Genomic DNA, 55986 nt, shown 5'->3' with positions numbered 1-55986 from the left:
CCGCGCCGGGGCTGTGGCGGTACTTGATGCCGGAGCGGATCTCGTCGAGGACTGCCATGCCGCGTTCGTCGCCGCGCAGGGCGAGCCCGGCTGCGGCTTCGATCCTGACGTCGAGGTGCGGGTCCGCCAGCTGTGCCGCCATCACGGCGCGCAGCTCGGGGGTGTCGACGGGGGCCGAGGTGAACTCGTAGAGCGCGGTCGCCCGGGTCTCGGGTGCGGGGTCCGTGGCCAGGCGTAGGAGGGTCGCGACGACTTCCTGGTGCTCGGCGGTGCCGACGGCCGTGTTGGCGTAGAGATGCACGGCGACGGTTCGGCGGACTTCGGGATCGGGGTGGTCGGCGTGGGCCAGGATGGCCCGGCCCTCCCCGGGCCGGCAGTAGGAGACGAAGGCGGCGATGACGGTGGCGAGGGCGTAGGGGTCTTGCTCGGTGTCCAGCAGCGGGCGCAGGAACTCGGCCGCTTCGCGGGTGAACGGGGGCTCGTCGTCCTTGTCGATGTCGAGGCCGAACCCGAGGAAGTTCATCGTGTCGAGCGCGAAGCGCCTGCGGCTGAGGGGATTGGAGGTGTCCTCTGCGATCTTGCGTGCCCAGTCGAACGTCTCCTGGTCGGCCCGGTATCCCAGGCGGAAGAGTGATTCGAACCAGTCGTCGTGGTGGGGGTCGGCGTGGAACATGGCGCGGGCCATCAGTTGGTCCGGCGAGCGGTGGATGCCGAGTACGGCCTCCAGGTTGGTGATGATCGCCCGGTGCGCGGGAAGGGGTTCGGTCCTGGCGTCGGCCGTGTCGGCCTTGGAACCGATGGCGTCCTGGGCCGTGCGAAGTGCGCGGCGATGCGGGCTGTCGGCGCTCAGCGGGTCTCGGCTGCGGGACAGCAGGGCCTTTAGGACCTCGTACATGCCGTGTTCGGCGGCCCACGTCACCGGGTCGATGCCGCCGTCCCAGGGGCGGGACGCGTCGACGTCGTAGAGGACCAGCCAGTCGACGACCTCGTGGCGGCCGGCCTTCGCAGCGGCGGCCAGCAAGGTGACGGCGTCGTCACTGGCGAGATCTGCTGCGGATGCGCCGTCCAGGAGGTCGAACACCGCGATGTCGTCGCCGCGTTCGACAGCGGTCAGCAGCAGGGAGAGGCGCATCGGGTGATTGTGCCCGTGAGGGAGGCGTCAGGGCGAACGCATTCCGGACGAGGGTCCGCCATGATCCGCCTGTCGGACGCAGAGTAGACGTCGGTGATGCGCTGGGTACTTGATCTTGAGGGCCGTCGGGTTGGATGGCGCCGTGGCGAGACGACCCAAGACAGAGAAGAAGCGACCTCTCTTCGGCATACCGAGGGAGATCATCCTGCTGAGGAGAGAGGGCGTGTGGCCTTACACGTTCCGCGCCGACGATTCAGGTGGTGGGTGCGGCAAGGTCGCGATGCCTTCAGGTACAGCCGTTGAGGAGGTTCAGGCAGCGGTTTTCATGCCGTTGGCGGACATCACCCGCACCCTCCACCATGCCGAGATCGAAGTCGCGTGGTCCTCCCTGACACCCGATTCGTGGGTTGGGAGTATCCGGCGTGCGCCACGACGGAGCATGTCGGTGAAGGCGGCTGACCACGTGTCGGCGAGGGTTGGCGGCTGCCACGCGGGGCCCCACGGTGAGGGCTGTGCGGGCGGCAGGTAGGCTCGGCAGGATGAGGAAAACGGCCCGGACCGAGTGGTGGCAGCAGTTGCCGGCGGGGATCCGCGACGAGATCGACGGGTACGTCCTTCAGGACGCCCTGCTCGCGGCGGTCAAGGTCGTCGTCGATGTCGGCCTTGTTGGTGACGACATCGGGGTCAGCACCGCTCAGCTCATCGTCGGTGACCGTTACGCCCATTACGGGGACAGGGTTGCCCGTGCCCCGGACAGCCCCCTCGATCTGGAGTCCTTGGCCTACCGCGCCGCCGGCCTGCCTACGCAAAGACGCCGAAGTCGACGATCCAGAACCGCGCCAAGGGCAGCCGTCCTCAGCGGCTTTGGCGGCCCTGATCAGGCCGCCGGAACCCGACGAGCCGCCGGACAACCAGCTCCTCGCCCGTGTCCGTCATTGGCACACCGACATCCACCACCTGCGTGAACGCGGCTGGACGATCAGTGCGATCGCAAGGTGCCTGGGCCGGGACCGCAAGACCGTCCGCCACTACCTGACCACCGACCTCGACCAGATCCTCGCCTCCGCGCGGGAGCGCCGCCCCAACGGCCACGTGAATCGCTTCAAGCCCTACCTGCAACAACGCTTCCGCGAAGGCGCGACCAACGCCGCAGCACTCTTCCGTGAGATCCGCGAACGCGGCTACCGCGGCAGCCGTGTCGTGGTCACCGAGTACATCGCGACCCTACGTGCCGGCACCGCCGCACCCGAACCACGCCGGCCGATACCCCCCCTCGGCGCATCACCACCTGGATCATGCGCCGGCCCGAGTCCCTCACCGACAGCCAGCGCGAGCAGCTCAACCAAATTCTTGATGCCTGCCCGGACCTGGCCACCGCCCGCGACCTGGCCCATGAGTTCAGCGCCATCGCCCGCGAACGCCGAGGCCATGATCTCACCCAGTGGATGGCACGAGCTCTGGACCAGGGGCCGCCACCCGTCCAGGGCTTCGCCGCGTTCCTGCAAAACGACTGGGATGCCGTGATCAACGGCCTCACCCTGCACTGGAGCTCAGGCGCTGTCGAAGGACAGGTCACACGGATCAAACTGGTCAAACGCCGGTCATACGGACGCGCCTCATTCGCCCTGTTGCGGACCTTCGTCCTCGCACAGCCACCGTGATGTCCCACCTCAGCTGAACCGCGCGTCTCAGAAATCCGCATCAACGCCGTAGGTACGCACGGCGAGCACACGATCAATGGGATTCACCAGCTCCTGGTGAGCGATGGCCAGGAGCTGAGGTGGTACTTCGCCTGCGAGCAGCCCGGTTACGTATGCGAGGGCATGCGTCGGGGAGAGTCCGGCCACCTTCCGGCGAAGGGCACGGACAGCGGCCATGCGCCCGCCCGCTGCCTCAGCTGTCGTCCGTAGCTCGTCGTGGAGATCATCCACCGGAGTGCGGACCGGCAGTCCTCGGATACGACCACGGTAGTCGTCCTCCCACGCCCCCTCGACCTCGGAGAGGACCCCAATCGCGTGCAGCCCGCCGTCGATGCGGTCGACCAGATACGGACCGTGTCCAACCAGCATCGCGGCTGCGTTGCGCGTTCGCGCATACTCCTCGGATTGGACGTAGACCTTCCAGACAAGCTCGTGCTCGTCTACGTGCACGACCACGCTGCGAGGGAACTGCTCGACGCCAGCGGCAACCATCGCCTGATGGCCACGCTCCAGCTCTTCCTCAACGATGCGTACTGCCTCATCCTGTTCGATCACGATCGCAGCATCACTTAGCACGTCACCTCGCCACCAGCGGATTTTCCCCCACCAGGCTCTCTCACGTGCAGGGGCCGAGAACGAGTCTGTGCTGACCGTCACGAAATATCCGCCACAGCCTTGAAATTGGCTGTGGCGGATATTTCGTGACGGTCAGTTCCAAACATCCCGTGTAGCCCCCGATGTCTGTTCCTCACCATGGTGTTTGTGGGGGATGAACGGCAGTTCTGGGACTTGGTGTGGCCTGACGTCGACGGTGTGGTCGTGGACGGGGTTGAGGTGATCGGGGACACCGTCACGCTCGATGTGCATGCGGGGCACCGGGCGGCGACGTGCCCGTCGTGCGGCATGGCGGCCGTGCGGGTCCACAGCACGTACGGACGACGGCTGGCGGACCGCCCAATCGGTGGCCGGCGGGTGATTCTCCGGCTGCGGGTGCGCCGGTTCCTCTGTGACAACGCTTCCTGCGAACGCCGGACATTCGCGGAACAGATGGATCACCTGACGACGCCGTACCGGCGACGGACCGTGGCAGTTGCCAGGATGGTGCAGGCGATCGGGCTGGCCGTCGGCGGTCGGGCCGGCGCCCGGCTCGCCGCCTACCTGCCGGTCCGGGCGAGCCGAGACGTGATCGTGCGGGAAGTGCGGCGGCTCCCGGATCCGCCGTCCGGCCAGGTCACGGTCTTGGGCATCGACGAGTTCGCGTTCCGCCGGGGCGCCACCTACGGCACCGTGCTGATCGACGTCGAAACACGACGGCCGGTCGACCTGTTGCCCGACCGCAGCGCCGACACGGTGGCCGCCTGGCTCGCCGCTCACCCCGGCATCAAGGTGATCTGCCGGGACCGGTGCAGCACGTTCAGCCAGGCCGCCGCTCGCGCGGCGCCCGACGCGATTGAAGTTGCGGACAGGTGGCACTTGCTCCATTCACTTGCCCGCGCAGTCGAACGGACCGCTCACCAGCATCGCGCCTGCCTGCGCAAAGACGCCGAGTCCAACGATCCGGACCAGCCCCCGGAGGCATCGGACCTCGCGACGCTGGCAGCGTTGATTGGGCCACCGGAGCCCGCAGACCCGCCGGACAGCCAGCTCCTCGCCCGGGTCCGCCAGTGGCACACAGACATCCACCAGCTCCGAGACTGCGGCTGGACCATCAGCGCCATCGCGCGCCGCCTCGGGCGGGACCGTAAGACGGTGCGACACTACCTGACCACCGACCTCGACCAGATCCTCGCCTCCGCACGCGAACGCCGGCCCAACGGCCACATCAACAGCTTCAAGCCCTACCTACAGCACCGCTTCCGCAGCGGCTCGACCAACGCCGCGGGCCTCTTCCGTGAGATTCGCGAACGCGGCTACCGCGGCAGTCGCGTCGTTGTCACCAAGTACATCGCGACACTCCGCGCCGGCACGGCCATCCCCGAACCACCGCAGCCGATCCCCAGCCCCCGCCGCATCACGACCTGGATCATGCGCCGTCCCGACAAACTGACCGACAACCAGCGTGAACAACTCGACCGAATCCTGGATGCCTGCCCCGAACCTGGCCACCGCCCGCGACCTCGCCCACGAGTTCAGTGCCATCGCCCGCGAACGCCGAGGTCACGACCTCACCAGCTGGATGGCACGCGCTCTCGACCAAGGTCCCCAGCCGATCCAGGGCTTCGCGGCCTTCCTCCAGAACGACTGGGACGCCGTCGTCAACGGCCTGACGCTCCACTGGAGCTCCGGTGCCGTCGAGGGGCAGGTCACACGCATCAAACTGATCAAGCGTCGGTCATACGGCCGCGCTTCTTTCGGCCTCTTACGAACCCTCGTCCTCGCCCAACCACCCTGATCTTCAAAGCGTCAGACGCGTCGCCCGCGCTTGGTCTTCGTGCGCACCCGCTCGCGAAGCTCGGCCTGGTAGAAGGCGGCTTTGTCACCGCCCAGCTCGAAGTGCGCGCAGATGTCGGCCACCGTTTCGGCGTCTTCCGCAGTACCTGTGAGCCCGATCTGGACAAGCCTCCAGAACCCCTCCTGCACGTGTCGCCTGCATGCCTCGCCCAGACCCTCGCTTCCCGCAGTCGGCCGGTGGTCGCCGGAACCTGCAGCCACGAACCACAACGTCTGCAGCAGCACGTCTCGGGCCAGTGTGGAGAGGTCGCCCGCCAGCGCGGCCATGATCACGCCGACAGCTGGCGGAGTGGACTCGAAGATGATCGTGCTTTCCTCGACATGACCATCGAGGGTGTATCCGATCATGTCCTGGGGTGTCTCAGCAGTGATGATCGCCTCGATCAGAAGCGGCACATGCTCCGCAGAGTCACCGCAGCCGCACTCCAACGACGACCAATCGACGCGTTGCAGTTCTGCATGTACCAGTTCACCGACCACCACCGCGGACCCCCTCAAGGCATACCGGGCTCTCGGGCCCCGGCGCTAGCGATCAAGCATGAGCCAACCATCGGTCCCCCGCCATCGTGTGCGTCACGAAATGTCCGCCACAGCCCGGCGTCGGTCAGGCCCGGGTTGTGGTGGCCCTGGGGCTTCCAGTGCCGTCACCATCTACTGACACGGACTCTGGGTTCACACTGTTGTCGTGCGGAGAGTAGATGTCAGTGGGATGTGCAGGGTGGCACAGCGATCGGAGTCAGATGCGCCCCGGTGGCGGACATGTAGACGGCCTTCGCCTGATCCACTCCGTGACGGAGCACAGGATCAGGCGAAGGCCGTCTACACGTCCACTGAACTGCGAAGACGTTGACCAGGCTCGAGCGCGTTCAAGGCCTGCGCTCGAACGAAGGCTCAGCCGTTCCAGGTCTCGGTGTACGAGTCCGCCACCGTGACCTTCGCCCAGTAGTTGGAGACGTGGCAGCTCCGGAACTGATGCGTGACGTACACCTGGTATTCCCGCTTCTTGATGCCGATCTTGTAGTTGGTCCGCTTGCGGGCGGGCGCCACGACCATCGTGGTCTTGCCCTTGGAGATGGAGGCGCTGGCCTCGACGCTCACCCCGAGCTTGGAGCTGATCTCCGCCGCGGCCAGATCGATCTTGCCCCCGATCTCACCCTCGACTTTGCCCGTCAGGCTGGCGCTCACCGTCGCGGCGATGCTTTCGCGGACGGAGGCATCACTGCGGCGGTTGTCGATGACCCCCGACGCGACCACCTTGTGCCACGTGGACGAGATCTCCGTGTACTTGCGCTTGTAGACGTCGTCACAGACCTCGCCTGCGGACGCGGGCGTTGCCGACAGCCCGATCAGCCCGCCGGCGAGTACGGCCGACGCGGTGGTGGCCGTGACGAAATTGCGCACAGAAGTGCCCATATTGTTCCCCCTTTTGAGGCTCCGGCCTGGTCAGTGGCGGAGCGTTCCCAGAAACTAGCCAAGGTCCGTTCGGCCCTACAACGTTCTTGATCAGAATCTGAGCTTGCTGTCGTGCGCAGAGTAGATGTCAGTGGCGCGCAGAGTTGTGTCTGGGATGGTTCTCAGCCCATGGAAGGGGCTGCGGTGTGCATGCCGGGTGCCTGACCATGCGGTCCGTCAGGTTGGATGGCACCGTGGCGAGACGACCCAAGACGAAGAAGAAGCGGCCCCCCTTCGGCATACCGAAGGAGATCATCCTGCTGACTGGGCAAGACGTGTGGCCCTACACGTTCATTGCCGACGACGCGGGTGGCGGATGCGGCAAGGTCCCGATGCCCGCCGACGCGGCCCTTGAGGACGTACAGACGGCGATCTTCATCCCTGACGCCGGATTCGTGGGTAGGCCACATCCGGCGTGCCACCGCGGAGGATCCTGCTCCGCTTGGCGCGGTACCTGAAGTCGGCTGACCACGGGTCGGGTCGCTACAGCAACGCACTTGAGCCGTCGCCGTGATCAGACGTTCGCCGCCGGGACCTGCTAGAACCGGGTCCTGGTGGCACTTGGTGCACGAAGTTCTGGGGGCGGTATGGCGGGACCGGCAGTTGGACTGTGGCTCTTCGAACAGCGCGGGTTCGCGGACATCCTGGCCGACGTGGTCCCGTGGTTGGAGACCTTCTGCGACCCGGTGGAGACCAAGGCCAGCGGCGACGTGGACTTCTGGGTGCGCGACGGGTCGGCCTTGGGCCTGTGGGCCTTCGATCCAGCCGGCGTCGGCGTGTTTTTCCTGTCAGAGGACGAGGAGATGCCTGCCGAGGACGAGGACTACTCATGCTTTTCGCGGCCACCGGCGCAGGGGCTGGTAGTCGGCGCCGGCTGCTCGGGTTCGGTGAACCATATGCTGCTCGGTCACCTGACGCTCGCTCTGGCCTGCCGCCTCGATGCCCTAGTCGACTTCGACGGCCTCTTGAGCAGCCGTCCCAGCACAGGAGAGGACACGGGCACCGAGGCCGTCCTGGCCCGGGCGAGAGCACTGGCGTCAGCCCTCCCGGGAAATCTCGCGGAGGTCTTCTATGACACTGGGGGCGGTGGACGGTGGCTTCGACACGTCGGGGACGTGGAATTTCTGCAGGCATGGCTGCAACATCCTGATTTCCACTTGATCAAGTAGCGCCGCAGCGTCGATCCTCCGGGAAGGTCGCCTCGCTGGAAGCGTCGCGAGTTGTCATGGGCGGCGGAATCGTGCAGGCCAGCCCCGCCCGTCGGGTGCCTGAGCTGGGCGCTAGCCTCGGCGAATGGTTCCTCCGCAGCATCTGAAGGTCATGACCCGTCACCGCGACGGGTGGATCTATGCCTACGTAATCGACTCCGGTGCTTTCGGGACGCTGGAGCCCGCCGCGGTGTTCCAGCCGCAGGCTGGCGACGAGGTCGTGGCGTCGGTGGTACGGCCCGATCTGGAGCGAGTCGTGTACACGACGCTCAACCGGGTCGTCTGCCTCACGCGCGCGGGTGACCTGGTGTGGGCGTCGGACTTCGAGCCGCACTCCGACGTGCCACATGGCCACCGGCCTGGTTGTGCGCTGTCCCTGGACGGCCGGACCGTGTGGGTCTACCGGCCGGACGCGATGGCGGGACGCGGGGGCGGAGACCAGTGGGTCGTGTACGACGTCGACAGCGGGGCGGTCCTCGCCCGCCGGGAGCTGGAGACGGTCGGGCACGGCGCCAGCCACCACGTTCACCCCGTGGACGGCAGCATCTACCTCGACATCGGTGAGGGCCAGGACGGCTCCGTCATTCTCCGAGGTACGGCCGGGGCCGACGGTGAGGTGAAGTTCGTGACGTACCCGTGGTCGGACCGCTGCCTAATCGACCTGGCTCCAGGCGGGGAGCAGTTCATGACCGTCGACCACGGGCAGGCGGACGTCGCCTTCCACCGCCACCCCAGCGGAGAGGTGCTCTTCACCCTCCCCGTCGAGGCCTTCGGGTACGACCCGGAGACCTTCATGGAATGGAGCGGCGGCTATCTGACCCCAGACACGGCCGTCGTCACGCTCGGCAGTGAGACCGAGGACGGGGAGGAATGGTTCCGCCACCACTTGATCGACGTGAGTACGGGCACGGTCAGCGGCGAGATGACCGTCGAGGCGGCCCACCCTTACGACCTGGAGCCCCTGGGCGACGGCTCCTGGCTCACCGACGGCCCCGTCCGCTGTTCCCGGGCTACTGACACGGACTCAATGCATGACGACACGCATGTGTGTCGGTGAATCGATCCTGCTCGCCAGGGGTGCCTGAGCTGGGGGCTCCACGGGAGAGCCGAGCCTGCGTGGTGCCGTCGGCGGCGCTATCTGTAGAGGACCTCTTGGTCGGTTCCACCATCGCGGCGATCCCGGATAATGACCTGCCCAGGGCCAGCTGGCGCGGAGCAGTAAGGGCCGTGTAGGTCCAGGAGTTCAAGGTCCGTGGGCAGGGCGGAGGGATGCCCGACGTACTCCGGATCGAGAGCGAAGGTCACTCTCGTGCCGCTTCCTTTGCCCGCCCGGGGTTCCGGGACGCCTTTCGGGACGGGTTCCCGTCGCCGGGCGTCGTCTCGGGCGGACGTCCCGGAAACGACCGATTCCGGGACGGCGGTCACCGTGCCCGCTTTAGTCGGCGGGGCGGGCCGGCTGTATCCGATTCGGCGCGGGTTCATCAGTTCGAGGGGAGCCGGTGCCGCGGGGCTGCCGGGGCGGCGACATCCCACCTGTCAGAACCAGGCCGGAGCTCCTGCCGTAAGTTCCCGGCCATGGACACGAGCACACAGCCCGACGCGATAGAGCTGATCCGGCTGGCCGACGCGGGTCAGAGCATCAGCGTTCGTCTGCTCTCGCGCGCGGCAACTATGGAAAGTCTGGGAGTCAGGTATTACGACGCGGTGGCCGTCATCGCGAGCGACTTCGTGAACGGAAGCGTCTACCTCGGGTTCGACTCCGGCGACCTCGCGGACTGGGGTCAGCTCCTGAACGCCGTTGAGGAAGCCGAGCAGGACGATGGAGCGGACGAGCCGCTCACAGCTGACTGGCCCCGAGCCGGCAACTCGGCCTACCTCCGCTTCATCGCTGAAGACCCTTACTTGGTCGAAGTGCACGACGGGTCTGGCAGCCGGATTGTCGTCTCCGTGCCACTCGACATGGGCGAAGGGTGGATAGCCGAGTCCAGGAGTCGCCTCGCGGCAGCCCGAGCCGCTCTCGGAGAGTAGCCGCACGAAGCACCCCGGGGAACGCGCGGCGCTCAACGGTCGCCCACGATAGACCTCGCCATCAGCGGCCAACTGCTTGACAACGACGATTGGGAATCTGTCCGACAATGAATTCCCATATGGATGAATGACAGTTAGCACTCCAGGTATCTTCGTATCACGATCATGGATGGCAGCGCGGTCGGCACCAGGCAGGGGGTGGGCAGGTGGGTTACGCGACGCCCATCTACGCCCTTGAGCAGGTCGAGTACCGGCTCAGCGAGGACTGCGGGTGTGACCGGGAAGAGGACGCGCAGGTCGAGGACCGGCTGGCCGGGGAGAGCAGCCTGCGGTGGATCGGCGGCGGGCTCGGTGAGTTGGGGCTGGTCGCCGGGGAGCGGGTGGATCCGGTTGCCGCGCGGGCGTTGATGGACGGGCGGGACTGGCGTACGGGTGAGCAGCTCGTGGCCCGCAAGAAGGTGCTCGATCCGCGCGGGAAGGTCACTGCCCGGGTTCTCGTCGACGCCGTGTCCCGGGCCGCGGCGGAGAGCGGGCGGTCGGTCTCCGAGTACCTGGGCCGGCCGGCGCTGGCTGCGCGGTTCGCCCGGGCCGAGCGCGGCGTCCTGCGCGATGGGGAAGCGCATCTGCTGCCGTTGGCCGATGCCGAGCGGCTGGCCGCTGCCGCCGGGCTCCCGGTGGAGGAGCTGCACGGCGCCGACACCGTGGCCGAGGCGCGGAAGTGGATGCGGCACCACGTCGACGTCGGCCTGCGCGGCGTGGACATCACCCTGGATCTACCGAAGAGCGTCTCCGCCGTCTACGGGCTGGCCGGCCCGGAGCTCGCCGCGCGGATCGAGGAGGACTGGCTGGCCTCGGTCGGCGAGGCGGTGCACGCGCTGGAGGCGTGGGCGGCGTACGGGATGTCCGGCCATCACGGGGGCGGGCAGCGGGCCGAGCGGGTGGCGACGTCGGGGCTGATCGGCTGGACGACGCTGCACCGTTCCGCGCGTCCCGTGGACGGTTCGCCGGGCGACCCGCACCTGCACGTCCACGTGAACATCGCGCACTTGGCGAAGTGCGTTGACGGCAAGTGGCGCACGATCGCGGGTGGCGGTGAGGACCTGCACCGTTACGCCCACCTGGTCAACGAGATCGCCGAGGGTCGGCTCCGGGCGCGGTTCACGGAGGAGTACGGGGCTGCCTTCGAGCGCTCGGAGCGTACGGGGGCGTGGGAGCTCGCCGGGGTGGACGAAGGGCTTCGTGACGCGTTCTCCCGGCGCCACCGGCAGGTCCTCGACCTCGCGGGCCACGGCGCCTCGCGCGAGCAGCAGAAGGCGGCGGCCCGCAAGAGCGCGGAGGCCAAGGAGGACACCGGGCCGGACGCGCCGAGGGAGGCCTGGCGTACTCGGGCGGCCGCGGTCCTCGGCGGTGAGGCGGCGGTCGATGCGATGGTCGCGGCCGCGCTGCCCGGGCGGGACGGCCCGGCGCCCCCGCTGTCGGCCGGCGGCGGTCCGCGGATGCCGGGGCCGGAGGAGATCGCCGCGCAGGTCTGGGACGCCGAGCACGGCCTGACCGCAGGCCGGAAGACCGTCGCCCACACGCATGTCATGGCCGCCGTCGCGAAGACGCTGCCGTACCTCGAGTCGGTGCGGCAGCTGACCGAGCTCACGGACGAAGTCCTGGCGGTGGGCGGGCACGCGGTGCGCCTGGCCGACTCCAACCGCGGCCACCACACGCACCGGCAGCGCTACACGCACACCACGGTGGTGGCCGCCGAGCAGGCGGTGATCGAGTGCGCCACGGCCGGCCTGCACCGGCACCGGGCGGCCTGCCTGACCGCCGGCGCCGCCGAGATGACGATCTCGGCGGTCGAGGTCGCCAACTCCGGCGACCGCGACCGCGACGGCGACGGCCGGCCCTTCGTCTTCAGCGCCGAGCAGCGCGCCGTGGTGATGCGGCTGCTGACCGCCGGCCACGCGGTCGACGCGGTCATCGGCGTGGCCGGCGCGGGTAAGACCACCCTCATGCAGGCCGCCCGCACCGGCTGGGAGGCTGCCGGGCTGCGCGCCGCCGGCGCGTCGACCGCGGCCGTCGCGGCCGCCAACCTCGCTGCCGAGGCAGGTATCGAGTCCCGGACCATCGCCGCGTGGACCCGCGGGATCAGCAACGGCCGCGGCCTGCAGGGGATCGGCGTACTCGTCATCGATGAGGCGGCGATGGTCGACGACCGCGCACTGGCCGTACTGCTGCGGCACGCGGCCGCCACCGGCACCAAGGTCGTCGCCGTCGGAGACCCGCAGCAACTGCGCGCCGTCGGAATCGGCGGCGGCTTCGCCCGCGTCCACCGCATCGTCGACGGCCTCGAGCTCACCGAGAACCGCCGCCAGCGCGACCTCGCGGAGCGGGCCGCGCTCCGGGACTGGCGTACGGGCGCCCGTACCGGCGCACTGGCCGCCTTCGCCGCACACGGCCGCGTCCACGCCGACGACACCGCCACCGACGCCCTGACCTCGATGCTCGGCGCCTGGAACGACGCCCGTACCCGCTGGGCCGGCGACCCCCACGGCCAGGTCGCCGGCCTGCTGCTGCTCGCCGCCCGCCGCGCGGACGTCGCCGCCCTCAACGCCGGTGCCCGCGCCGTACTGGTCGCCTCCGGCGAACTCGACGAGGGCCGCACGTACGCGGTCGCGGGCGGGGAGCGGATCCGGTTCGCGGCCGGGGACCTGGTCCACATCCGCCGCAACGACTACCGCAGCCGCAGGGAGCAGTCCGGGGTCGATGTCCTCAACGGCTTCCGCGGCGTGGTCCTGGCGCTGGACGACCGCCAGGGCGTACTCGTCCAATGGCGCCGTCCCCGGCCGACGGGCGGGTTCGCGCTGTACGAGGCCTGGATGTCGGCCCGCGACATCGCCGAGGGCCGCCTCACGCACGCGTACGCCATGACGATCGCCTCGGCACAGGGACTGACCGCGGACGTCGCCATCGCCTACGGGCTGCACGCCGACTCCCACACCCTCTACCCGGCCATGTCCCGCGCCCGACTGGAGAGTCACCTCCACCTGCCGCTGGACGAGCTGGAAGACCACCCCACCCGGGCCGAACTGGGCCCGGCCCGCTCGGATGCCGAACGTTTGGACCGTGCGGTCGCGGCGTACGGGCGCCTCCTGCAGGACGACGGCGACGACTTCATGGTCACCGACGAGCTCGCCCGGATCCCCGCGGCCCGCGCCCTTGTGCGCGCGGAGCCCACCTACACCCCTTGGCAGCAGCGCCCGCACGGGCCCTTGCTCACCCCGCACCTGCCCGCCCGGGCTGCGGAGGAGACCGCTGCCGCGCAGCGCGCCGAGGACGCCGCCTCCGCGTACGAACGCCGGGCCGCCGAGCAGCAGCGCAGGCTGGACTCCCCCGTCACGCCGGGAGGCGCGCTTGCCGCGGACGCGTACGCGGTGCTCTCCCGCGCGGCCGCCCTGGCCGATCGGGCATGGGAGGAAGCGCAGCGCCACGGGGCGGCGGGTCGCCACGCCGAGTCGATCCGCCGCATCCGCGACCAGATCGCGGAGTCCGGCCACAAGAGCCGCCTCGCACTGCGGCTGGCCGGGACGAGCCGCAGGGAAGCGCTCGCCCTCGCCGCCCGGTACGAGCAGCAGTACGCGGCCGCGACCTCGGAGTCCCAGCGTGCCTCCCAGGCCTCGGTCGAGGCACTGCGCGAGGCCTGGCAGACCCTCACCACCCACCCGCACGCCTCGCTGCTCGCGCCGGGAAGGACGCCCACACCGCCCCGGGACGCCGAGACGATGTCCGCGCTGGTGGAGGCGATGCGGCAGCACGTCCCCGTACTGGCCACCCGCCTCGACGCCCGCGTAGCCGAAGACGTCCAGCAGCTGCACGCCGCCGCGGCGGCACAACGCGCAGCGGCCGTACGGCACCACACGACGGCGACGGAGCTACGGCAGGAGACGGCCCTCCGCGAGGAGCTGCGCTCGACGGCCCCCGTCCGCCACGCGCACGAGACCGACGAACGCGCTGCCGCCCTGCGCGCCCGGCAGGACCAGACACTGGCGCCCCAGGCGGCGCGTACCGCCACGCCCACCCAGCAGGGCCATACGCCGACGGCTCCGACGCCCCGCCGCTGATCCCTAGGGCCGACGCCTACGAGCTGGGTTCATCCCCCCGCGTGCGGGGAGCAGACCGGCTGGGGCGGCGACAACGTCCTGGACGCGGGGCCATCCCGCGGGTGCGGGGAGCAGTCACCGCCGGACGTGGTCAGCAGCGAAGCGCCGGGGTCATCCCCGCGCGTGCGGGGAGCAGCGCTCGACCAGGTAGAGGGCGGCGAACATCGGGGGGTCATCCCCGCGCGTGCGGGGAGCAGGGCTCTTGGTCTCAGGATCTGGGTAGTAGCGGGGGGTCATCCCCGCGCGTGCGGGGAGCAGCGACGGTGGGCGACCCGGTCGCCGGCCTTGAGGGGGTCATCCCCGCGCGTGCGGGGAGCAGATGACACGTCAGGTCCGCCGTGATAATGGTCGGGGTCATCCCCGCGCGTGCGGGGAGCAGATGACACGTCAGGTCCGCCGTGATAATGGTCGGGGTCATCCCCGCGCGTGCGGGGAGCAGAGCCTCGGCCGCGCGTACGAGCTGGCGGATCTGGGGTCATCCCCGCGCGTGCGGGGAGCAGACTTGCTGAACTGCAACGTTACGCGTGAAGTGAGCGGTTACCGAGTACTTTCAAGGGATCGGGCATTGCGGAGATATCGCGCCCGGCATCTCCTGCTCGACCTCGCACACGCCGCCGCCCAAGGCCCCTGGACGCTGCCCCCGCGCGCCCGCGCCAAAGCCCTCCAGCAGGAAGCCCGCGCCCTCGCGCTCACCGGCGCCCCGGCCAAGTCCGTCGCGCGGACCCTCGGACAGGCCCAGGACGCCCTCGCCGCCGCGGCCCCCGCCGAGCCGGCGACGTGCACGGGCCCGCTGTGTGCCGGATACAGCGAGGACCGGTTGATGGCGCAAAGCGCCATCTGCCACCGCGAAGCCGGCCAGCCCCGCCAAGCCGTCACCCTGCTACGCCAGCACCTGACCCGCGGCGACTTCGCCACACGCGATCGGGCCTTCTTCAGCGCCCATCTCGCTGGTGCCCTGGCCGCCGCCGGGCAGCCCGATGATGCCGCCGCCACGAGACTGTCCGCGCTCCAGCTCGCCGCAGGCCCCGGCTTCGGCCAGGCCCTCGGTGAACTGCGCCGCACCGTTTGCGAACTGCGCCCGTACGCGCGACGGCCCGCCGTCCGAGAGCTCCGCCGGGCCCTGACCGCCCTGCCGGTCTAACGTGCCAGGAAGCCGCAGACCCTCTCGATCACAGCGGCCTGCCACACCTGGGTCTGCGCCTGCGCGTACTGCGGATCATCGTGTACGGCGAATCCGTGCTGTGCGCCGTCCAGCTCCATGAGCTCGGCCGGGCCCCCGAACACCGGGAGGTAGCGGCGGGAGGACTCCACCGGCACGAACGTGTCCTTCGTCCCGTGCACCAGCAGGGCCGGCGCCTGCACCTGGCGCAGGTAGACGTCCGGATCGAGGTAGAAAACCTCGTTGTGCAGGGCCCGGCCCAGCTCCCATGGGGACTTCTCCGTGAAGCCGCGCTCGTCCAGGTCCCGGGCCGCGGAGGCCGTGATGTAGTCGCTGTCGAAGTACTGGCGGCTGGTGACGTACCGCTCCCGGTAGTCCAGACGCGGATTGAGAAGCACCAGGCGGTCGACGTCCTGCGGGCGGTACGCCGCATGCAGGGCTGCGGCCCCACCGGAGAACGATGCCGCGATCACGTGAACCGGCCTGTCCACACCCGCTTCGGCCTTCAGGTGATCGCCCGCTGCCCGGATGTCGTTGGCGACTCCCGCGATCGTCACCTCCTGCGTCCGGCCGCCGCTCGCGCCGTGCGCGCGCAGGTCGAACCTCATGCACCTCACGCCTTCACGGGCGAGCCCGGCGGCGAGCCGGGTGAAAAACCCGCCCTCATGCCGGGTCACCCCGGCGCCGTGCACGAGGACAGCCACACCAGCCGTCGTCTGCTCCGGCACCGTCACCGTCCCCACCAACGCCGTGCCGTCCAGCGACCGGAACCCGACTTCCAACTCAGAGGCCATGAACAGATCGTAGAGACCGCACCCGCACGAGACGAGTCAGCTAGCGCAGATCGGCTGTCTTCGTTCACGTCATCGAGTAGCGTTTCGACAGCACCGGCGGCGCATACGGCGCGGGCGTGCCGTCGACGCTGCCGAGCAACCAGAACGCCCGCCATCCCGACGTCCTGGCAGCCCAACGACGCGAACGCGCACGGATCCGCAGCGAACGAGGCATCCGCTGGGGCGGCAGACCACTACCGGCCATGGTCTGACCACCCAACCCGGCGAACCTATACGGTCACAGCACTGTGCACCGCTCCAGCCCTAGGGTGTCGAGTCGCTCGCGGAGATCGGATATCGCCGACTTTTCAGCATCCACGTGAGGCTGTTCAAGCGTGTCCGTTCGAATTGCTTCCGCACTCGCGCCGTAGGCGTTGCTAAGCGCCGTTCCGGAATCATAGAGTTGCCCAATTTCATCCTTGCGTTCATCTGGTTGCTCGAGTCCTCTCCAAGTGCCGACAAGGTGGCTCACTCTGATCTCGAGTTGCCGCATCGCCGCTGCGGTCTCATCGCGCTCAGGTGAGGGCACTGGAGCATCGGGGTTCAGGGAATTCAGAGCACTATTTGCTTTGTATTTAACGTCAAGCAGAACGGGAAGCTCCTGCTCGCATGCCCCATTTGCTTTCGATCCCCAAGCGTCGAAGGATATTCCCTTACTCGAGCATTGCGTCAGGATGAATGCTAGTATGCCAATGACTGCGGAGAGAGTTCCAAGCCACCAGCCAACGTGACTCCGTAGTTTGCTGCCCCGGGAAGTCGGTTCACTGCTCATCGTGACCTCCTCTGAGAGGCGCCCTGGCTAAGTGTCTCGCCGCGTCTGGTGGCTCGCATCCCGGACACTGAGCCATTTTCAACGATTCCAACAGAGGAAGTTGAAGAGCAGGGTTTAGGAGTCGTCCCATTTCGGAGTGGAGACGAGCCTACCTTCTTCGGTGCGGGACCAGCGGCACGCCCACCAATACGTCATCGGCCCCGTCGGTAATGTCGTCCGGCGCGGGCTGCCCGACGACTTGGGCGAGCCGCCGTTCGAGCGCGTTCAGGTTGCTTGTCTGATCGATCGTTGCAATTCCGTTGACGGAGACGCGCAGTGGCTCAGAAAGCAGGGCAGAGATCCGTTCGTGCAGGATCTCCCGCACCACGGCCCGCGCGGAGCGCAGGCGCTTGTACCGCTGTGCGAGATCCGTCGGGTCCACATCGGGCCCGAGCTGCCTAGTCAGCCAGCGCAGCACCTCGCTGTCCATGAGCGTCCTTCCATGTGCGGAGCCGGGGAGGAGGGAACGGACGGTGTCCTCGTCCGCCTGGACCAGACGCCCGATCACCGGAACTGTGCCGCCGCCGGCCGAGGCCAGCAGCATCATCGCCCGCCGGAACCGCACCGAGCTGGTACTGCCCCGCCGAAAGATCTGCTGGAGCCTCTGCCCCTCCTACTCCGTCAGCCTGCGGACCCTGACCGGTGGTGCCATCCCGCCTCCGCTGCTGGTCGGATGTGACGACTTCGACTGGCATGGGGCCCCGCAGTCACCGACCGCGGGGCCCTCACCTTCAGGGCGCCACGCAGCAGGTTCAATGCCCGCCGCCAGGGTGGCCCTCGGCGCGCTGGGCCCCACATACTTCAGGGGGATCGCCATTCCGAATGGCCGGACACGGGACGCGGTGCCGCCTACCCGCCACCGGGATCCTGTCGGGGCCTGCCAGGCGGTCGCGTCTCACCGGGCCGGAGCGACCGGCGAGCGCCGTACGTTGCCCAGCTCTACGTGAAGGCCACGGCGGCGGCGAAGCCCTGACGCCCAGGGGCGGGGGCGGCCTTGCCCTGGTTATACGCCGCCCTCGATGAGGGTCCAGCCGGGGGAGATGTCGTCCAGCGGCCCGACGCTCTTGTAGTCGCCGTCGACCAGCTTCGAGGCCGAGGCGGTGCCGTCGGACTTGTAGAAGAGCAGGCTGTCCGAGGTTCGGCCCACCTTCTCCCAGAGTTCGGAGGTGCCGACCCCGCGGAAATGGAAGACCCAGCCGTCGGTCGCCGTGCCCGCCCGCAAGTCGAGTTTCCCGCCCGCCTTCGCCCAGGACAGCACCGAGTCCCTGGTGGCGGTCAGCTGGCCCAGGTGGTCCTCCCCCACCAAGCTGCCCCTGCGCCCGTAGACGCCGCCTTCCAGGGTTCCGTACTCGCTCTTGTCCCACGAGAAGGTGGCCGCCCCTGGCCGGGCCGCGGCGGTCAGCGTGTCGCACGAGCCGGCCATGGTCACCCAGCCCTTCTTGAAGTCGTCGTACGTGCGCACCTGTTGGTACTTGCCGTTCCGCAGGGTGCCGGTGATGCCGTGGCCGGTCTGGCCGTTGTAGAAGAGCACCGAGTCGCCGGAGGCCTCGACCTGGGTCCAACCCGTCGGGAAGTTGCCAAAGGTGCGGGTGCGCGCGTACTCGCCGTCGGTGAAGGTGCCGACCTCCCCAGCCCCGGTGATCTTGTTGTACAGCAGCAGCGAATCGTGGCTCGCCGCCGCGTGCGTGTAGCCGCGCGGCAGGTGGAACTCCCCGTTGGACTCCCAGTGGCCGGCGGAGAGGGTTCCGGTGACGGCTGAGCCGCTACCGGTCCGGTAGAACAGGATCGAGGTGTTCCCGCTGGTGCCGAAGCAGGACGCGGAAGCGGACGCGGGGGTGACGGGACTCGCCAGCAGAACCGCCACTGCAGAAGTCGCCAGCGTGACCACCAGGAATTTCCTCATCATTGCCCCATTTCGTCGCGCGTGGGCGCGCGCGTCGGGCGTCGTGGGGTCGCCCGTGCGTAGGGGGTTCCCCGCGTGGATGCGGTCGCAGCGGCCGACGTCACGGGTCGACCGAGGCTGCGACGGGCGGCACGACCTGAGCTCCAACAGGCGCCCACCGGCGATTCCCGCCCATGTGCAACGCCCTCGTCCATTCTGCGCCGCATCGGGACCCGTCGCATCCAAGCCCTACTAGTTAGTGCCAGGCCTTTCTGAGGGCTTCGAGTCCGAGGCGGGCAAAGTGCTCGCCCCAGTTGCCGCGATAGCCGCTCTCCCCGTACCTCCGCGCGACTTGGCCACGTAGCGCGCACAGCCGTACGTCAGTGGAACCAGACGACGAGACGTACGTTCTCCGCGCCGTGGACTTCGCTGAGGATGCGCATGACGCTCCAGACCCGGCCCCAGTCGGTGTCGGTCCCTGCGGCAGAGGCGCGGGTTCGTGTGCCTGAGGCGTTGGTTTCCTGCCAGTTCGTGGCCTCCAGCTCGGTCCAGGTCAGCCAGGTGGTCCCGTGCACATCGTGGGGGCCGCCGTAGCCGGCGAACTCGGCTCGCAGCCCATCCGAGGCGTCGTCCGGGAAGCCGCGGTCTTCCGCCAGGGGCCGGAAACCGTAGGAGTTTCGGATTCCGAAGAGGCAGGCCAGGCCGTCGTAGGCGTTGCCCCTGTTGAGGAGGAAGAGATCGATGCCCACCTCCCATACGGAGTCCTCGTCGTCGGGGCCCCATAGTCGGGCCCCCGGCCGGCATTCGATCATTCCGCTGACGTCGGTAGACATGGAGGGATCCTGCCTGCGCAGGCCAGGAGCCGGCATCTCCTTTTCGCGCGCGTGCCTACGTGGCCCGCGAGGGCTCTGGCTCGGCCGGATCCGTAGACGTCGTAGCGCCGTAGTTGGCCGGCCTGGCTAAGCAGGTGCTCAACAGGCTGCCCGGACGGAGGGCGTGGTCGTCGGAAGTCAGCCGCCGCCCAGACCCCATCCGTTGAGTCCGCCGTAGACATGGCCTCCCGGAACCGAGGGGCATCCATGCCGACGGGTTCGCCCCGGATAGATGGCGACAAGCGGGTCCCGGCCCCGCCACCAGGTGTCGGTCAACCCCTGGACTTCAGCCACCGGATCGAATCCCTCAAGGTCCAGGTCCTGGACGGCGTCACCCTTGATCCTCACTGCACTACTCGGTGGAGCCGATCCACGGCGTCCCGTACGGTCGGTCCATGATGATCAAAGTGGGCGAAGCGCGCAGTGTCGGCGTCCTTTCCCCAGGGGCAAGGTTGCGCTTCGGGACGGAACTGCACGAGCTCGGCGGCGGACCGCGGCGCCGCTTGTTGATGGTTGACGACGAGCCTGCCTTCGAGCTCAGCTTCTACTGCGGAACGTGCCCGCTGCTGTTCCGCCGCCTGGAGACCGCGCGGGAGAAGCTGTCCCTGGAGAGCATGCAGGAACGGCTCACCGGGGCGCTGGACGATCCGGACGACGACGGCGTGATCGAGGCATTCGGCGCGCTGCTACCGCAGGGCGAGTACCTTCCGCTGCTCCTGGACGTGGAACCCCGGCTGGTCATCCCCGGCAAGGAAGGCGACTACTTCAGCGGAGAACAGGTCACCACATGGGGGATCGATCAGTTCTGGGGCCTCCCGGAGTACCCGCACACCCCGTACTACCGGACCTTCGAGACCGCCGTCGACGCGGACGCCCACCTCTACGAGTTCGTCGTACCCATGGTTCCCCCGACGTGGAACGAGCGGGAGCGCGTCGAGGAGTACGTCGCGCTCATGGAGCAGGGAACGGTCCCCACGGCGGTGGCGATCTCGACCCTGGACGTGTGCCAGCCCGCCATCGACCAGGGAGACGACTATTTCGTGCACTGGGGCCTGACCCACTTCCTCCTCGACGGCCACCACAAACTGGAAGCCGCCGCGGCAGCCGGCCACCCGGTGCGGCTCCTCTCGCTCCTGACCCTGGGCGAAAGCCTGGCCGGATCGGACGACGCCGCCCGACTGCCGGCCCTGCGCACCCGCGCCCGCTCGGCCCGCGTGACCGGATAGTTGGCCCGCCTGGACGACTACGGCGCTCATCGTGCCGTCGGCGCGCTCCCGTGCACACCAGAGGCCGAAGTCGGACGTTCGTAGTCGGCTGGTCTGCGGTGAGCTCCGTCCTTTCCAGCCAGTGGGTGTACCAGCGGGCGAACGTGATCGGCTTCTCCGCGTGGTCGAGGAGCGGGGCTTGCCGACCGGCCCACGAGCACCCGCCCGGTACGAACCGGGCCCGGTACAGGCTCGATCCGCAGACCGCCGCGGCCAGGGCGGGCGTCCGGCACGCGCAGATGACACGGGCGATCCTGCGTGGCTACAGGCTGGCCGGGCCGGACCAGGCGTACGCGGTCCGCATGCTCGGCAGCGCCTTCCACGGCTACGCAGCACTGGAAGCGGCCGACGACTTCGACCACACCGACGTCACCGCCCAGCAGTCCTGGGACTGGACCCTGGAAAGCCTCGGCGCCGCGCCGCGGAGCCGCTCCACCCCCTTGACAGGGCTCCGCAACCCGGCACCACGCCCACACGCCGACCCGGCATCCCTCCTCTTCCCATGAACGGGCGACCGCCCGGGGCGTCAGCTTCCCTTTATGAATCGAACAGATTTACGATTCAAAGGTGACTGACGCGAACTCCTTCCCCGACGATCTCCTCCACCTGCAGGAGCGCCTCCACCGCGCCCACGTCGAGCACCGCACCTACCTGGCCGGACTGCCCTGGAGCGTGGAGCCCATGGCGGGCTGGGTGCGGGGGGAACGCTTCTCGCACCGCGGCGACGTTGCCGACAGCCCTGGCTGGAGCAACGAGCAAAAGGAGATGGTCGACCGGATGTGGGCCGAGCTCCGCACCCTGTCGATCCAGGTCGTCGACCACCCGCATTGGAAGACGGTCCCCGCCGAGGCCATGGTGGAGTCCCGCATGGCTCTGAAGCGGCAGACCCGCCCGGTCGAGGCGGCGTAACGGCCATGCCGGACCCCCTCCTGCCCCTGCCGCCGGCTCTGGACCAGCTCCTGGTGATACGCCGCTGGCTGGAGCTCACCCTCGCGCGTGTCGATGAGAAGATCAGCGTCGTCCGGGCCGCCGACGAGGAACGGGCCCGGCGCCGGCCGCCGCCGGAGCCGCCCCGCTGGTGGATCGAATACGGCATCGGCACCTCCCGCAGACCCGACCGCGTTCACACGGGCGCCTGCAGGATCACGAGCCGCGGCCGGGCGGCCACCAGGGAATCGGTCCTGGAAGTGCTGCGGACCGTGCCGTCGGTCATCGCATGCCCGTTGTGCCGGCCCGATAGCGAACTGGGGCTGCTCGATACCTGACCCAGGTGCGGTCAGGGGTTCGACCGGGCCGGGGCCGGGGCGCTTCGGTGTCGCTCTGGCAGGCGGATTTAGGGGTTCGCCGGTGGTGCGGGCGCCCCGAGGATGAGGTTCATCCCGCGTACGCGGGAGCAGCTGCTGCGTCTGGGAACCGACGAGCACGTGCTGGGTCCATCCCCACCAGTGCGAGGAGCAGAGTTGCACGCCCTGGCGGGTCAGCCGGGTGACGGGTTCTCCCCCACGGGTGGGGGAGAAGGACGACGAGCAGCTCCACGCCGAGATCGCCGGGGGTTCATCCCCGCGGGTGCGGGGAGCAGGCGGAGAGGCGCCGCTTGACCTCCGCAAGCTCAGGTTCATCCCCGCGTGCGCGGGGAGCAGGAGGAGGCAGAGCAGGACCCGTTGAGGTATCCGGGTTCATCCCCGCGTGCGCGGGGAGCAGTGAGCGCGGTGAGGAGGCGGGGCCGGAGGGCCGGGTTCATCCCCGCGTGCGCGGGGAGCAGGTGACCTTGTGCTTGAACGTCCGGCCCCACATGGGTTCATCCCCGCGTGCGCGGGGAGCAGGCTCACGCCTCCTTGCCCGCGATCAAGCGGGCGGGTTCATCCCCGCGTGCGCGGGGAGCAGTTCGCGGCACGCGGGTTCTGGCGGACGCAGTCGGGTTCATCCCCGCGTGCGCGGGGAGCAGCGAGGCTGCGGCCGCCTGGTCCTTGCCTGCGCGGGTTCATCCCCGCGTGCGCGGGGAGCAGGGAGGCCACGGCACTCCCCACTCGGCAAGCTGCGGTTCATCCCCGCGTGCGCGGGGAGCAGACTTGCTGAGCTGCAACGTTACGCGCGAAGTGAGCGATTTCTGAGTACTTTCGCGGGATCGGGCATTGCGGATATATCGCGAACTGGGATCTCCCGTAGCGGGTACACCAGAAGTGCCAGTAGCTGCCCTGTGGGGCTTCATTGGGTACAGGCGGTGTTCCTGGTCGAAGCGGCAGCAGCGGCCCAGTGCTCGGCGGCGTCATGCAGCATGCTCAGGCTGGAGTCCGGGCAGAAGGCGGTTTCCCGCGCCCGTTGAACGGCCTCGGCCCGCGAGCGGGCGGCGGTTCCGGTGGAGAAGGCTGGGATCCAGTCGTCGTCGATCCAGATCCGGCGGGTGCCGGGCAGGCCAATCTCGCTGAGTAGTCCTGCCGGCGGGGGAACGCCCACGGGCGGCATGACGCGGATCTCGAGGTCGCCGCTGTCGGCAAGGCTCGCCCAGTACCGCAGCTGCGCGGCCATGACAGCCGGCCCTCCGTACGGGCGGCTCAGCACGAGTTCCTCCAGGAACAGCGTGATGGGGCAGCGCGGGCGCGGCCTGGGCGGCGGCACGAGTCCTCCGTCGGGCTGCGCTCGGTATGCGGCGAAAGCCGGACTGTAGAGGACCGGCGGGATCGTGAAACACGTGAGCACGGTCAACGACACCGCCGTGGCCTCCACGGCTTCGACGCGTCCGCGCAGCCAGCCGCCCGCATCGCGGTACTCATGGTCCTGCGCGTGCCGCAGTAGGCACTGGGCTTCTTCGAAGTCCTCACGCGTGCTCAGGCCGTAGACCCGGAGCAGGGCGTACATGCACTGCTCGGTGGGCGTACAGATCCCCATCTCGTACCGCGACAGCATCGCCGCGCTCTTGTGGATCCGCAGGGATGCCTGGTGGAGGCTGAGCCCTACGCGTTTGCGCAGTGCGCGCAGGTAGGCGCCGAGCACCAGCGCCCCGGCCGGTGGCCCCTCGTCCCTTTCCGGTGGGAAGAGTGGCGTGGGCGGCGTGGGTGCGGTCACGCGAGTTTTTCGGCCAGGCACAGTGCCTGGTCAGCGGACAGGGTGAGCGTGATGTCGGCCTCGGCATGGACGCAGTCGGGGGTGGCCTCCACCATGACGCCGGCTCCGACGATCCCGATGAGCAGTTGCTTCATCCGGTCGGCGAGCGCGTTTTGCCCTTCGGCGTGGACGAGGTCCAGGCCGTCGGCGATGTTGTCGGCGCCCAGCGCTGCGGCGAGAGTGATCGCTGAGCGCAGGTTGTCGGGGTCGCTGAGCTTTACGGTGACCGAGCCCCGGCGCAGAGGGACGACCTCGGCGGACAGACCCAACGGGTCCAGGGCCGCCCGTAGGCGGGTGGCGGAGTCCTGGACGTGCAGGACCGGCGCGATGAGCTGATCGGCGAGCCGCTGTCCGGCAGTGGAGTCGGCCAGGACGATCTCCAGCTGGCAGGTGCGGCCGTTGGCGTTGTCGCCGACGGCCGCGTCGATCCCGGCGGCCGTCAGCCAGGCCTGGATCGCGGTCCGGTCCAGGGCGCAGGGCAAGCCGCGGCTACCGAACAGCAGGACGACCGGCAGCCCTGTGCCGGCGGCGGGCTGGACCATCGCGGAGATGTCCGCTGCTGCCACGGCTTCGGCGAGCACCCGGGTCAAAGACCGCGATGGGGATTCGGGTGTGGTCACCGGTGGAGGCCCTTCATGCTGGAGGTGGTGAGGGGGCGGCGCAGGGCCAGGGCGGTAACCCGGCCTCCCGGGTCGAGGTTCCAGCGGGTGCTGTCTCGCCAGCCCGCGCGGATCTCCTCGATCACGGCCTCCGGATACCCTGCGAGGCCGTGGTCGGGCGGCTGCTTCTCCGTCACCTGCACCACCAGGTACAGGCAGCCGGTGTCAGGGCGCAGCCAGTGGCGTACGCCCTCCAGGAACCGCTCGGGTTCCAGGTAGGGCATGGTCAGGCGGCAGGCCACGACGTCGACGCTGCCCGGCTCGAGGCCCGGCGGCACGTCATCGGTGAGGAAGTCGTGGACGGCGAAGCCCAGCCGCTTGCTCGAATGCGTATTCCTCGCCGCTTCGATGGCGACGCGGGACCAGTCGTAGCCGGTGACGGTCATGCCCGTACGGGCCATCGCTGCGGCCAGCGTCCCCCGCCCGCACCCCACGTCGACCGCGATCTGCCCCCGCTCGGGGGCGACGTGCCGCCGGAACGCATCCAGCTCGAACCGGGTCTGCGCTAGGGATTCCTGCGGCTGGCTATAGAAGCGATCCCAATAACGAAGCTTGCGCATCGCATCTCCCGTGTTCCGCGGGATCCGGCCTTTGCCGCCACCGTCGGGCTCTCGCAGAGTCCGTACGCCCACCATCGGGTGGCAGTGGGCTTCAGGGGTGGTCACGTCGAATGCCCTTTCTGAGTGGTTCGGTCAAGGTGTTCACCGTGCCGTCGCCGGTGCTGGCGCGTCGCTGAGCTTGCTATTAGGACGACGTCGGCGAGCGCTTGGGCGGCGTGCTCGTCGGGGAGCTGGTCGGCGGCGCGGCGGACAACGCTCGCCACGGCCCGGGCGGCACCGGTCAGCTGGAGCGCGATCTGCTGGATGTCCGCCGGGCGCAGGCCAGGCTCGCCGGTCCAGCCCAGGACGGCCTTGACCAGACACTCGTGGGGTGTGCGGTCCAGGGGGAGTTCATCTTCGAGCTGTCCCTCGGGATCGTGCAGGAGGTGTGTGGTGTTCATCAGGGCCTCGCTGGCCTGGGCGTGGTCGCGGGCGCCGGACGTCGACCGCAAAGCGAACGTACGGCGGGGCGGGATGCGGTAGGACTGACCGTGAGTACGGGTTTCGGTGCGCAGGGCGACCGGGAAGCAGGCCGGTATGGGCAGGCCGCGACGAACAACAGCTGGTGCCGTCAGCGGCTTCGTGCTGCGCATGGCCAGGGAGTCGATCCCGTCGACGCAGGCCGCCCTCGCTGAGGCCCTGGGCGTCGACCTCGACACGGTGCAGGGCTGGGAATCGGGACGCCGGCCGCTGGCGAACGTCCGGGCCGGGGCGCTCCTGGAGCTACGCAGGCGGCTTCCGGCGCTCGGTGCAGACGCCGGGGTGGTGCAGTGGTTGGACGCGGCGATGGACGCCGACCGGATCATCGCGGCCGGGCTTGCCGGCGAGGTTGTAGGGCCGCACCCGCTGGCCGGGTGGGTGCACACACGGGACACCGCGCACATGCTGGCTTGGGCGCTGAACGGCACGGTCCCGCCGGCACTGGCCGGGCGGTTACCCCGTCCCCGGCGCGGACCGGTCGCCGCCACGCCCCAGCTGACGGCCGTCGACCGGGTGGTGTTCTTCGACCATCTGCGAGCAGCTACCGAGCAGGCGTCGGCGCAGGGCGAGGCCGGGACGCTGCTGCACCGCCAGGCGCTGTATCTCGCTTCGTACGACCACGGGCCGGACGCGGCCGCATGGACCGCGCACACCCTCCACCGGCGGCGTGACGTGCTGGCTCGACGGGGTTGGTCTCCCCACTGGGCAGAGGCCCGCTCGACGGCCACGGCGCTCGCCCGGCTGGGAGATCCGCAGCCGCTGCTGGACTTTATCGACCGCGCCCTGGCCGACGACGACACCGCCGAGGCCGCGAACTTGAACTACTGGGCGCTGTGGCTGGGAGCGCTGCCAGTGCCGCAGCCGGACGACACCTTCATGCGGGACCGGAACCTGTCGGGCTGGGACCCGGTGACACTGCTGCGGGGCCTCGCCCGCGGCTTGCACCTGGCACCGGGCTATGTCGACCTCTACGCGCACTCGCTGTGGGCACTGCTGACCGTATTCCCGTGGCTGCCCCAGGCCGCCGGGCAGTTGGCCGGCCCGCTGCGCGAGCGGATCGGTGAACTCCTCGATGGGGCAGCGCTATCCGAAAGATCGCGGCGCGAGCTTGCCCGCGTCCGTTACGTTCTCGACCACAACCGCTGACACCGGGAGGACCGCATGGCCGATGACACCACCAGGGGTACCGCAAGCTTCATCTCCGAGATGGGCGTGCTCAAGCGCGTCGCACGGACCGGCTGGTGGTTCACCGGCAACAAGGCCCCGGAGTCCGTCGCAGAGCACTCCTTCCGGTTCGGGGTGATCGGGTCGGTGCTCGCCATGATGGAGGGCGTCGACCCAGCCAGGGTGGCACTGCTGTGCCTGTTCCACGACTCGCAGGAGACCCGCGTCGGAGACATCCCGCACATCGGGAGGAAGTACATCCGAGCCGCCCCGAACCAGGAGGTCACGGCCGACCAAGTCGCCAACGCCCACCCTGCCGTCCGGGCCGGAGTGCAGGACGCGGTCGACGAATACGAGGCCGGCGAGAGCCCGGAGGCGATCGTCGCCCGCGACGCCGACAAGCTCGAGTGCCTGGTGCAGGCGGTGGAGTACCGGGAGCAGGGTTACAGCCTCACCCAGAACTGGATCGACACCAGTCTCGCCTCGCTCAAGACGACGTCGGCGAAGGCCCTCGCCGACGCCGCACTGTCCATGCCGTCCCTGGAGTGGCAGAAGAACTTCCTTCCGTCCTGACCATCCCCGGAACGAACGAGGCCCCCGGCAATGCCGGGGGCCTCTGTGCTGCTGGCCAGCGGATCTGACCGACCCCCGAAGCCGGCCACGCGCGCGAGCGCGGCCTCAGTGGCGCAGTCCGGGGCGGCGCCCGAGCACCAGGTCCGTCGGCACGTGCGCCCGGGGCACGGGCCGTGGCGGTGCCTGTACCGGCTTGGCGGGGGCCCACCTCTGCTCCCGGGCGATCATCTGGTGCGCGGAGGCGTCCAGGACCGCTCGGGGAACGGGAGTCCCGGCCCGGCGCGCGGCGTCCAGGAGCTTGCCTGCGGATACCTGCTCCGCGCTCATCACCGCCGTGTAGGCATCGATGAGGGATTCCACTTGGCGGAGGTGGACCGGGTAGAAGCGTCGGCCCGGCTCGAGCTTTCGGGGCCGGTACTCGGCGGCGTTGGTCACCAGACCGGCCCCGGCCCGCCGAACGGTCCACGGCGCCGCCACCGCCATCTGCCACCCGACCGCCGGCAGCCGGTAGAGCGAGGCAGCAAGCGGGCCCGCACCTCCCGCGTCCGCGAGGATGTCCGCGGCGGGCCGGGGTGCTCCCGGGGCTTGTTCCGGGGTCCAACCCGGCCCGAAGAGCAGCTGCCCGACCCGTAGGCAGGCGGTGCGGGAGATGACCACGGCCGGGTGGGGATCCGTCGACGGGAGCCGGGTCACCAGCCCCTTCCGTACGAGACCGTAATCCGGCGGCGGAAGCCGGGGGTGCTCCCGGGGGTCGCCGACGTCCACGACGGACAGCCACGCCTCCGCGGCGGAGTCCCAGGACAGAGCTGACGCGCGCAGCGCGCCCGCGGCGTCGGTGAGTCCGGCCCGAAGCGGCCCTTCAGGAGTTTCTGCTGCAACGTGGCGCAGGACGCGACCGCTGAGGATGCGGGTCCTCGCTGTCCAGCGAGAAAGCTGCTTGAGGTCCGAACCGCCCAGCCGATGCTCGGCCCGGTCGTGCAGTGCCTCGTAGGCCGCCCGGCAAAGACGCTCGCTGTCCTGCTCCAGCCGGGCCGTGACGGCGCTGGTGGGGTCGGAGGCGGTGGCCTGGACGGGATCGACGGCCAGCGCGAGGGGAAAGGAGGCCAGGGAGTGTTCGGGGTCGCGGCCGACGGTCCGGGCGTGCACGGAGGTCTGGTTCAGGGAATTCCGGGCCGCTTCGAAGGCCTCGATGGCGCCTGGATGCTCGGCCTCTTGAGCGAGCCTTTGTAAGACCTGACCCGCCGACCAGGCCACTTCGGAGTACCGGTGGGTGAGGTAGTCGAAGGCGGCCTGGTGGCGGAGCAGATAGGCGTACGGGGTCAGCGGCACGCGGTCGGGGCCGAGGTGACTGCTGATCGTGTCCCGTACGGCACTCACAGCCCGGGCGGCGGTCGCGATCCGCTCGGCTGCCGGCCCGGCGTCGCCGGCGCTCGGAGCCGGCAGATACGTCCGGGCGGTGGTCAGCCACGCACGCGCCTGGTCCAGGCCGACTTCCAGGTTCCGCTCCCCGGCGGTCAGGCGCCGTTCCTCCGCGGTGGGTACGGGCGTGTAGGCGCGCGGACCGAGCCCCTTCCTGATCTGACCCAGGACCTGCTCGATCCCTTCCGCCAGGGCGACATGTCCGTCGGGGCCGACGGATGCCGCAGGGATCGCCGTGGCCTCCTGCAGCCGGGCCACCGCGACGTCGAAGAGCTCTCCCAAAGTGGTCACTTCACCGCTCCCGGACTCGGGTCAGGGCAACGGACGCACCGGTGGCCAGCGCCGTGGCCTCGCGCAGCGCTCGCGCAGCGCCGTCGCCGACGCTGTCAGCGGTGGTCAGGAGGCGGTTGAGAGAGTCCCCCGCACGTTGCAGGAGCCGTACGTACGGGTCGAGGCCGGCGGCGCCTGGACCTGGCGGCGCCGGGGTGAACGGCGTGCCGGTCTCGGGTAGCGGAAGCAGGTCCCGACCGGTCGCACAGTTATGCGAGGCGAGCATCGCCTGCAGTTCGTCGCTGCCTTCCTCGAAGGTTATGCGGTGACAGACCTCGGCCGTCACGGTGAACACGTCCCACACCGCCGCCAGCACCACGGAGGTGTCCTCGGAGTCCAGCCGTGAGTCGAGTTCCAGCAGGGCAGACGCAGACATCAACGACCCCTCTTTCGTATCGGAATGAGGTTGATCGTCCCATCACGAAGGCGGCCGACAACTCGGCTGTGGACAATCTCGGCCCTGTGGACAATCCTCGCTGCGGTACCTGCCCAGGTGCAGGAAGCAGTCTTCGAAAGGCCCTCGACGCCGACCCACGCAAGGGGTTCATCCCTGTGGGTGCGCGGATCAGCGCCGGCTGAGGCTGACGTATTGGGGGGCGCCGGATTCTTCTCACGAGTACGGGGAGCAGCGCGGTGAGGGCGGGCAGGGCCGCGCCGTGGGGACCGGCCCGCAGGCGCGGGGGAGCAGCTCCAGGTGCGCACTCTGAGCTGCTTCGCCATGGTTCATCCCCGCCGTGCGGGGTCAGCGTGGCCGTGACGATGGCGTACTGGATCGGGCAGGGTCCATCCCCGCGCGTGCGAGGAGCGACACAGCGGATCGCACTTCGATCCCTTCGGGGCGGGTTCATCCCCGCGCGCGGGGAGCAGGACCCTCACATGACGCAGCGCGTCACGATGCGGGGTCCATCCCCGCGCGTGCGGGGAGCAGGAGCTCGTTTCCCTGCTCTTCGGGTCGGGCGTGGGTTCATCCCCGCGCGTGCGGGGAGCAGGTCTGGCCCGACAGGCCGGTGGCCCGGGCGTAGGGTTCATCCCCGCGCGTGCGGGGAGCAGGCGGTGCTGCCCGGGACTTCGCCGCGGGTCTCGGGTTCATCCCCGCGTGCGCGGGGAGCAGATCGACCACTTCGGCAACCCGCCCATGGAGCAGGGTTCATCCCCGCGTACGCGGGGAGCAGCGGACCACCCGGGCGGGCGCCCACATGTCGTCGGGTTCATCCCCGCGTGCGCGGGGAGCAGCTCCCAGATCATCCTCGCAGTCGGGCGGAAGGGGGTTCATCCCCGCGTGCGCGGGGAGCAGATGTACGCCCAGGTGCCCAGGTCACGGCACCGGGGTTCATCCCCGCGTGCGCGGGGAGCAGGACCGCAAGGCCGGACGACGCGGCGGGAAGTGGGGTTCATCCCCGCGTGCGCGGGGAGCAGACTTGCTGAGCTGCAACGTTACGCGCGAGGTGCGCGATTTCTGAGTACTTTCGTGGAATCGGGCATTGTGGATTTTTCGGGGACTGGGATCTCCTGTAGCGGTACGCCATAAAGTGCCAGTAGCTGCCCTGTGGGGCTTCATTGCGTACAGGCGGTGTTCCTGGTCGAAGAGGCGGCAGCCGCGGCCCAGTGCTCGGCGGCGTCATGCAGCATGCTCAGGCTGGAGTCCGGGCAGAAGGCGGTTTCCCGCGCCCGTTGAACGGCGTCGGCCCGCGAGCGGGCGGCGGTTCCGGTGGAGAAGGCGGGGATCCAGTCGTCGTCGATCCAGATCCGGCGGTTGCCGGGCAGGCCAATCTCGCTGACAGCGATCGAACGGTTCGGCGTGTTCGTGGCACTGGACGACGGCCCCGACCACCCGGTCTTCCCCGGCGTCGGGTTCATCACGATCCCCGAACTGTCCTGGCGGCGCATCGCAACCGCCTTCGACGTTGTGCAGGTCGGACAGCGCGTCTCAGCCGAGTTCCTCCAGTTCGACACATGGAACCTGGAGGCCAGACTGTCCTTGCGGGCGACACAGCCGGACCCCTTCCAAACGTTCGCCGACCGCACTGCGGTGGGGCAGAAACTGCACGGACGGGTCACCAAGCTGGTCCCGTTCGGCGTCCTCGTTCAGGTCACTGACGGGATCGAGGGACTGGTCCACCTGCGAGAGCTCACATCGACGGCCGTGGAAGGCCCGTCAGATGTCGTCCAGGCCGGCGCTCTCCCAGGGTTGTCACGTCACCGCTCCCGCACTGCGGCGAGCGCCGTGGCCGCGCGGGCAGCCAGCGTCGTGGCCTCACTCAGTGACCGCTCGGCTCCTTCGCCGACGAGATCGGCCGTGGTGACCAACCGGGCCAGGGAGTGCTGGGCGTGCTCCAAGAGCCGAACGAACGGTTCGAGCCCCGCTGCACCCGGCGCGGGCGCCGTCACCTCCACGGGCCTGCCGCTCTGCGGCAACGGCAGGAGGTCGCGTCCGGCCGTGCACTGCTGGGCGGCCATCATTGCCTGCAACTCGTCGCTGTCTTCATCGAACGTGATCGCGTCGGCCACCTCGGTGGCCACGGTGAACACGTCCCACACCGCCGACAGCACCGCCACAGTGTCCTCAGAGTCGAGCTGAGCATCGAGTTCCATCAGGGCTGACGCAGTCATTCCCATCCCCTCCTTCGCATCAGAATGGGGATGATCGTCCCACCTTGGATGCCTCCAGCAAGCGGCCTGTGGACAACACGACCCCTGCGGACAATCCCCAGGCTCGGCACCGCGCTCGGGTGCCCCCTCATCGGGCGGACTCCGGAGCCGAACCTTGTTTCCTCTGCCTCTTCCTCCTGTATGGGTCGGCTAGCTCGAAGATGAGAAGTCATCCCTACGGATGTGTGGAGCAGGAGGTCTTGAGGCTGTCCGGCGCAGGCCATCCGGGTTCATCCCCGCAGGTGCGGGAAGCAGGTCGGCACAGTCCAGCCGATGCGGACGTCCCCTGGACCATCCCCGCGCGTGCGGGGAACAGTCGGGATCCCACACATCGCGCTTGCCGTCCCCGGGATCATCCCCACGCGTGCGGGGAGCAGCCGCGACGGGGCCGGATCCGCTCGTACACGCCGGGATCATCCCCACGCGTGCGGGGAGCAGTCCAGGTCGTTGTTCGCGGTGAAGTGGTGGCCGGGATCATCCCCGCGCGTGCGGGGAGCAGTTGGTGAATGCGTCGGCCACGCGGATCAGCCAGGGGACCATCCCCGCGCGTGCGGGGAGCAGGCTTGCTGACCTGGAACGTTACGCGACGTCCGCGTGGTTTCTGAGTACTTTCTTGAGATCGGGCGTTACGGAAATATGGGATAGGTGCAGTAGGTGATGCACGCCGCGGTGCCTTGTGGACCGTGACTCTCCGCCAGAGTAGGGCTGTGGGTGGAGGTCGTGGCTGCTGTCCGCCGTGTCCGCTCGCGTCCCACGGTTCTGCTGCGCCCTGCGCTTCGCTCCGGTGCTCGCGCGTTCATCGACGGTACGCAGGTCAGTTCAGGCCGTTTGTGGCTGTTGTTCTGGAACAGATAGCAGAGTGGCTGATGCCGTCTGTGGTGCGGAGTAGCTCCCGTGCGCCGGATGCAGCGTGCAGCTATCGGTTGGGCGCGCCTTCTGGGGCTGAGGTCAAGTCGGGTAGGACGTTCGTTGGCCGGCCTCCGTGAGTCGCCGTCGGATGTGGTGGGCTGCGGCGGAATCCGGTCCCTGGATGTCGGTCACGGTGGTCAGCAGGTCCCTGCCCAGTTGGTGGCTGGGCTCCGGACTGGGGGTAGTGCGCCAGAGGCTGTACGCGCGGTGGATCGCGGCATTCGTGTCTGGGTGGGCCGAGCCCTGGAGGGCGGCGCGAAGGCGGACCGTGTGGAGGTACCAGCCGACGGCTGTGGTGTGATCCCCGGTCAGAGCGGCCAGGAAGCCGCGGACTTCTCGAATGCTCGCCATGTCCAGGGTGGCCGCACCGCCGGAGGCCGCGCTGTGGTCGATGTCGAGCTGTTCGGCCAGGAGGACCGCCTCGTCGAGGCTGCCGTCCTCGGCCAGGGCGGCGATCGTCGCGATCCGGCCGGCAACGGGCAGCTCCGCCCGAGACGTGGCGGCAGGGTCGGCCCAGAACTGGGAGGTGACCGCGCCCCAGGGGCGGAAGAGGGGTTGGTTGTCTGGCATAGGAATCCCTGCGCTCGTGCCGGTCACCAGCTCACCACCCGGCGGATCGCCGTCACCCGCGTCATGTAGTTCGTGGAGTTGCGCCAGCTGCTGTAGGCGACGAGGCGCGTACGGACACCCGTGCGCGGGGCTTCGATGAGCAGCCCGGAGCCGATGTACATGCCGACGTGTCCCGGGCTGGCGGCCGAGCCGTCGGAGCCGGCGTTGAAGACCAGGTCGCCGGGCTTCGGGTTGTCCAGGTCGACCTGGAGGGGCAGTTTGACCTGGTCATACGTGACGCGGGGGATGGTGATGCCCGCTGCTCTGTAAGCCTGTTGCATGAGGGAGGAGCAGTCGCACCAGTGCGCGGGGGCGGAGCCGTGGGAGTTCGTGCAGTCGCCGCCGAGCTGGTACCAGGTGTCCTTCTGCTGCAGCGCCCAGGCCACCGCCGTACGGACTTGGGGTGGGGTGTCGGCGGGCAGGCTGAAGCCCGCCGACAGGGTGACCGCGCCTCCACCGCCGGGCCCGGCCGCGGTGTACTTCACGGATCGGGCCAGGATCGCCTTCACGTAGTCGTACGTCTGGCCGCCGGCGAACGACGCGGGCGGGACGCCGTGGAACTCGTCGACGCGGCCCCATCCGGCGTTGTAGCCCGCCAGCGCCAACTCGATGGCCGACCCGCTGTACTGCGGATGGGCCTTGGCGGTCCTGAGCAGGCCGCACATCATGCGACCCTGCGCGGGGATTGCGTCGGCCGGATTCATCACGTCCTTGTCGCCGTCTCCGTCGCCATCGACTCCCTGGGTGGCCCACGTGGCTGGGATGAACTGCGCCATCCCGTAGGCGATCGGGTTTCCCGCGGAGTCCCTGGAGACCGCGCCGGGCGTGAAGTTGGACTCCGCCCATAACTGCGCGGCCAGGATCGCCGGCGGCAGGCCCTGGTCGCACGCCGCCGCTGCCGCCGTGATGAGGGGGGCGTACTCGGCGGGTACGCCATCGGCCCCGCCGATCCTGAGGGTTCCTGCGGTGGGCCACGCGCCGGTATTGCTGCCCTTGCTGTCGTCCTCGGCAAGCGCGGCGACGAGCATCACGACACCGATCCCCAGAGCCAGAGGGGTGGCGACCACCCCCGCAGCAGCTATTCCCAGCCACCGCTTTGCCCCCATCCGACCCCCTCGGAAATCTGTCTGATTTGCTTCCATGAAAAGCAAATTCAGCCACCATGGCTGGTACTCGATCCATCTGGGATCGCCAGGCGAATCGTGACACTATGCCATTTCCACTTACGGGGGCGCTCCTGGGCATCACTCGGCCGTTCCAGAACGGCCGGTGTAGGGTGCCGTATCGCTTCGACTCCGGGCGACGAAACATGCGAAATTCACATTAGCGATGGCTTGGTAGGGGCACGTTCGGGGGAATGGTGAGCAGAAGGGGCAATCGGGCGCCCTGGGGATTACCCGAGACGGCGCGCCTGGTCATTCCGGTGATGGCCGCGACCGGTGGCAGCGGGCGCTCCACCACCGCATTACTGCTCGCCGACGAGCTCGTGACGGCAGCGGACACCGTCGTCATGGACCTGGCGCCCCGCCTCGCATCCCCCTGGCCTTCGTGGAGCGGAGCCGCACAGTCCGCGAAAGCGGGCGGCCTCGCAGCCCTCCCGCCCGACCGGCCCCTGACACGCGCGGACATCCGCGCCTCCGCAGCAGCACGCAAGGCCGTCGAGGGCGACTGGGACGTACTCACCGACGGACGCGAATGGCATGCGGCCCCGCTGAACCTGCCGCGCGAGCCCGAAGCCTGGTACCAACTGGCCGCCGCCGGCGGATGGCAAGCCTTTGTCGCCGACACCGCCCACCCGGTGGCCCACGACGTCCTTGCCGCCCGCTGCGCCGGAACACCGAGCCTGACGCACTCCTGGTGCTCGCTGCCTTTCGCCGTCCCGGTGCTCTGTGCGCAGGCCACCGCCGACGGCATCCAGGCGCTCCAGCAAGCCGTGATGGTCCTGCACGCCGAAGGACTGCCGCTCCAGCGCACGGTGGTGGTCCTGGCCGCGACCGCCGACGGGCGGCTACCCGCTGTCGTCCGGGCGGCCGCCACGATGCTCTCCTCCCGCGCGGCCGCCGTGGTCCACCTCCCCCACGACGCGGACATCCGGGCCCACGGCCTACAGTCCCAGCCCGCCCGAATCCGCCCGCGCACCCGGCAGGCGGCCCGGGACCTGGCCGCCGCCGTACTTGCCGCCGCCCGTACGGCGTTCGGCGACCCGCTGCCGACGCCGCCGCAGCCCGCCCCGCTCCCCGCCATTGCAGTACCTGCCGTCTGACGAGGAATCACCGAACATGAGCCAGTTCCTGACGAGCCTGCACACCCTTGCCACTGACCCCGGCGTGGTCGTACTGGCCGATGGCGTGGGGCCTGTGCCCGACTTCGACCCGTCGCTGCCCGCTGCGGTCAACAACCCGGTCAAGACGATCCTGGCCTGGACCGCTGGCGGAGGCCTCGCCCTCGCCGTGCTCGGTGGCCTCAGCGGCTGGGCCCTGGTCGCGGTCGGCCACAACACCGAGCGGGCCGCGCTGGCGGCCCGCGGCAAGCAGAGCGTGCTGTGGAGCCTGATCGGCGCAGGCGGCATCGGACTGACGTCCTCGCTGGTCCTGGCCGTCTTCACCATGACGAACGCCTGAGCATGGACTCCTCGAACGGGCTCAAGGCCCGCAGAGCTCGGTTAGTCCTCGCTGCCATTGTCGTCGCGGTGGCCGCGCTCCTGGTTGCGGGCGGATTCACCGCCGCCACTCTGATGCGGGACGACGCCGAGGGACAGCCGCAGGCCACTCCGTCCGCCAGCGCACCCGCGCCGACGAGCAGTGGCACGTCCGACGGCCCGATGACGCCGGAGAAGGGGAAGAAGACCACGCTCCGCAAGCCCACGGGCCAGAAGGACGGCGTGTCCACCGGCTTCCCCGGCTCCCCCAGCGGCGGGATCTCTGCCGTCGTCTACTTCTGGGAGGAGTACGCCTGGCTCGACGACGAGAAGGCCCTCCAGCAGCTGACCGCGGTGGCGTCCAAGGACGCGCCCGACTACGTCGACAAGCATGTCTCCGAGATCCGCAAGATGCGTGAGGCCCTCGGTTTGCCGCCCTCGGGCGGGATCTCCGCCGACATCACCTTCGCCACCGCTGTCCACGCCACGCGGGCCACGACCGTCCATGCACCCGGCCTGCCGGTCGGTGACGTCATGCAGGTCTGGCTCTCCTACGACCGCTTTGCCACCGGCCCGAAGGGCGGTCGCGACGAGAATCCGCTGCGCGGAGCCACTGTCGACTTCATCGTGAAGTGGCAGGACGGGGCCTGGAAGTTCACCGACGAGTTCGACTCCCTCCGGTCCTTCCCTGTCTCCTACGAGCCCACCAGCCGCTTCGCTTGGAACGACGGATGGGTCCAGGTCCGCCATGCCGACTGACCGAGTCCACCGCGCCTCACGCGCTCTCGTCCTGCTCTGCGCCCTTCTTTCTTTGCTGAGTGTCGGCGCCACCCTGTCGACCGCTGTCGCGGCCGACGATCCGAAGTACCACTCGTCAGTCGGCCCGCCCGACCCCATCCCCAAGGAGTGGGAGCAGGACATCGTCGGCCTCGACTCCAAGGGGCGGTACTGCCTGGTCGACCAGATCGACGACCGAGCCTTGTGTCACAGGCCCGGTCCCGGTGACCCACCCATCCCCGGCCGGACGATTCCCTGCGAAGGCGCGGACGGCAACGGTGCGACCGAGTGCGCTCCGGAGGAGCAGACAGAAGCCGAGGTCCGGCACCTGGAGAGGTGGCGCAAGGATTTCCCGGACAAGCAGTGGAAGAACTACGAACCCCTCAACCAGTACCTGACCGACTGCATCGTGAAGGACAGAAGGCCGTTCGTGGTCTGTCAGAAGGAGGGAGAGGGGAAGTACCCGCCGCCCGCCAAGGGGCCGATGGACTGGGTCGCCGGCAAGTTCTCCGAGTTCGCCTCCAACGCGCTGAAGGAGGCCGCGTCCTACATCGGGAAGTCGGTCGTCTGGCTGCTCGCGGAGTTCGCGACGCTCTTCAACGAGAACTCCTCCATCGACCTGAACGACACCGGCATCGCGAAGTTCACGATGATGATGGCCTCGCTGTCGGCGGTCCTGGCCGTGTTCCTGCTGCTGATCCAGTTCGGCAAGGTCGCGGTCAGCCACAACGGCGGGCCGGCCGCGACCGCGATGATCGGCCTGGCCAAGTGGGCCGTCGTCTCCTCCGTCTACCTCGTCGTGGCGCAGACGGCGCTGGAGTGGTCCGACGAGATCTCGACCTGGATCATCAACAAGACCTTCGAAGGCGGCGGCAGCGGTCAGGACTCCGCGACGAAGGCCATGCAGCAGCAGCTCGGCACGCTCTTCGGCGGCCTGATCACCGGAGGCGGCGGCGCAGCGACCGTCGGTGGCGCGCTCATCGCCGGGGAGACGGTGACGGCATCCGCCGTCGGGGTCGTCATCGTCATGGGGATCGTCTGCATCCTGGTCATCGCCGCCCTGTGGGTGGAGATCCTGATGCGCCAGGTCGGCATCATGATCATCATCGGGACGATGCCCATCACGCTCGCCGGGCAGCTCTCCGACGCCACCGCCGAGTGGTGGCCGAAGGCCCGTAACGCGTTCATCTCCCTGGTCCTGATGAAGCCCGCGATCGTCGCCTGCTTCTCCATCGGCTTCTTCGCCATGTCCGAGGGCAAGGGCGTGCAGAACATGCTCGTCGGCTTCGTCATGTTCCTCGCGGCGAGCTTGTGCTGGCCGGCCCTGTCGAAGTTCATGACGTTCACCAGCAACGGCGCGGGCAGCTCCGCCGCCTCGGGGTGGATCAGCTCGCTGGGCTCCTCCGCATCCTCCATGACCGGCGGCTACCGGCCCGATCCCAGCGGCGCCGGCGCCGTCGGGGGCGGATCCGGTTACACCAGGGCGCTGGAGTCGGAGAACGCCATGCCCGCGGCCGGCTCCGCGACTGGCGCCAGCAGCGGTGGTGCAGCCGGCGCCTCCGCGGGCCGCTTCGGTGGCAGGGCGCTGGGCATGGCGGCTTTCGGGCTTCAGGTGCTGGCGGTCGGCAAGGACTCCCTCGAGTCCGGTCTGGGCAGTACGGCCGCCAATGCGGGCCTGGATCAGTCCGGCGGGGGCGGACGGCACGTGGTCATCCCCCCGCGCCGCGAGGCGTCGATGCCCGCGCCCGTTCCCGTCGGGGCTCCGGGCGGGGCGCCTGCCGACGTACCGCCGCCCCTCGCCCCGACGCCCGCCCCCGCCGCACCTGCTTCTCCGAATGAGGGCTGACATGTCACAACCCGTCTCCTACGGAGGCTGGCAGTCCGAGACGACCGGCTTCATGGGACGCCTGTCCGGGCCCGGCTTCGCGATGGTCGCCGCGGCCTCCCTGATCGCGCTCCTGCCGTTCAACGTCGGCTGGCAGGCCGGTTTCGTGTGCGTGCCGATCGCGCTGATCCTGCTCGCCCTCGCCTTCGGGCGGGTCATGGGACTCAGCGCCGACGAATGGATCTCTCTCGCAGTAAGGCACCAGATCTCCGTGGCCACCCGACGCAACCTCTTCTTCTCCGGCGCCTTCGCCCCCCGCTCCGCCAAGACCGGGCGTCAGCCGATGGACCTGCCCGGCATCCTCGCCCGGCTGCGGATCCTCGAGGCCCCCGACGGCCTCGGCGGACAGCTCGGCGTCGTCCACGACCCCGTCGCCGGTACGTACGCGGCCGTCGCCCGGATCACCTTCCCCGGCCTCGCCCTCGTCGACACCGACAAGCAGGCCTCCAGGGTCGCCGCCTGGGCGCAGTTCCTGCGCAGTTACTGCACCGAGGACTCCCCCGTCACCCGCATCGCCGTGCATCAGCGCTGCCTTCCGGACGACGGCGCGGCCCTGGCCTCCTGGACGGCCTGGCACGTCACTCCCGACGCGCCGGCCGCCGCCGTGACCGCGCTCGCCGAGTTGATGGACGGCGCCGGTCCCGCGGCCGCGGCACGCGAGACGTATCTGACGGTGACCCTCTCCGCGGCCCGGGCCCGCCTGGCCATCAAGGGCGCCGGCGGCGGGCAGACCGGGGCCGCGGCCGTCCTCGTCCGTGAGCTGCACGCGATGGGCCAGGCGCTGTCCACCGCGAGCCTGCAGGTCGTGGAATGGCTGCCGCCCCGCGCGGTGGCCCAGACCGTACGCAGCGCCTACGACCCCGAGTCCCAGCAGGTCCTCGCCACCCGCAACGCCGCGGCCGAGCTGCCCGGCTGGTCCGGCACCGCGCCCGGTGTCGACGTCGACCTCGCCGGGCCCGCCGCGACCGAGACGGCCTGGGGCATCTACCGGCACGACGGCGCCTGGTCGGTGTCGTACCAGGTCCGCACCTGGCCCCAGGCCGCCGTGTACGCGACGGTCCTGCAGCCGCTGCTGCGGCCGCGGCAGAACGCCCGCCGGGCCATGACCCTGCTGTACGAGCCGATCGGCCCGCGCCGGGCCCGCCAGGAACTCGCCCGCGACAAGGCCAAGCGGTCCTCCGCCCGCCACCTGCGGGCGAAGTCGGGCCGTGACGAGAGCGAGGACGAGCGCCGCGAGGAGGCCATCTCCCGGGCCCAGGACGCCGCCCGCGCCTCCGGTCAGGGCGTCGTGCGGATGACCGCCGTCCTGACCGTGACCGTCACCGACCTCGACGAGCTGGAGACCGCCTGCGCCGAACTGCAGGCCGATGCCGCCGCCTCCGGGCTCGAGGTACGCCGTATGTGGGGCGCCCAGGACACGGGATTCGCCACCGGAGCCCTGCCGCTCGGCCAGGGCCTGCCCGACCGCAGGACGGGGTTCTGATGGGCATCTTCTCCCGCCGCACCGCGGGCGACACCCTGCTGGAGGCCATCGGCATCGACGAGGCCGCCGGCGTCGCGGGCCGCCCGCCCGTACCCGTCCCGGCGCAGCGCACCGCCCGCGAACGCCGCCGGGCCCGCCTACTCGAGGATCCCGAGACCGCGATGCGCGTCGCGCCGAGGAAGGGCTGGAGCCAGCCCTTCTCCGGCCGGGCCGCCGCGATGCCCCGTACCGAGGTGGTGCGCGCCGACACCGCCAACGCCGCGGGCGTCTACCCGTTCCTGCACGCCGCGAGCCTGCCGCCGATCGGCGCGTACATGGGGCGCAACGTGCTGACCACGGAGGCTTTCAGCGCCCACCCCGCGGTCTGGGTGAAGGAGGGCCTGTGCACCAACCCCAACGTCATGATCACCGGCATCCCCGGGTCCGGTAAGTCCGCGCACGTCAAAGCCCTGGCCCTGCGACTGATGGCGTTCGGGCACCGCACGCTGATCGCAGGCGACGTCAAGGGCGAGTACCAGGCCCTGTGCCGCCACCTGGGCGTGGAACCCGTACGCCTCGGCCCCGGCCTGCCCGGACGCCTCAACCCCCTGGACGCTGGCCCGCTCGGCGCCGGCCTGGACCTCATCAAGGACCCCGCCGAACTGAAGTCCCGGCTCACCGAGATCCACCGCCGCCGCCTCACCCTCCTCAAGGCCCTGCTGGAACTACAGCTGCGCCGCACCCTGCAGCCCCAGGAAGAGGAAGCCCTGGATGTCGCCGTACGGGAGGTCACCGGTGAACTCCACGGCACGGGCACCACCCGCTTCGCCGTGCCCACCCTCCCCCTCGTCTACGACCGCCTGCGCGACCCCACCGAGGCCATGGCCCGCGAGCTGCGCATCCGCGACGGCGAAGTCCAGCGGGCCCGCGAGCAGATGGCCTCCATCCGATCCGCCCTCGGCGGCATGGTCACCGGCCACCTCGGCGGCCTTTTCGACGAGGAGACCTCCATCGGCCTGGACTGGGACGCCCCCATCCAGTCCGTCGACATCTCCGCCCTGCAGGAGTACGGCGACGAGACCGTGGCCATGGTCCTGTCCTGCGTGTCCACCTGGGCGCAGTCGGCCATCGACCAGCCCGGCCAGCGCCCGTGGATCGTCGTACGCGACGAGCTGTGGCGGCAGATGCGCTCCGGCGGCGCCACCATGGTCAAGAAGATCGACGCCGACCTGCGCCTGTCCCGGGCGACCGGCACCATCCAGGTCCTGGCCACCCACCGCCTCTCCGACTTCGAGTCGGTGGGCGCGGCCGGCTCCGAGGCCGTGGCCATCGCCCGCGACCTCATCGCCTCCTGCGAGACCCGCATCCAGCTCGCGCAGGACACCCGGCCCCTGCAGATCACCCGCGAAGCCATCGGCCTCACCGACTCCGAATGCAACCTCATCGGGTCCTGGGGCGCCGGCCAGCGCGGCCGCGCCCTGTGGAAGGTCGGCCGGGGAGGCGGCTCGCACGCCGTCCAGCTCATGCTCTCGCGCACCGAGGAACGCCTCTTCGAGACCGACGAGAAGATGGTGATCTGAGGTGTCCTCCGGACGCACCGGCGGCCCCGCCGCCGCGGGACTCGACGACAACAGCCTGCTCGCTGCATACGGCGCGGGCCTCGTCGTCACCGTCGGCGCCGCCGTTCTTGCGGCCGGACCGCTCGCCGGACTCCTGTCGGGCAACGGCTGGGTCCGCAGCACCGACAGCATCCCGGTCACCGTGATCTCGGCACTCGCCAAGGGGCCCGGTTCCGTCTACCACCCGGCCCCGCCCTCGTGGCTGTTCTACGCCCTCACCGTGTTCCTCGTGCTCGCCCTGGGAGCCCTGATCGTGAAGGCCGCCGGCGTGGTGTCGTCCTTCGGCGGAGGTTCCGGAGGAGCCCAGTGGGGAGGAGCCAAGATCGAGCGGAAGATGTCCGCGGCGAACGACCCGGCCAAGCGCCTCAACCGCATCACCGCCGGACGGGGCCAGCGCACCAAGGCGATCGTCGCCGCCCAGTCCAACATCTCCGCCACCGTCTTCGGAGTACCCGGTTCCTCGAAGACGACCGGCCTGGTCCTGCCCAACGCCGCCGAATGGCAGGGAGCCCTGGTGGTCACCACCACCAAGGCCGCCGACCTCGACGTCATCCACGCCCGCCGCCGCGCCATCGGCCCGATCTGGGTCATCGCCCCCGCCGGCATCCCCGGCCGCGCCACCGACCACTGGTCACCCGTCGAGTACTGCACCGACGCCAAGGCCGCCGACCGGATGGCAGCCTGGTCCGCCGAAGGCTCCTCCTCCGGCGACGACAAGCGGGCCGCCCCCTGGATCGACCAGGCCAAAAGCGTCCTCAAAGGCATCATGCTCGCCGCCAGGCTCTCCGGCGGAGGCATCAACGACATGCGTCGCTGGATCTCGCTCGGCAAGGACGCCGTCGACCATGTCCGCGCCATCCTCCTCGCCCACGGCTACAACGACGTCGCCGACGACTACGCATCCCCCTGGCTGCGCCTGCACGAGGACGGCATCGGATCCATCCAGTTCAGCCTCAACGTCCTCGCACGGGTCTTCGCCGACGAAGAAGTCCGCGAGACCTGCTCCCGCTCCGACTTCACCTTCGAACAATGGCTCGACGAGCGGGGCACCATCTGCATCATCGCCTCCGAGGCCGACGCGGACCGCTTCGCCCCGCTCATCAGCTCCCTGATCGCCGGCGCCATCCACGCCGCCGAATCCCGCTACAACTCCACCGGCAAGCCCATCAACCCCAGCGTCGGCATCCTCGTCGACGAAGCTGGCAACATGCTCCGCTACCCCCGGCTGCCCAACATCCTCACCACCGGCCGCGGCATGGGCATCACCCTCCTCACCGTCTGGCACGACCTGTCCCAGCTCCGCGAATCCCTCGGCGTGCAGAAGGCCAACACCGTCCTGTCCGCCAGCGGCCTGCGCATGCTGCTGCCCGGCTGCGGCGACCTGGAGACCCTGCGCTACTTCTCCGGCCTCTACGGGCGCACCGAGGTCATGAAGACCAGCCACGGCCGCTCCCGCGGGGAGCACTCCACCAACACCCAGGCCACCGAGACCGACCTCGCGCCGGTCCACTCCCTCCAGCAGCTCCCCGACTTCACCGCGATCGCCCAGTACACGAACCTGCCGCCGATCAAGGTCCGGATGCGCCTCACCTTCCGCGACAAGGACCTCAAGAAGCTCCTCGCCGAGCCCGGCCCCAAGGGAACGCGACCATGACCGACCCGCTGAACCCGGCCGACCTCTGGCCGATGCCACCCGGCGCGGCAGCCCAGCGGCCGGAGCCGCAGCGCTGGGTATGGGCCGCCATGGAACCCGCCGAACGACGCATGCGGATGCGCGAGCTCGGCGGATGGGTCGACTGGCTCCGCACAACCTTCGAACTCCACAACACGATCACCCACTGCTGGTACCGGCACACCGCGGTCGTCGAACACCTCACCGCCCTCTACGCCGGCTGGATGCGCACGTACGCCGGGGACGAAGCACCCGGGCGCGAACTCGCCGAAGCCGACTGGATCAACACCCTGCACGCCTTCGCCCCGCGCCTGCAGCTCGCCGCCTGCGCGACCGGTACCCACCAGGAGCCGCCGCTGATCGTGCCCCCGCCGGCCGGCAGCGACGAGGCCTTCGAGCTGTACCTGACGCTCTCCGACACAACCACAGCCCCGGCCACCCACCCCGCGGCCGCCGAACTCGCCCGCCGAGATGCCGAACTCAACGCCCCGCTCTGACCGCCAGGAGGCAGCCCCCATGGCCACACCCGTGAACCGGACGAGCACCCTGGAAGCCCTCGCCACGCGCCCACTGCCACTCTGGAAACCCGAAACCCAGCCACAGCGCCCCACCCCCGCAGCGGCCCCACTTGAGTTCGACTGGCCGGAACGCGAGAAACTGTGGGCCGCCTGGGAGGAACTCGTACCCACGGTCAGCGCCCGGGAGGTACGGGACGCGGTGTCCGCGGACATGGCCGCCCTCACCCCGACAGCGACACCGGCGACGGCAAAGCCCGCGCGAACAGCCGCCGTACCGGAAGCCGCCCCCGCGGCGGCAGCCGTCAGCACCGCCCTGACGGGCGTCGACGCCCACGCCGAACGCCTCAAAGACCTCCCGGAGTGGCAGCGGCTGCAGACCGTACGAGGCGCGCTGCACCACCTGTGGGACGTCATGAAGGAGAAGGCCGGCCCCGCCTGGGACGACCTGCGCGCCGACATCCGCTTCCAGGGGTTCTGGAAGACGGCGTCCATCCGCGCCTGCGAGGCCATCTCCTCGTGTGCGACGGCACTGGCAGCCCGCCTCGCAGGAGACCTCCCCACCGCGGACGCCCTGCTGAAGCTCTCCGACTCCGCCATCGTCTACAGCACAGCCGCAGCCACGGCCCCCTCGGCCGGCCAGCAGCTCGCCAGCAGCGGGGCGTACGCCACCCGCGAAGACGTCGTACGGGCCGCAGAAGAGGTCACGGCTCACTTCCAGGCATGGATCAGCAGCCCCATGGGCCAGGAACTCGCTGCCTCCAAGCACCCCAGGGTCACGGCGTTCCGGGACGCCTGGCAACAACTCCCGCCCCACGGCACCGGCCCGGCAGCCGCCCCGTACGGCGACGTCGCCCAGCGCGCCCGAGCCATGGTCACGGCAGCCGCAGCCTCGACCCGCTTCACCGCAGCCGACGTCCAGTCCCTCCACCGCCTGGCCGAATCCGCCGACACCCACTCCGCCCGCCTCGCGCTAACCCTGCTGCCAGCCACCGCGAAGTCGCCCGCCGCCGCGATGCCCCGGATCACCACTCCCCCACCGTCCAAAGCCAGGACCCCCCGTGCGTCGGCGTAGCGATATCGCCCGCGCCGAGAAGCCCCGACGCTGCACGGACGTACGAGCAGCCGCCCTGACGGGGAGGAGCCAGGATCCCCGCCAGTAGTCGGCAGCGGATTGAGCAAATGCGGCTGCCGCGAGGACCGGTGCGGGCTTACTCCCGAAGAAGGCACATCAAATCGCCGGTATGCCCCTTATGTCGGAGTCGGCGAAAGTGCTTCAGAAACGCCCGTCTCACGAATAGAGTGGCTGCTCACCGACCCTGCTCCCCGCGCCCGCGGGGATGACCCCACCTGGCTGACCTCGACCAAGCGACAGCTGCCCTGCTCCCCGCGCCCGCGGGGATGACCCCACATGGAACGCTCTGGCAATCCGCGGACGGCTCTGCTCCCCGCGCCCGCGGGGATGACCCACAGCTCACGTACCTCGTTGCGCCGCTAGGAAACTGCTCCCCGCGCCCGCGGGGATGACCCCGGCAACGAGGCGATCCTCTGGACCAAGACGCGGTCCAAGCTCGGCTGCTCCCCGCGCCCGCGGGGATGACCCCTGGCTCGCCGAGCACACCGACCGTCGGCTGGACTGCTCCCCGCGCCCGCGGGGATGACCCGGCGACGGCCGCGGGCCGCGCCCCAGTCGCGAACTGCTCCCCGCGCCCGCGGGGATGACCCCACCTCCACGACAACCCATCGGAGGCACACCATCTGCTCCCCGCGCCCGCGGGGATGACCCCCTGCGCAAATGGTGGGACGGGAACCGCGAACCGCTGCTCCCCGCGCCCGCGGGGATGACCCCATGCAGGAGGCCTTCCTCAAGGCCGAGGAGGACTTCTCCCCGCGCCCGCGGGGATGGACCCGCGTCGGCGAGCGCTCCTGAGATCGTTTCGAGCTGCTCCCCGCGCCCGTGGGGATGGACCCCGGTGCGGGATGAGGCCGCGGACAATGGCGTCCTTCTCCCCGCGCCCGCGGGGATGAACCATGGCCGAGCTCGTCCTGGCGGAGCCGGATGGACTGTTCCCCGGCACTCGCGGGGATGGACCCTCCACAGTGATGATGTCTGCGCCGAGGGTGCACTGCTACCCGCGCCAGCCCGTGGCGGGGTCGGTGCTCGTGATCTCGCTGCTGCTCCCCGCGTCTGCGGGGATGGTGCCAGGACTCTTGGAGGCGCGATCCTTCCAGCTCGTCGGCAGCCCTTCACGGCGGGTCTCTTGCGGCAGGGCCGCCGTGGGGAGGGCATGGCCGAGCAGCCTGGCGGTGACATAGAATTTCCCGCCCGTCGAAAACGGACTCGACTACCCCGTCAGTGTTGTCGACCTCATCGGCACCCCATGCGTTGCCCGGACTACGCGCGTGCTCAGCTGGAAACAGGCAAGCAGCAGCACCAGTGAAACCTGTTCGACCGGGACCCGAGAGTGAAGGGATCATGGGCGAATGCCGTCGACCGATGCAGCAGCCAGCGAACTACAGGACCGCGCCGCACTCTGGAGCGTGGGTGAGATCCCCGCAAGCGATGTCGTCAGCGCGGCTTGTGACGCGCTCGTCGCCGGCCTCGACAGCCCTGGACTTCGGGTGCTGGCAGCCTGCGCACGCGCCGAGGCGGACTACGACGTGCACTTCTTGCTCCCCGAAGCCCTCGATGAGCTCGGCCTCATTCTCCATCCGGCCACCAGCGAAGCCGGCCAAGAAGCTGCCGTGCGAGCGCTCGCACGCCGCATGCTGGCCGGCGGACTGAAACCTTGGGAGCTCACTTTCCGGATCAACCAGCGCTACGGGCATGATCTGCCCCTGACGGAACGGCTCGCCGAACTCGATGACGAGTACGGATTCCTCGAGCACGGCGACAAAGCAGCAGCCGAGATCGACGCTGAGGTCATGGCCGAAGCCCGCCGCCTCGCGGCAGTGCACCCCGGCGTTCCCACCGAACCCACAGACATCCCAGCTGATGGACACGAACCGACTCGCGAGTTCCCCCACGCGGAGCTCCCCGCGGACACCGGTGATCTCGGTCGAGACCGCCTACCAGGAGATTCGTAGTCATGTGCAGCCTTTGACCGACAACCGCCCCGCATCGCGGTCGGGTTGAATAGGACTCAGTGATCTACCTCGCGGCGACCAACCTGCTGACCTGCACCCTCCCCAGCGAATCCACCTCGACATGGCGCAGCGCGCGAACGTCGCCATCGTCTACTGGCCAGGTCACTGCACACAGGTGACAGCGCCAAGATCTTTTCCCCACGTACGGCCAGCAGTTCCCCGCTCACGGCTCCCACCGGCGGCCAGATACGCTCCCCAGTGCGCGAGCAACAGCCACCCGGAGTGACGTACGCACCCGTCCCCTACCGCTGTGCCTGATCGCGGTTCTCCTGGCGGCATTGCAAGGGCAGACTGTGCAGGTGGACTCCGATCTTTATCCTGACCTGGTTGCTGCGGGCAGCCTGACCGCAGCGCTGGAACAACTGGCGGCCGAACTCGATGTCGACCTCACGGTGGTTCCCTACGAAGGAGGTTCCCCCGTTACGGCGGGCATTGCCTCGTCGGTCCCAGGGCGCAAGCCGCTGTCCATCTACATCGGAGTAGACAGCCGCTCGTTCAGCGTCTCCGGATGGGGCCATGGCATTGAGCTCATTACCGGAGCCACGCCGGACCTGACGGATGTCGTCAAAGCCGGTCTGGCGTGGGCACAGGGCGGGGACCTGCGGGAGCTGCAGGTCGGGCTGCCCTTTCTGTACTTCAGTGAACGCGCCGAGGCGTACGAACGCGGGCCGGAGGCGGTGGTAGAGCTGCAGTGGCGGAAAATGCGGGAGCAGGCGGCGAAGGCCCCGGATTTCCCGGGGTTCGGCGCACTCGTAGAAGCGGCTCACGCCGATCCGCGGCTGCGACAGCTCTACGTGTACTCCAGCCATTGGACGCTCGGCTTCAGCTCCTGCACCGGATTCCCCTTCCGGGATGAGGTGGCCATCGTCCCCGCACACGACGGCAGCCCCTATCGCGTGGCGAAGCACCCGTACGCCAACACCATCGGCGAGACTGCCACGGTCGAGGATGCCGTCGCCTTGGCGGTGTCCAATCTCCCTACCGGCCTCGGCCCGGCCGTAGCAGGAACCGCCGAACGGGATGAGTAACACACCCGAGAAGAGTCACTGAGGGTCACCGATCTCGTGGCCAGTTACCTCCCCATCAGATGACCGCACGCGGGGAGATCCAACCGGCCACCCACACACAGGGGCCGTGGGCGGCCCCGCCCCTTCGTCAGCCCGACCCTCCGGTCGAGCGCACGTACCGCACGTCGTCGTCAGCAGTGGCCTCCAGGTCCGGATCCGCCAGAGGGATCCGTGGCGCGCGTCATCCCTCGTCGTCGAGGCCGTCGTGCAGGCGCCGGTCCAGGTCCTCGGCCCATCGCAGGGCCCAGAGGCGGAGCTCGGCCGTCTCGTCCTCGGTGAGGCCGTAGGCGGCGAATTCGGCGTCGTCCGCCCAGTCGGCCCCGGCGAGGCGGTCGCGGAGGTCGTGGAGGCGGAACTCGTCACGGCCGTGGCGCCGGCCGAGCCGTTCGAGGTCGCTGGTGGTGCGGTGGCGGGAGGCCGCGTGTACGTCGATCAGGTCGCGGACGGCGCCCCGGTCGGCCAGGGCGCGGACCTTCGTGCCGATGACGGAGTCGAAGGCGAGGACCGGCCCGTACTCGGTCTGGGCCGGCGGCGTCCAGAAGTGCTCCTTGAGGACGTCGACCTCACACTCCTCTCCCGTGTCCGGGTCGACGACCATCAGGCGGGCCGCGAGCGCGTCCACGTCGATCACCCGCACCTGCCAGCCCCGCGCGGCCAGGCCCTGCTCCAGGTCGGCGACGATGTCCGCCATCGGGGCCGGGTTCTCGGTGGCCACGTCCAGGTCCTGGCTCAGCCGCTCGACGAGGCCGTGGGCCTGGACGGCGTACCCGCCGGTCAGCACGAGCGGGTACGGGGTGCCGACGTCGATGACGGCGGCCAGCAGCCGGCGGTGCAGGTCGCTCAGTTTCACGCGGCGGCGGACCCGGCGATTGCGAGCTCGGGGAAGGCTTCCTCCCACACCTGCCGGATGTGCCTGCTGACCAGGGTGCGCAGGACGGGCCACTGCGCCAGGAGCAGGTCGCGGTTGAGCAAGGTTACGAGGTCCTCGTGCCGGCCCTCGGCCAGGACCGTGCGGTACAGGCCCATGCGCAGGCGCGGGCGGTCCAGGTCGTAGGCGCGCAGCCCGGACCAGGCGACATGCAGCGGCAGCTCGACCATGCCGTGCTGCGGGCCCGCGAGCTTTTCCAGCGAGGCGGGCAGCCGTCCCGCGTAGCGGGCGTGCAGCACCTCGGCCGCGGAAGGCGCCGTACCACTGGAGGAGAGCGTGACCATGGACCCGATTATCCCGCGTCCCGCCCGCCTCCGGTACCGCAGACGCGACACACCGGCCATCGGCCGCACCAGACATCCCGCCCCCGGCCCATCCCGGCTACGCCCCATCGCCGACACCCCGCAGACGAGCAGCACAGCCCCGCACTGCCGAGAGCCGGTCGGTCGGTCCTGATGAGCAGCGTTCGTCGGGTGGCGGCGCTCGCGCACCCCATGGTCGCCGACGTTTCCAAACCGGTGAGCCGGACAGTCACGCGTCAAGGTGACCGACGCGGATTCCCCCCTGCTGCCGCACCCGGCACCTACCGCGATCATACGAACGAAGCCGGGAGCTGCCCGAGCCTGCATGGTCTGACATCTTCGTGTGTCCGATTTGTGGGTGGCGGTCCACCTTGGGAGCGATAGGGCCTGGCTGAACTGCTTGTCGGAGCGATCTGGCACGCTGCTCGCCATGGCTGCAGACGACTTCATCGGGACCCAGGCCCCGGTCCGCAGGATTCTTGATCCAGACGAGGCGGTCGCCACGTTGGAGGGGGCTGTTCCCGGGCTGGTTGATCACCGCCGGCCGAAGCCTGCGGGGCTTGACTGGACCATCATTGAGGACGGCCTCGGCGTCATCTTGCCTTCCGACTTCAAGCGCCTGGCCGAGTGGTATCCCGCCTTCGCGCTCGACGACTTCCTCCTCGTCAGCCTTCCTGACCCGGGCAGGGAGATCTACCGCTTGCGGGCCATGCGGGATGCTCGGGACTGGTGGGACTCTGTTGATGCCGCCGACCTGCGCCTCCTGTTGAGCGACGTGCTGCATGGGCACGAAACTGAGGGTCCGCGTCATTCACGGTGACCATGGCCCAAGCCCTCGGTGTTGACGCTCGTGTGCGACGACACGATGAACATCAACTGGTCTCGGCCGGGCTGCGTGCGGCCCTGGGTTCGCTCTTCGTCGTCACGGTGTCGCTTGATCTCGTTCGGGTGAGGCCGCGGCTGTGTCCGGACTGGTTGATCAATCTCCGGGGCAGCGTGCAACACGAACCGCCCCTGGCGAAGGGGACAGGGCTCCGGTGACGCTGGTGGGATGCGGGAGGCAGCAGCACGTGATCGTCGTACCCAACATCGAGGACACCGAGCTGCCGTCGTGCCCGGCCTGCCAGGTGCCCCTGCGGCCGTGGGGCTTCGCCCGGGAGCGGGTGATCCGCCTGCGGGGCGGGCACGTCCGCCGGTTGCGGCCGAAGCGGGCCCGGTGCCGGCCCTGCCGCACCACCCACGTGCTGCTGCCGCCGTACTGCCTGCTCCGGCGCGCGGACAGCATCCACACCATCGCCGCGGCCCTGCTCCAGCACGCCGACGGGCACGGTCACCGCCCGATCGCCGAGCGCCTTCAGCTGCCCGCCGCGACGGTTCTCGGATGGCTCCGCCGGGCTGCCGCGCAAGCGGAGTTCTGGCGCCGTCAGGCCACCGTCCACGCTTACCGGCTCGACCCCGACGCCGGCCCCTTCGAACCGCGAGGAAACCCGCTCGCCGAGGCACTCGACGCCTTGGGCGAGGCAGCTCGTACCGCCCGACAACGCCTCGCGGCCTGGACGGCCGTCGACCCCTGGGGCGTTGTCACCCTGCTCACCGGAGGCCTTTTCCTCAGCTTGTCCTATAACCTTGGCTAGTTGTCAAAGCCGGGAAATACGGTCGAAATAATGAGGAACAGCACGTTGGAGCTTGTACCGGACGATGATCCGTTGGACGGGATGCGTCGGCTGCTGGAGCAGGACGACGCCATCTTGGGCTACGAGCCGCAGGACGGCTTCCCCGAGCGGTGCTGGGTTCTCCACACGGTCCGCCAGGGAGGCAAGCGGGTCCGGTGGAACGAGTTGCTGGCAGACGCCGGCAGACGCCTGGAGGACTGGCAGTACACCCCGTCCTGGAGAGTCCTGGACGATCTGGGCCTGTCCCAGGAGCTCGAAGGCCCGTCCCTTGGAGAGATCGACCGGGAGTGCCTGGCCCGCCTGGTCGAGATCCTGGCCCGGCACAGTCCTGACGGCCTGAGCACGCAGTGCCACTGGGCCCAGGCCGCCATCGAAGACCTCCCCGCCCCGATCCCGGCCCGGCGCGGACGCCTCGATCAGGCACTGGCCCACCGCGATGCCTGCGAGCCGCCTGACCGGACCGTCTCGAAGCAGTTCCCCGCGCACTGGTGGCCCCTGGACCGCTCCTGGTTCGTCCTCACCAACTGGGACCTGAGCGCAACGGAAGTCTTCGGCAGCCCGGCACTCATCGCCGACCTGCTCGCCGACGACGGGCTGGACGCCGTCCGCCACCCGAGCATCGCCGACGTGCAGCACAGCTCCGCACACTGGCGCGAGCAGGCGGACTGACAACACCGCGACCCGCGCCGTTCCTCGCCTGCCGGCCGAACGGCGCCGCGAACGTGATCGCTCGTTCGGCATGCCCCGACCGCGACAGCACGCACACGCAGCCGACACCGTGATGACGAACGCTCACTCCACAGAGTGAACCGCTTCAGCGTCCTCGTGAGCATCCTGAATGTCGCCGCCAAGGTCATCTTCCATGTCCGGCAACAGCCTCCCGTATCCGGCACCCGGCGGCTTGCTGCCTTGGGGCGAGTCATCAGAGGGAGACCGATTCTTGTGGAGCGCCATCGAGCGCAGCCCGCAACAGTGGCGGGTCACCGTCGCGTCTCGCAACGGGGGCTGGTGGCACTACGAAGGCGGAGCCGTACAGTTTCTGGCCGAGCTTTGTGACGGAACGCTGGAACCGTGGGCACTGCCCCCGGTTAGCCCAGAGGTCACCGATTCCTGACTGCCTACTTGTGAGGCCGCCATGCCGAATTCTGTGGTCGGGACGGGTGGTGCTGACGTTGTGTAGGCGAGGTCGGATGGCTCGATGTGTTTGGTCAGAGCAGGGGGTGAGTACCGCTCGGGGGGCTTGCGCGCCTTGGTGATTCGATGGGTCACGAGGGTGATGGCTGCCCAGGCGGCATCATGGGCGGGTGAATCCTCGCGACCTCGACCTCGTCATCGCTGCCGTACATGCCGTCGGCCCGTGCCCCGCCGACCAGGAGGCCGCTTGGACCGACCGGGTCCGGGAGCGCGCCGTCAGCCTCTACGTGCTCGGCGACACGGTCGGGCAGGACATCGCACGCCTGGACGCCGCGAAGCAGTTCACGGCGACGCTGCTGGACGTACGGGTGGAGGCTTCCAGCACCCGCGGTGTCCTGGTCTTGCGCAACACCTCCGGCGAGCTCGAGCAGCCGATCCGGACCGACCGTGGTGATTCAGAGGCCGGCCGGGCGATGATCGAGCGCGCCCGAGCCCTGGTCGGCCACCGGGTCCGGGTCTACCGGCTCAACGAGCGCATGGCCTCCAACGCCAAGCTGGAGGTCCGCATCGTCGTGCACCTCGCCGACTTCGGTGTCGACACCGACCCGGTCAACGAGAACAGCGCGAAGCAGAACGTCCTCGCCGCCGCGGAAGGCGACACCTCCGTCGCGCAGCAAGCCTGGGCGCAGGCCGGCCTGCCGGAGTCCGGTTCCGTGTCCGTACGGCAGTTGGCCGATGCCCTGGCACAGCTGCCGCACGCGGAGGCTTAGATGTCATTTCTGGCGTGATCGTTGGTCGAACGGTGAATGAAGGATCTCGTTGAACGGCTGCTGCCAGTTGCTCAATGCCTGTCGTCATGGTGCTGGCCTGGCCTGGCGTGCGGCGCTCGGGGCCGCGTCGGCCGTGGGCATGGCCGCGGTGACGTTCGTCGTGAATGGGCCCCTCCAGGTCGCGCGGCGAACCGGGGTCAGAACACGCCGTGCAGGGCGTTCTCGGCGAACCCTTAACCCGTCGTCGTCCCGCGCGTCCTGGGAAGAGCTCCGGAAGGCCCGCGGGCCGAACGTACGTCTCGTTGTCTGGTTCCACTGACGTACGGCTGTGCGCGCTACTTGGCCAAGTCGCGCGGAGGTACGGGGAGAGCGGCTATCGCGGCAACTGGGGCGAGCACTTTGCCCGCCTCGAACTCGAAGCCCTCAGAGAGGCCTGGCACTGGAACCGCCCCGTGGAAGACACCTGAGCCTGGCCTTTTCCCAGGTCGACGTCGACGCCGCAATGGCCTCTGTTAGGCGCTATCTGGGATTAAGACCTATATGGCGGAATCTGAGGAAGTGCTGCAAACGAGCCTGCAGCCGCCGTAAAGTGCCAGGTCCGTCAGCCTGCTCCCCGCACACGCGGGGATGACCCCTGGCCGACCAACGACGACACCTCCAACGAGGGCTGCTCCCCGCACACGCGGGGATGACCCCTTGGTCAAGCCGGGGAAGGCTCTGGAGGTCGTCTGCTCCCCGCGCACGCGGGGATGACCCCTACCGGCCTACCCGGCTCTCAGGAGGGGGCCGCTGCTCCCCGCGCACGCGGGGATGACCCCACCGGGCTCCGCCGTTTATCAGCGGCCCCGGGCTGCTCCCCGCGCACGCGGGGATGGCCCCCAGATCATCACCCTCGGCACCAGCAAGTTCGTCTGCTTCCCGCACCTGCGGGGATGAACCCCGCGAGGCCAGGGCGAAGGCCGAGGCCGTCTCTTGCTCCCCGGATCCGAGAGGATCGCGGGTCAGTCCCACCAGAGCACAACGTGCAGGTGTCGCTCGGCTACGTCGAGGTAGAAGTCACGAAAGGCATTGAAGTGCTCGAACAGGTATGCCCTCAGACTTCCGGTAATGGAGCCCACCTGGTCAATCAAGGAAGCACGGTCACGCTCGTCGGCTGGCAGGGCGGCGAGAAGGACGGGCATGTCGATCTGGCGAAGCAGCTCCGAGACGTGTGCCACTTGAGAGACACCCAGGCCGGTGGGGGCACCCCCGAAGGGGCTATGGCATGCGGGTGGGTGTCGAGGAAGCCGAGGTCCAGAGCCGTGTCGCCGTCGGTGGGCCAGCGCAGGGCATCGAGATGGACCTCTTCGAGTCCGGCCACCTCGCCGCAACGTTTCAGCAGAGCCGATGCCCAACCCGGCTCCAGCGCGTCGTGCGCCGGTGGAGCCCAGACACCTCTCGAGATGCGGGCGAGCTGCTGAGTAACGGCCATGACGGCAGTGCCCTGCCGCTTCGGCCGGATTGGAGTGCTGTAGGCGTCGGTCTGGTCTGGGACCACTGCCACGATCACGGCACGGCTACCTGCGCGGCCCGGAGTGCGCCAGCCGCAACACTTACAAGGGGAAGAGCACCGTCCGCTCCTTTCTGTGGGACAAGGAGGGCGCGACGCCGGACGAACACCCCCTGCCTGCTGACCTGGAGGCTCGCACGCAACCACATGAGGCATGAACCCAGAGTCCACCAGTGTGCCCGCGTCGAGCGCAGGGGTACTGGTGGCTCCGGGATGGTCCGTCAGTGGTTCATTCGGGGCCGATCACGGTGTCGCGCTTGGCGTACCAGCGCAAGGAGTCGCGGATGCCCTCGGTGATGGAGTGCTCGGCTTTCCAGCCGAGGAGATCTTGAGCGAGGTCGACGCGTGCGTAGGCGCCGGCGGAGTCGCCGGGCCTCCGGTCGGTCTCGATGGTGGTCAGCGGTGTGCCGGTGACAGAGTCGAAGGCGGCGATGAGTTCGCGGACCGTGGTGCCCTGGCCGGTGCCGAGGTTGATGACCCGGTACGGATCGGCCGCGGTGATCTGGGCGAACTGCTGGAGCGCTGCGACGTGCGCCCGGGCGAGGTCCCAGACGTGGATGTAGTCGCGAATGCCGGATCCGTCACGGGTGGGGTAGTCGGTGCCGGTGATCGAGAACGGCTCTCCCGCGTGGTGGACGTCGATCATCTTGCCCAGGGCGTGCGTGGGCGTGCGGATCTGCAGGCCGGTACGGAGCTCGGGGTCGGCGCCGATCGGGTTGAAGTAGCGCAGGGAGATGACGTTGAGGACTTTGGAGGCGGCGACGTCGCGCAGGATCGTCTCAAAGAGCATCTTCGTGCGGGCGTAGGGGCTGAGGGTTTCCAGCGGTGAGTTCTCGTCGACGGAGAAGTCTTCGGGGTCGGCCTGGTAGATCGAGGCTGAGCTGCTGAACAGCAGGTTGTGGCAGCCGTTGCGGACCAGGTGCTCGAGGAACTGGATGCCCTTGGAGACGTTCTCGCGGTAGTAGCCGAGCGGGTTGGCGACGGAGTCGGGGACGACGATGAGGGCTGCGCAGTCGACGGCCGCGCTGATGTCGGGGTGCTCGGTGAAGACGCGGTCGACGAGGGCGCCGTCGCAGATGTCGCCCTCATAGAAGACCCTGCCCTCGGTGAATGCGCGGCGGCCTGTTGCGAGGTTGTCCAGGATGACGGGGGTGATGCCGTTGTCGAGGCAGGCGGAGGCGATGGTGGAGCCGATGAAGCCGGCGCCGCCGGCGATCAGGACCTTCAAGGTCGTCGTTCCGTTCGTCGGTTCGGTCGTCCCCGCCGAGGCGGTGGGGAGCGCTCGAGACAGTGGCCGTCCAAGGCCTGCACCCACCCTGGGGGGGGGGGGGGGGGGGGGGGGGGGGGGGGGGGGGGGGGGGGGGGGGGGGGGGGGGGGGGGGGGGGGGGGGGGGGGGGGGGGGGGGGGGGG

General features: G+C 69.5%; 50 protein-coding genes, 5 pseudogenes and 6 CRISPR repeat arrays (1 of these 61 only partly in view). Of the genes and pseudogenes, 31 read left to right on the top strand and 24 right to left on the bottom strand.

Features of this window, described 5'->3' with window-relative positions:
- Positions 1–1132: the 5' portion of an ankyrin repeat domain-containing protein gene (locus ACZ7GJ_RS25435; protein WP_470754979.1), read on the bottom strand. 65 nt of this gene lie to the left of the window's left edge; only the first 1132 of its 1197 coding nucleotides appear in the window; the start codon lies at positions 1130–1132; its stop codon lies beyond the left edge, outside the window.
- 1235 nt (positions 1133–2367) lie between these two features.
- On the opposite strand from ACZ7GJ_RS25435, the pseudogene ACZ7GJ_RS25430 reads away from it, so the two are divergent.
- Positions 2368–2793 (top strand): annotated as a pseudogene (locus ACZ7GJ_RS25430) (ISL3 family transposase); the annotation flags it as partial.
- Positions 2794–2820: 27 nt separating this feature from the next.
- Here ACZ7GJ_RS25430 and ACZ7GJ_RS25425 read toward each other — a convergent pair.
- Positions 2821–3387: a YrhB domain-containing protein gene (locus ACZ7GJ_RS25425; protein WP_470754978.1), complete on the bottom strand. Its 567-nt coding sequence runs from the start codon at positions 3385–3387 to the stop codon at positions 2821–2823.
- Positions 3388–3585: 198 nt separating this feature from the next.
- Between ACZ7GJ_RS25425 and ACZ7GJ_RS25420 the strand changes: the two are divergent.
- Positions 3586–4869: pseudogene (locus tag ACZ7GJ_RS25420) on the top strand (ISL3 family transposase); the annotation flags it as partial.
- Positions 4870–4915: 46 nt separating this feature from the next.
- Entirely contained in the window at positions 4916–5224 is a 309-nt protein-coding gene (locus ACZ7GJ_RS25415; protein ID WP_470754977.1) for a transposase, read from the top strand.
- Positions 5225–5235: 11 nt separating this feature from the next.
- Here the strand turns inward: ACZ7GJ_RS25415 and ACZ7GJ_RS25410 are convergent, their stop codons facing one another.
- Both ACZ7GJ_RS25410 and ACZ7GJ_RS25405 read right to left on the bottom strand, forming a co-directional pair.
- Entirely contained in the window at positions 5236–5766 is a 531-nt protein-coding gene (locus ACZ7GJ_RS25410) for a hypothetical protein (protein ID WP_470754976.1), read from the bottom strand.
- Positions 5767–6174: 408 nt separating this feature from the next.
- Positions 6175–6696: a hypothetical protein gene (locus ACZ7GJ_RS25405; protein ID WP_470754974.1), complete on the bottom strand. Its 522-nt coding sequence runs from the start codon at positions 6694–6696 to the stop codon at positions 6175–6177.
- Between the two features lie 626 nt (positions 6697–7322).
- Between ACZ7GJ_RS25405 and ACZ7GJ_RS25400 the strand changes: the two genes are divergently transcribed.
- The 5 genes from ACZ7GJ_RS25400 (at position 7323) to ACZ7GJ_RS25380 (ending at position 15263) form a co-directional block, all read left to right on the top strand.
- Positions 7323–7904 (top strand): DUF6368 family protein, encoded by a 582-nt coding sequence (locus ACZ7GJ_RS25400; RefSeq protein WP_470754972.1) that lies wholly within the window; start codon positions 7323–7325, stop codon positions 7902–7904.
- Between the two features lie 124 nt (positions 7905–8028).
- Positions 8029–9000, top strand: coding sequence for a hypothetical protein (locus tag ACZ7GJ_RS25395; protein WP_470754971.1), 972 nt, complete (start codon positions 8029–8031; stop codon positions 8998–9000).
- A gap of 518 nt (positions 9001–9518) precedes the next feature.
- Positions 9519–9971, top strand: coding sequence for a DUF5959 family protein (locus tag ACZ7GJ_RS25390; RefSeq protein WP_470754970.1), 453 nt, complete (start codon positions 9519–9521; stop codon positions 9969–9971).
- Between the two features lie 206 nt (positions 9972–10177).
- Positions 10178–14083 (top strand): MobF family relaxase, encoded by a 3906-nt coding sequence (gene mobF / locus ACZ7GJ_RS25385; RefSeq protein WP_470754968.1) that lies wholly within the window; start codon positions 10178–10180, stop codon positions 14081–14083.
- A gap of 146 nt (positions 14084–14229) precedes the next feature.
- Positions 14230–14622: a CRISPR direct-repeat array (repeat unit 29 nt; unit sequence GGGGTCATCCCCGCGCGTGCGGGGAGCAG).
- Positions 14623–14687: 65 nt separating this feature from the next.
- Entirely contained in the window at positions 14688–15263 is a 576-nt protein-coding gene (locus tag ACZ7GJ_RS25380; RefSeq protein WP_470754967.1) for a hypothetical protein, read from the top strand.
- Here ACZ7GJ_RS25380 and ACZ7GJ_RS25375 read toward each other — a convergent pair.
- Positions 15260–16075 (bottom strand): alpha/beta hydrolase, encoded by an 816-nt coding sequence (locus tag ACZ7GJ_RS25375; RefSeq protein ID WP_470754966.1) that lies wholly within the window; start codon positions 16073–16075, stop codon positions 15260–15262. The two genes, ACZ7GJ_RS25380 and ACZ7GJ_RS25375, sit on opposite strands and share 4 nt — an antisense overlap.
- Positions 16076–16212: 137 nt before the next feature.
- Here ACZ7GJ_RS25375 and ACZ7GJ_RS25370 point away from each other — a divergent pair.
- Positions 16213–16326, top strand: a pseudogene (locus ACZ7GJ_RS25370) (integrase); the annotation flags it as partial.
- A gap of 26 nt (positions 16327–16352) precedes the next feature.
- Here ACZ7GJ_RS25370 and ACZ7GJ_RS25365 read toward each other — a convergent pair.
- From ACZ7GJ_RS25365 to ACZ7GJ_RS25345, 5 genes and pseudogenes are all read right to left on the bottom strand, one after another.
- Positions 16353–16886, bottom strand: a complete 534-nt coding sequence (locus ACZ7GJ_RS25365; RefSeq protein ID WP_470754964.1) for a hypothetical protein — start codon at positions 16884–16886, stop codon at positions 16353–16355.
- Between the two features lie 148 nt (positions 16887–17034).
- Positions 17035–17355, bottom strand: a complete 321-nt coding sequence (locus ACZ7GJ_RS25360) for a hypothetical protein (RefSeq protein WP_470754963.1) — start codon at positions 17353–17355, stop codon at positions 17035–17037.
- A 27-nt stretch (positions 17356–17382) separates the two neighbouring features.
- Positions 17383–17517: pseudogene (locus tag ACZ7GJ_RS25355) on the bottom strand (IS630 family transposase); the annotation flags it as partial.
- Between the two features lie 411 nt (positions 17518–17928).
- Complete coding sequence (locus ACZ7GJ_RS25350; protein WP_470754961.1) at positions 17929–18789, bottom strand: hypothetical protein; 861 nt, start codon at positions 18787–18789, stop codon at positions 17929–17931.
- Positions 18790–19187: 398 nt separating this feature from the next.
- Positions 19188–19640, bottom strand: coding sequence for a hypothetical protein (locus tag ACZ7GJ_RS25345; RefSeq protein WP_470754960.1), 453 nt, complete (start codon positions 19638–19640; stop codon positions 19188–19190).
- Positions 19641–20074: 434 nt separating this feature from the next.
- Between ACZ7GJ_RS25345 and ACZ7GJ_RS25340 the strand changes: the two genes are divergently transcribed.
- The 4 genes from ACZ7GJ_RS25340 to ACZ7GJ_RS25325 all read left to right on the top strand — a co-directional run bounded on the left by ACZ7GJ_RS25340 (position 20075) and on the right by ACZ7GJ_RS25325 (position 22209).
- Entirely contained in the window at positions 20075–20905 is an 831-nt protein-coding gene (locus ACZ7GJ_RS25340) for a hypothetical protein (RefSeq protein WP_470754959.1), read from the top strand.
- A 98-nt stretch (positions 20906–21003) separates the two neighbouring features.
- Positions 21004–21450, top strand: coding sequence for a TetR-like C-terminal domain-containing protein (locus ACZ7GJ_RS25335; protein WP_470754957.1), 447 nt, complete (start codon positions 21004–21006; stop codon positions 21448–21450).
- A 61-nt stretch (positions 21451–21511) separates the two neighbouring features.
- Complete coding sequence (locus tag ACZ7GJ_RS25330) at positions 21512–21853, top strand: hypothetical protein (protein WP_470754955.1); 342 nt, start codon at positions 21512–21514, stop codon at positions 21851–21853.
- 5 nt (positions 21854–21858) lie between these two features.
- A complete protein-coding gene (locus ACZ7GJ_RS25325) occupies positions 21859–22209 on the top strand; it encodes a DUF6233 domain-containing protein (RefSeq protein WP_470754954.1) in 351 nt (116 codons plus the stop codon).
- A gap of 286 nt (positions 22210–22495) precedes the next feature.
- A CRISPR array of direct repeats spans positions 22496–23011; the repeat unit is 28 nt; unit sequence GGTTCATCCCCGCGTGCGCGGGGAGCAG.
- A 138-nt stretch (positions 23012–23149) separates the two neighbouring features.
- On the opposite strand, the gene ACZ7GJ_RS25320 is transcribed toward ACZ7GJ_RS25325, so the two are convergent.
- The 4 genes from ACZ7GJ_RS25320 to ACZ7GJ_RS25305 all read right to left on the bottom strand — a co-directional run bounded on the left by ACZ7GJ_RS25320 (position 23150) and on the right by ACZ7GJ_RS25305 (position 25897).
- A complete protein-coding gene (locus ACZ7GJ_RS25320) occupies positions 23150–24007 on the bottom strand; it encodes a Scr1 family TA system antitoxin-like transcriptional regulator (protein WP_470754953.1) in 858 nt (285 codons plus the stop codon).
- Complete coding sequence (locus ACZ7GJ_RS25315) at positions 24004–24666, bottom strand: hypothetical protein (protein ID WP_470754952.1); 663 nt, start codon at positions 24664–24666, stop codon at positions 24004–24006. The genes ACZ7GJ_RS25320 and ACZ7GJ_RS25315 overlap by 4 nt, the downstream gene beginning before the upstream one ends.
- Entirely contained in the window at positions 24663–25265 is a 603-nt protein-coding gene (locus ACZ7GJ_RS25310; RefSeq protein WP_470754950.1) for a class I SAM-dependent methyltransferase, read from the bottom strand. The genes ACZ7GJ_RS25315 and ACZ7GJ_RS25310 overlap by 4 nt, the downstream gene beginning before the upstream one ends.
- 101 nt (positions 25266–25366) lie before the next feature.
- Positions 25367–25897, bottom strand: coding sequence for a hypothetical protein (locus tag ACZ7GJ_RS25305; protein WP_470754949.1), 531 nt, complete (start codon positions 25895–25897; stop codon positions 25367–25369).
- Here ACZ7GJ_RS25305 and ACZ7GJ_RS25300 point away from each other — a divergent pair.
- The gene (locus ACZ7GJ_RS25300) at positions 25896–26930 is read left to right on the top strand and encodes an XRE family transcriptional regulator (protein ID WP_470754947.1); all 1035 of its coding nucleotides are present in this window, start codon (positions 25896–25898) and stop codon (positions 26928–26930) included. The genes ACZ7GJ_RS25305 and ACZ7GJ_RS25300 overlap by 2 nt on opposite strands.
- Positions 26931–26945: 15 nt before the next feature.
- Positions 26946–27521, top strand: a complete 576-nt coding sequence (locus ACZ7GJ_RS25295; RefSeq protein ID WP_470754946.1) for an HD domain-containing protein — start codon at positions 26946–26948, stop codon at positions 27519–27521.
- 105 nt (positions 27522–27626) lie between these two features.
- Here the strand turns inward: ACZ7GJ_RS25295 and ACZ7GJ_RS25290 are convergent, their stop codons facing one another.
- From ACZ7GJ_RS25290 to ACZ7GJ_RS25280, 3 genes are all read right to left on the bottom strand, one after another.
- Positions 27627–29231, bottom strand: a complete 1605-nt coding sequence (locus tag ACZ7GJ_RS25290; RefSeq protein ID WP_470754945.1) for a hypothetical protein — start codon at positions 29229–29231, stop codon at positions 27627–27629.
- Position 29232: 1 nt separating this feature from the next.
- The gene (locus ACZ7GJ_RS25285; protein ID WP_470754944.1) at positions 29233–29646 is read right to left on the bottom strand and encodes a hypothetical protein; all 414 of its coding nucleotides are present in this window, start codon (positions 29644–29646) and stop codon (positions 29233–29235) included.
- Positions 29647–30169: 523 nt separating this feature from the next.
- Positions 30170–30686: direct repeats of the CRISPR family, unit length 29 nt; unit sequence GGGTTCATCCCCGCGTGCGCGGGGAGCAG.
- 138 nt (positions 30687–30824) lie between these two features.
- On the bottom strand, positions 30825–31157 hold the full coding sequence (locus ACZ7GJ_RS25280) for a hypothetical protein (RefSeq protein WP_470754943.1): 333 nt from the start codon (positions 31155–31157) through the stop codon (positions 30825–30827).
- On the opposite strand from ACZ7GJ_RS25280, the pseudogene ACZ7GJ_RS25275 reads away from it, so the two are divergent.
- Positions 31069–31434, top strand: a pseudogene (locus tag ACZ7GJ_RS25275) (S1 RNA-binding domain-containing protein); the annotation flags it as partial. The gene ACZ7GJ_RS25280 and the pseudogene ACZ7GJ_RS25275 sit on opposite strands and share 89 nt — an antisense overlap.
- Positions 31435–31466: 32 nt before the next feature.
- Here ACZ7GJ_RS25275 and ACZ7GJ_RS25270 read toward each other — a convergent pair.
- The 3 genes from ACZ7GJ_RS25270 to ACZ7GJ_RS25260 form a co-directional block, all read right to left on the bottom strand.
- Complete coding sequence (locus tag ACZ7GJ_RS25270; protein WP_470754942.1) at positions 31467–31880, bottom strand: hypothetical protein; 414 nt, start codon at positions 31878–31880, stop codon at positions 31467–31469.
- A 270-nt stretch (positions 31881–32150) separates the two neighbouring features.
- Positions 32151–32480: direct repeats of the CRISPR family, unit length 24 nt; unit sequence CATCCCCGCGCGTGCGGGGAGCAG.
- Between the two features lie 387 nt (positions 32481–32867).
- Complete coding sequence (locus ACZ7GJ_RS25265; protein ID WP_470754941.1) at positions 32868–33398, bottom strand: hypothetical protein; 531 nt, start codon at positions 33396–33398, stop codon at positions 32868–32870.
- 23 nt (positions 33399–33421) lie between these two features.
- Positions 33422–34543 carry a C40 family peptidase gene (locus tag ACZ7GJ_RS25260; protein ID WP_470754939.1) on the bottom strand — a complete coding sequence of 374 codons (1122 nt, stop codon included), beginning with the start codon at positions 34541–34543 and terminating at the stop codon, positions 33422–33424.
- Between the two features lie 320 nt (positions 34544–34863).
- On the opposite strand from ACZ7GJ_RS25260, the gene ACZ7GJ_RS25255 reads away from it, so the two are divergent.
- The 11 genes from ACZ7GJ_RS25255 (at position 34864) to ACZ7GJ_RS25205 (ending at position 48180) form a co-directional block, all read left to right on the top strand.
- Positions 34864–35700 carry a hypothetical protein gene (locus ACZ7GJ_RS25255; RefSeq protein WP_470754937.1) on the top strand — a complete coding sequence of 279 codons (837 nt, stop codon included), beginning with the start codon at positions 34864–34866 and terminating at the stop codon, positions 35698–35700.
- A 16-nt stretch (positions 35701–35716) separates the two neighbouring features.
- Positions 35717–36058, top strand: a complete 342-nt coding sequence (locus ACZ7GJ_RS25250) for a hypothetical protein (RefSeq protein WP_470754935.1) — start codon at positions 35717–35719, stop codon at positions 36056–36058.
- Between the two features lie 2 nt (positions 36059–36060).
- Positions 36061–36834, top strand: coding sequence for a hypothetical protein (locus ACZ7GJ_RS25245; protein ID WP_470754933.1), 774 nt, complete (start codon positions 36061–36063; stop codon positions 36832–36834).
- Positions 36824–38698: a hypothetical protein gene (locus tag ACZ7GJ_RS25240; RefSeq protein ID WP_470754931.1), complete on the top strand. Its 1875-nt coding sequence runs from the start codon at positions 36824–36826 to the stop codon at positions 38696–38698. Before ACZ7GJ_RS25245 ends, ACZ7GJ_RS25240 begins: the two co-directional genes overlap by 11 nt.
- Before the next feature lies 1 nt (position 38699).
- Entirely contained in the window at positions 38700–40220 is a 1521-nt protein-coding gene (locus tag ACZ7GJ_RS25235) for an SCO6880 family protein (protein WP_470754930.1), read from the top strand.
- The gene (locus ACZ7GJ_RS25230; protein WP_470754928.1) at positions 40220–41779 is read left to right on the top strand and encodes a type VI secretion protein; all 1560 of its coding nucleotides are present in this window, start codon (positions 40220–40222) and stop codon (positions 41777–41779) included. The genes ACZ7GJ_RS25235 and ACZ7GJ_RS25230 overlap by 1 nt, the downstream gene beginning before the upstream one ends.
- 1 nt (position 41780) lies before the next feature.
- Positions 41781–43472, top strand: coding sequence for a type IV secretory system conjugative DNA transfer family protein (locus tag ACZ7GJ_RS25225; RefSeq protein WP_470754927.1), 1692 nt, complete (start codon positions 41781–41783; stop codon positions 43470–43472).
- The gene (locus ACZ7GJ_RS25220; RefSeq protein WP_470754926.1) at positions 43469–43987 is read left to right on the top strand and encodes a hypothetical protein; all 519 of its coding nucleotides are present in this window, start codon (positions 43469–43471) and stop codon (positions 43985–43987) included. Before ACZ7GJ_RS25225 ends, ACZ7GJ_RS25220 begins: the two co-directional genes overlap by 4 nt.
- Positions 43988–44006: 19 nt before the next feature.
- Entirely contained in the window at positions 44007–45080 is a 1074-nt protein-coding gene (locus ACZ7GJ_RS25215; protein WP_470754924.1) for a hypothetical protein, read from the top strand.
- A 244-nt stretch (positions 45081–45324) separates the two neighbouring features.
- Positions 45325–46036: direct repeats of the CRISPR family, unit length 28 nt; unit sequence CTGCTCCCCGCGCCCGCGGGGATGACCC.
- A gap of 453 nt (positions 46037–46489) precedes the next feature.
- The gene (locus ACZ7GJ_RS25210; protein ID WP_470754922.1) at positions 46490–47092 is read left to right on the top strand and encodes a hypothetical protein; all 603 of its coding nucleotides are present in this window, start codon (positions 46490–46492) and stop codon (positions 47090–47092) included.
- 359 nt (positions 47093–47451) lie between these two features.
- Positions 47452–48180, top strand: coding sequence for a DUF6193 family natural product biosynthesis protein (locus ACZ7GJ_RS25205; protein ID WP_470754920.1), 729 nt, complete (start codon positions 47452–47454; stop codon positions 48178–48180).
- A 220-nt stretch (positions 48181–48400) separates the two neighbouring features.
- Here ACZ7GJ_RS25205 and ACZ7GJ_RS25200 read toward each other — a convergent pair whose 3' ends face one another.
- The gene (locus tag ACZ7GJ_RS25200; RefSeq protein ID WP_470754918.1) at positions 48401–49069 is read right to left on the bottom strand and encodes a nucleotidyl transferase AbiEii/AbiGii toxin family protein; all 669 of its coding nucleotides are present in this window, start codon (positions 49067–49069) and stop codon (positions 48401–48403) included.
- Positions 49066–49431: a hypothetical protein gene (locus tag ACZ7GJ_RS25195; protein ID WP_470754916.1), complete on the bottom strand. Its 366-nt coding sequence runs from the start codon at positions 49429–49431 to the stop codon at positions 49066–49068. The genes ACZ7GJ_RS25200 and ACZ7GJ_RS25195 overlap by 4 nt, the downstream gene beginning before the upstream one ends.
- Positions 49432–49879: 448 nt before the next feature.
- On the opposite strand from ACZ7GJ_RS25195, the gene ACZ7GJ_RS25190 reads away from it, so the two are divergent.
- From ACZ7GJ_RS25190 to ACZ7GJ_RS25175, 4 genes are all read left to right on the top strand, one after another.
- Positions 49880–50269, top strand: coding sequence for a hypothetical protein (locus tag ACZ7GJ_RS25190; protein WP_470754914.1), 390 nt, complete (start codon positions 49880–49882; stop codon positions 50267–50269).
- 217 nt (positions 50270–50486) lie between these two features.
- A complete protein-coding gene (locus ACZ7GJ_RS25185) occupies positions 50487–51083 on the top strand; it encodes a hypothetical protein (RefSeq protein WP_470754912.1) in 597 nt (198 codons plus the stop codon).
- A 72-nt stretch (positions 51084–51155) separates the two neighbouring features.
- Positions 51156–51791: a hypothetical protein gene (locus tag ACZ7GJ_RS25180; RefSeq protein ID WP_470754911.1), complete on the top strand. Its 636-nt coding sequence runs from the start codon at positions 51156–51158 to the stop codon at positions 51789–51791.
- Between the two features lie 635 nt (positions 51792–52426).
- Positions 52427–53026, top strand: a complete 600-nt coding sequence (locus ACZ7GJ_RS25175) for a hypothetical protein (RefSeq protein WP_470754908.1) — start codon at positions 52427–52429, stop codon at positions 53024–53026.
- A 606-nt stretch (positions 53027–53632) separates the two neighbouring features.
- A CRISPR array of direct repeats spans positions 53633–53966; the repeat unit is 29 nt; unit sequence CTGCTCCCCGCGCACGCGGGGATGACCCC.
- Positions 53967–54027: 61 nt separating this feature from the next.
- Here the strand turns inward: ACZ7GJ_RS25175 and ACZ7GJ_RS25170 are convergent.
- Both ACZ7GJ_RS25170 and galE read right to left on the bottom strand, forming a co-directional pair.
- On the bottom strand, positions 54028–54243 hold the full coding sequence (locus tag ACZ7GJ_RS25170; protein WP_470754907.1) for a hypothetical protein: 216 nt from the start codon (positions 54241–54243) through the stop codon (positions 54028–54030).
- A 561-nt stretch (positions 54244–54804) separates the two neighbouring features.
- A complete protein-coding gene (galE, locus tag ACZ7GJ_RS25165; protein ID WP_470754906.1) occupies positions 54805–55803 on the bottom strand; it encodes a UDP-glucose 4-epimerase GalE in 999 nt (332 codons plus the stop codon).
- Positions 55804–55986 lie beyond the last annotated feature (183 nt).

This window comes from Streptomyces sp. NPDC037242 (assembly GCF_055604165.1).
Note: the sequence above shows the minus strand (reverse complement) of the source record. Positions and strands in the feature narration are given on the sequence as shown.

What these genes read in the sequence shown, in the direction of transcription:
- ACZ7GJ_RS25310 (WP_470754950.1), bottom strand. Translation starts at nt 25,265, where the DNA reads ATGCGCAAGCTTCGTTATTGGGATCGCTTCTATAGCCAGCCGCAGGAA.
- ACZ7GJ_RS25190 (WP_470754914.1), top strand. Translation starts at nt 49,880, where the DNA reads ATGGCTGCAGACGACTTCATCGGGACCCAGGCCCCGGTCCGCAGGATT.
- ACZ7GJ_RS25395 (WP_470754971.1), top strand. Translation starts at nt 8,029, where the DNA reads ATGGTTCCTCCGCAGCATCTGAAGGTCATGACCCGTCACCGCGACGGG.
- ACZ7GJ_RS25255 (WP_470754937.1), top strand. Translation starts at nt 34,864, where the DNA reads ATGGCCGCGACCGGTGGCAGCGGGCGCTCCACCACCGCATTACTGCTC.
- ACZ7GJ_RS25235 (WP_470754930.1), top strand. Translation starts at nt 38,700, where the DNA reads ATGTCACAACCCGTCTCCTACGGAGGCTGGCAGTCCGAGACGACCGGC.
- ACZ7GJ_RS25240 (WP_470754931.1), top strand. Translation starts at nt 36,824, where the DNA reads ATGCCGACTGACCGAGTCCACCGCGCCTCACGCGCTCTCGTCCTGCTC.
- ACZ7GJ_RS25345 (WP_470754960.1), bottom strand. Translation starts at nt 19,640, where the DNA reads ATGTCTACCGACGTCAGCGGAATGATCGAATGCCGGCCGGGGGCCCGA.
- ACZ7GJ_RS25215 (WP_470754924.1), top strand. Translation starts at nt 44,007, where the DNA reads ATGGCCACACCCGTGAACCGGACGAGCACCCTGGAAGCCCTCGCCACG.
- ACZ7GJ_RS25305 (WP_470754949.1), bottom strand. Translation starts at nt 25,897, where the DNA reads ATGCGCAGCACGAAGCCGCTGACGGCACCAGCTGTTGTTCGTCGCGGC.
- ACZ7GJ_RS25405 (WP_470754974.1), bottom strand. Translation starts at nt 6,696, where the DNA reads ATGGGCACTTCTGTGCGCAATTTCGTCACGGCCACCACCGCGTCGGCC.
- ACZ7GJ_RS25285 (WP_470754944.1), bottom strand. Translation starts at nt 29,646, where the DNA reads ATGTCTGCGTCTGCCCTGCTGGAACTCGACTCACGGCTGGACTCCGAG.
- ACZ7GJ_RS25270 (WP_470754942.1), bottom strand. Translation starts at nt 31,880, where the DNA reads ATGACTGCGTCAGCCCTGATGGAACTCGATGCTCAGCTCGACTCTGAG.
- ACZ7GJ_RS25195 (WP_470754916.1), bottom strand. Translation starts at nt 49,431, where the DNA reads ATGGTCACGCTCTCCTCCAGTGGTACGGCGCCTTCCGCGGCCGAGGTG.
- ACZ7GJ_RS25245 (WP_470754933.1), top strand. Translation starts at nt 36,061, where the DNA reads ATGGACTCCTCGAACGGGCTCAAGGCCCGCAGAGCTCGGTTAGTCCTC.
- ACZ7GJ_RS25365 (WP_470754964.1), bottom strand. Translation starts at nt 16,886, where the DNA reads ATGAGCAGTGAACCGACTTCCCGGGGCAGCAAACTACGGAGTCACGTT.
- ACZ7GJ_RS25340 (WP_470754959.1), top strand. Translation starts at nt 20,075, where the DNA reads ATGATGATCAAAGTGGGCGAAGCGCGCAGTGTCGGCGTCCTTTCCCCA.
- ACZ7GJ_RS25295 (WP_470754946.1), top strand. Translation starts at nt 26,946, where the DNA reads ATGGCCGATGACACCACCAGGGGTACCGCAAGCTTCATCTCCGAGATG.
- ACZ7GJ_RS25360 (WP_470754963.1), bottom strand. Translation starts at nt 17,355, where the DNA reads ATGGACAGCGAGGTGCTGCGCTGGCTGACTAGGCAGCTCGGGCCCGAT.
- ACZ7GJ_RS25230 (WP_470754928.1), top strand. Translation starts at nt 40,220, where the DNA reads ATGGGCATCTTCTCCCGCCGCACCGCGGGCGACACCCTGCTGGAGGCC.
- ACZ7GJ_RS25400 (WP_470754972.1), top strand. Translation starts at nt 7,323, where the DNA reads ATGGCGGGACCGGCAGTTGGACTGTGGCTCTTCGAACAGCGCGGGTTC.
- ACZ7GJ_RS25325 (WP_470754954.1), top strand. Translation starts at nt 21,859, where the DNA reads ATGCCGGACCCCCTCCTGCCCCTGCCGCCGGCTCTGGACCAGCTCCTG.
- ACZ7GJ_RS25265 (WP_470754941.1), bottom strand. Translation starts at nt 33,398, where the DNA reads ATGCCAGACAACCAACCCCTCTTCCGCCCCTGGGGCGCGGTCACCTCC.
- ACZ7GJ_RS25375 (WP_470754966.1), bottom strand. Translation starts at nt 16,075, where the DNA reads ATGGCCTCTGAGTTGGAAGTCGGGTTCCGGTCGCTGGACGGCACGGCG.
- ACZ7GJ_RS25280 (WP_470754943.1), bottom strand. Translation starts at nt 31,157, where the DNA reads ATGCGCCGCCAGGACAGTTCGGGGATCGTGATGAACCCGACGCCGGGG.
- ACZ7GJ_RS25210 (WP_470754922.1), top strand. Translation starts at nt 46,490, where the DNA reads ATGCCGTCGACCGATGCAGCAGCCAGCGAACTACAGGACCGCGCCGCA.
- ACZ7GJ_RS25390 (WP_470754970.1), top strand. Translation starts at nt 9,519, where the DNA reads ATGGACACGAGCACACAGCCCGACGCGATAGAGCTGATCCGGCTGGCC.
- ACZ7GJ_RS25300 (WP_470754947.1), top strand. Translation starts at nt 25,896, where the DNA reads ATGGCCAGGGAGTCGATCCCGTCGACGCAGGCCGCCCTCGCTGAGGCC.
- ACZ7GJ_RS25250 (WP_470754935.1), top strand. Translation starts at nt 35,717, where the DNA reads ATGAGCCAGTTCCTGACGAGCCTGCACACCCTTGCCACTGACCCCGGC.
- ACZ7GJ_RS25415 (WP_470754977.1), top strand. Translation starts at nt 4,916, where the DNA reads ATGCCTGCCCCGAACCTGGCCACCGCCCGCGACCTCGCCCACGAGTTC.
- ACZ7GJ_RS25260 (WP_470754939.1), bottom strand. Translation starts at nt 34,543, where the DNA reads ATGGGGGCAAAGCGGTGGCTGGGAATAGCTGCTGCGGGGGTGGTCGCC.
- ACZ7GJ_RS25220 (WP_470754926.1), top strand. Translation starts at nt 43,469, where the DNA reads ATGACCGACCCGCTGAACCCGGCCGACCTCTGGCCGATGCCACCCGGC.